57 protein-coding genes and 3 tRNA genes (2 of these 60 cut by a window edge) are annotated in these 55,903 nt (G+C 56.8%); 31 read left to right on the top strand and 29 right to left on the bottom strand.

The features are described from left to right. From GS636_RS01095 to grxD, 4 genes are all read left to right on the top strand, one after another. On the top strand, positions 1 to 701 hold the 3' end of the coding sequence (locus GS636_RS01095) for a mechanosensitive ion channel family protein (protein WP_253284717.1). Its footprint begins 1,399 nt before the window's first position; the window shows 701 of its 2,100 coding nt (coding positions 1,400–2,100); its start codon lies off the left edge, out of view; its stop codon occupies positions 699 to 701. Between the two features lie 179 nt (positions 702 to 880). Continuing rightward, the gene (purL, locus tag GS636_RS01090) at positions 881 to 3,040 is read left to right on the top strand and encodes a phosphoribosylformylglycinamidine synthase subunit PurL (RefSeq protein ID WP_171668158.1); all 2,160 of its coding nucleotides are present in this window, start codon (positions 881 to 883) and stop codon (positions 3,038 to 3,040) included. A 145-nt stretch (positions 3,041 to 3,185) separates the two neighbouring features. Further along, the gene (locus GS636_RS01085; protein WP_039530494.1) at positions 3,186 to 3,422 is read left to right on the top strand and encodes a BolA/IbaG family iron-sulfur metabolism protein; all 237 of its coding nucleotides are present in this window, start codon (positions 3,186 to 3,188) and stop codon (positions 3,420 to 3,422) included. A gap of 249 nt (positions 3,423 to 3,671) precedes the next feature. Continuing rightward, positions 3,672 to 4,034, top strand: coding sequence for a Grx4 family monothiol glutaredoxin (grxD, locus tag GS636_RS01080; protein ID WP_171089818.1), 363 nt, complete (start codon positions 3,672 to 3,674; stop codon positions 4,032 to 4,034). Positions 4,035 to 4,040: 6 nt separating this feature from the next. Here the strand turns inward: grxD and GS636_RS01075 are convergent, their stop codons facing one another. Genes GS636_RS01075 through GS636_RS01065 form a run of 3 tightly spaced genes read right to left on the bottom strand, consistent with a single transcriptional unit; the run spans position 4,041 to position 5,634 of the window. Further along, positions 4,041 to 4,388, bottom strand: a complete 348-nt coding sequence (locus GS636_RS01075) for an MliC family protein (RefSeq protein WP_171668157.1) — start codon at positions 4,386 to 4,388, stop codon at positions 4,041 to 4,043. Further along, positions 4,388 to 4,780, bottom strand: coding sequence for a cell division protein ZapA (locus GS636_RS01070; RefSeq protein WP_171089813.1), 393 nt, complete (start codon positions 4,778 to 4,780; stop codon positions 4,388 to 4,390). Before GS636_RS01070 ends, GS636_RS01075 begins: the two co-directional genes overlap by 1 nt. Further along, positions 4,780 to 5,634, bottom strand: coding sequence for a hypothetical protein (locus tag GS636_RS01065; RefSeq protein ID WP_171668156.1), 855 nt, complete (start codon positions 5,632 to 5,634; stop codon positions 4,780 to 4,782). The genes GS636_RS01070 and GS636_RS01065 overlap by 1 nt, the downstream gene beginning before the upstream one ends. A 237-nt stretch (positions 5,635 to 5,871) precedes the next feature. On the opposite strand from GS636_RS01065, the gene tkt reads away from it, so the two are divergent. Continuing rightward, positions 5,872 to 7,893, top strand: a complete 2,022-nt coding sequence (gene tkt, locus GS636_RS01060) for a transketolase (protein ID WP_171668155.1) — start codon at positions 5,872 to 5,874, stop codon at positions 7,891 to 7,893. Positions 7,894 to 7,942: 49 nt separating this feature from the next. Here tkt and GS636_RS01055 read toward each other — a convergent pair whose 3' ends face one another. Both GS636_RS01055 and GS636_RS01050 read right to left on the bottom strand, forming a co-directional pair. Continuing rightward, positions 7,943 to 8,743, bottom strand: coding sequence for a thioesterase family protein (locus GS636_RS01055; RefSeq protein ID WP_171668154.1), 801 nt, complete (start codon positions 8,741 to 8,743; stop codon positions 7,943 to 7,945). A gap of 89 nt (positions 8,744 to 8,832) precedes the next feature. Continuing rightward, positions 8,833 to 9,804 carry a DUF808 domain-containing protein gene (locus tag GS636_RS01050; RefSeq protein WP_171668153.1) on the bottom strand — a complete coding sequence of 324 codons (972 nt, stop codon included), beginning with the start codon at positions 9,802 to 9,804 and terminating at the stop codon, positions 8,833 to 8,835. Positions 9,805 to 9,985: 181 nt separating this feature from the next. Here GS636_RS01050 and gap (GS636_RS01045) point away from each other — a divergent pair, with 181 nt between their 5' ends. The 3 genes from gap (GS636_RS01045) (at position 9,986) to gap (GS636_RS01035) (ending at position 12,289) form a co-directional block, all read left to right on the top strand. Further along, entirely contained in the window at positions 9,986 to 10,987 is a 1,002-nt protein-coding gene (gap, locus tag GS636_RS01045) for a type I glyceraldehyde-3-phosphate dehydrogenase (protein ID WP_171668152.1), read from the top strand. Between the two features lie 71 nt (positions 10,988 to 11,058). Continuing rightward, positions 11,059 to 11,202 carry a hypothetical protein gene (locus tag GS636_RS01040; RefSeq protein ID WP_171089800.1) on the top strand — a complete coding sequence of 48 codons (144 nt, stop codon included), beginning with the start codon at positions 11,059 to 11,061 and terminating at the stop codon, positions 11,200 to 11,202. An 82-nt stretch (positions 11,203 to 11,284) separates the two neighbouring features. After that, a complete protein-coding gene (gene gap, locus GS636_RS01035) occupies positions 11,285 to 12,289 on the top strand; it encodes a type I glyceraldehyde-3-phosphate dehydrogenase (protein WP_171668151.1) in 1,005 nt (334 codons plus the stop codon). Here the strand turns inward: gap (GS636_RS01035) and coaD are convergent. The 3 genes from coaD to GS636_RS01020 form a co-directional block, all read right to left on the bottom strand. Further along, positions 12,281 to 12,772 carry a pantetheine-phosphate adenylyltransferase gene (gene coaD / locus GS636_RS01030; protein ID WP_171668150.1) on the bottom strand — a complete coding sequence of 164 codons (492 nt, stop codon included), beginning with the start codon at positions 12,770 to 12,772 and terminating at the stop codon, positions 12,281 to 12,283. The two genes, gap (GS636_RS01035) and coaD, sit on opposite strands and share 9 nt — an antisense overlap. An 85-nt stretch (positions 12,773 to 12,857) precedes the next feature. Next, positions 12,858 to 13,295 carry a CBS domain-containing protein gene (locus tag GS636_RS01025; RefSeq protein ID WP_171089793.1) on the bottom strand — a complete coding sequence of 146 codons (438 nt, stop codon included), beginning with the start codon at positions 13,293 to 13,295 and terminating at the stop codon, positions 12,858 to 12,860. A gap of 61 nt (positions 13,296 to 13,356) precedes the next feature. Beyond that, on the bottom strand, positions 13,357 to 14,259 hold the full coding sequence (locus GS636_RS01020) for a LysR family transcriptional regulator (protein WP_171668149.1): 903 nt from the start codon (positions 14,257 to 14,259) through the stop codon (positions 13,357 to 13,359). A gap of 104 nt (positions 14,260 to 14,363) precedes the next feature. On the opposite strand from GS636_RS01020, the gene GS636_RS01015 reads away from it, so the two are divergent. Together GS636_RS01015 and GS636_RS01010 are read left to right on the top strand one after the other, a co-directional pair. Next, the gene (locus GS636_RS01015; protein WP_171174270.1) at positions 14,364 to 15,863 is read left to right on the top strand and encodes a CoA-acylating methylmalonate-semialdehyde dehydrogenase; all 1,500 of its coding nucleotides are present in this window, start codon (positions 14,364 to 14,366) and stop codon (positions 15,861 to 15,863) included. Positions 15,864 to 16,068: 205 nt separating this feature from the next. After that, positions 16,069 to 16,653, top strand: coding sequence for a L,D-transpeptidase (locus GS636_RS01010; protein ID WP_171089788.1), 585 nt, complete (start codon positions 16,069 to 16,071; stop codon positions 16,651 to 16,653). Positions 16,654 to 16,719: 66 nt separating this feature from the next. Here GS636_RS01010 and GS636_RS01005 read toward each other — a convergent pair whose 3' ends face one another. Beyond that, on the bottom strand, positions 16,720 to 17,196 hold the full coding sequence (locus GS636_RS01005) for a fasciclin domain-containing protein (protein ID WP_171105223.1): 477 nt from the start codon (positions 17,194 to 17,196) through the stop codon (positions 16,720 to 16,722). Positions 17,197 to 17,267: 71 nt separating this feature from the next. Further along, positions 17,268 to 18,119, bottom strand: a complete 852-nt coding sequence (locus tag GS636_RS01000; protein WP_171668148.1) for a class I SAM-dependent methyltransferase — start codon at positions 18,117 to 18,119, stop codon at positions 17,268 to 17,270. Between the two features lie 137 nt (positions 18,120 to 18,256). Here GS636_RS01000 and GS636_RS00995 point away from each other — a divergent pair, with 137 nt between their 5' ends. From GS636_RS00995 to GS636_RS00975, 5 genes are all read left to right on the top strand, one after another. Next, positions 18,257 to 19,372 (top strand): carboxylate-amine ligase, encoded by a 1,116-nt coding sequence (locus GS636_RS00995; RefSeq protein ID WP_171668309.1) that lies wholly within the window; start codon positions 18,257 to 18,259, stop codon positions 19,370 to 19,372. 102 nt (positions 19,373 to 19,474) lie between these two features. Further along, the gene (locus GS636_RS00990; protein ID WP_171668147.1) at positions 19,475 to 20,617 is read left to right on the top strand and encodes an acyl-CoA dehydrogenase family protein; all 1,143 of its coding nucleotides are present in this window, start codon (positions 19,475 to 19,477) and stop codon (positions 20,615 to 20,617) included. A gap of 7 nt (positions 20,618 to 20,624) precedes the next feature. Continuing rightward, positions 20,625 to 21,665 carry an enoyl-CoA hydratase/isomerase family protein gene (locus GS636_RS00985; RefSeq protein ID WP_171668146.1) on the top strand — a complete coding sequence of 347 codons (1,041 nt, stop codon included), beginning with the start codon at positions 20,625 to 20,627 and terminating at the stop codon, positions 21,663 to 21,665. Between the two features lie 3 nt (positions 21,666 to 21,668). Further along, positions 21,669 to 22,544: a 3-hydroxyisobutyrate dehydrogenase gene (gene mmsB, locus GS636_RS00980; RefSeq protein WP_171668145.1), complete on the top strand. Its 876-nt coding sequence runs from the start codon at positions 21,669 to 21,671 to the stop codon at positions 22,542 to 22,544. A gap of 102 nt (positions 22,545 to 22,646) precedes the next feature. Next, complete coding sequence (locus GS636_RS00975) at positions 22,647 to 22,970, top strand: hypothetical protein (protein ID WP_171668144.1); 324 nt, start codon at positions 22,647 to 22,649, stop codon at positions 22,968 to 22,970. A gap of 16 nt (positions 22,971 to 22,986) precedes the next feature. On the opposite strand, the gene uvrA is transcribed toward GS636_RS00975, so the two are convergent. The 3 genes from uvrA to GS636_RS00960 all read right to left on the bottom strand — a co-directional run bounded on the left by uvrA (position 22,987) and on the right by GS636_RS00960 (position 26,222). Further along, a complete protein-coding gene (gene uvrA, locus GS636_RS00970) occupies positions 22,987 to 25,845 on the bottom strand; it encodes an excinuclease ABC subunit UvrA (RefSeq protein ID WP_171668143.1) in 2,859 nt (952 codons plus the stop codon). 178 nt (positions 25,846 to 26,023) lie between these two features. Further along, a tRNA-Asp gene (locus tag GS636_RS00965) sits at positions 26,024 to 26,100 on the bottom strand. 45 nt (positions 26,101 to 26,145) lie between these two features. Then, a tRNA-Asp gene (locus tag GS636_RS00960) sits at positions 26,146 to 26,222 on the bottom strand. 180 nt (positions 26,223 to 26,402) lie between these two features. On the opposite strand from GS636_RS00960, the gene GS636_RS00955 reads away from it, so the two are divergent. Beyond that, positions 26,403 to 26,477, top strand: a tRNA-Val gene (locus GS636_RS00955). Between the two features lie 111 nt (positions 26,478 to 26,588). Beyond that, positions 26,589 to 28,175, top strand: coding sequence for an APC family permease (locus tag GS636_RS00950; RefSeq protein WP_171668142.1), 1,587 nt, complete (start codon positions 26,589 to 26,591; stop codon positions 28,173 to 28,175). 48 nt (positions 28,176 to 28,223) lie between these two features. Here the strand turns inward: GS636_RS00950 and lon are convergent, their stop codons facing one another. The 4 genes from lon to GS636_RS00930 form a co-directional block, all read right to left on the bottom strand. Next, positions 28,224 to 30,632: an endopeptidase La gene (gene lon, locus GS636_RS00945; protein WP_171668141.1), complete on the bottom strand. Its 2,409-nt coding sequence runs from the start codon at positions 30,630 to 30,632 to the stop codon at positions 28,224 to 28,226. Between the two features lie 223 nt (positions 30,633 to 30,855). Further along, complete coding sequence (locus GS636_RS00940; RefSeq protein ID WP_171668140.1) at positions 30,856 to 31,263, bottom strand: DUF6636 domain-containing protein; 408 nt, start codon at positions 31,261 to 31,263, stop codon at positions 30,856 to 30,858. A 93-nt stretch (positions 31,264 to 31,356) separates the two neighbouring features. Next, positions 31,357 to 32,487, bottom strand: coding sequence for a tRNA guanosine(34) transglycosylase Tgt (tgt, locus tag GS636_RS00935; RefSeq protein ID WP_171668139.1), 1,131 nt, complete (start codon positions 32,485 to 32,487; stop codon positions 31,357 to 31,359). Between the two features lie 63 nt (positions 32,488 to 32,550). Beyond that, a complete protein-coding gene (locus GS636_RS00930) occupies positions 32,551 to 33,462 on the bottom strand; it encodes a nucleoside hydrolase (RefSeq protein WP_171668138.1) in 912 nt (303 codons plus the stop codon). Between the two features lie 175 nt (positions 33,463 to 33,637). Between GS636_RS00930 and GS636_RS00925 the strand changes: the two genes are divergently transcribed. From GS636_RS00925 to GS636_RS00915, 3 genes are all read left to right on the top strand, one after another. After that, complete coding sequence (locus tag GS636_RS00925; protein WP_171668137.1) at positions 33,638 to 34,528, top strand: SPFH domain-containing protein; 891 nt, start codon at positions 33,638 to 33,640, stop codon at positions 34,526 to 34,528. Further along, positions 34,528 to 34,806: an NfeD family protein gene (locus tag GS636_RS00920; RefSeq protein WP_171089761.1), complete on the top strand. Its 279-nt coding sequence runs from the start codon at positions 34,528 to 34,530 to the stop codon at positions 34,804 to 34,806. The genes GS636_RS00925 and GS636_RS00920 overlap by 1 nt, the downstream gene beginning before the upstream one ends. A gap of 94 nt (positions 34,807 to 34,900) precedes the next feature. Continuing rightward, positions 34,901 to 35,263 carry an SUF system Fe-S cluster assembly protein gene (locus GS636_RS00915; protein ID WP_171174302.1) on the top strand — a complete coding sequence of 121 codons (363 nt, stop codon included), beginning with the start codon at positions 34,901 to 34,903 and terminating at the stop codon, positions 35,261 to 35,263. 40 nt (positions 35,264 to 35,303) lie between these two features. Here the strand turns inward: GS636_RS00915 and GS636_RS00910 are convergent, their stop codons facing one another. Further along, a complete protein-coding gene (locus tag GS636_RS00910) occupies positions 35,304 to 35,645 on the bottom strand; it encodes a hypothetical protein (protein WP_171182994.1) in 342 nt (113 codons plus the stop codon). 216 nt (positions 35,646 to 35,861) lie between these two features. On the opposite strand from GS636_RS00910, the gene GS636_RS00905 reads away from it, so the two are divergent. Continuing rightward, positions 35,862 to 36,227 carry an iron-sulfur cluster assembly accessory protein gene (locus GS636_RS00905; protein ID WP_171089755.1) on the top strand — a complete coding sequence of 122 codons (366 nt, stop codon included), beginning with the start codon at positions 35,862 to 35,864 and terminating at the stop codon, positions 36,225 to 36,227. 110 nt (positions 36,228 to 36,337) lie between these two features. Continuing rightward, a complete protein-coding gene (gene tpiA / locus GS636_RS00900) occupies positions 36,338 to 37,087 on the top strand; it encodes a triose-phosphate isomerase (protein WP_171089753.1) in 750 nt (249 codons plus the stop codon). Positions 37,088 to 37,096: 9 nt separating this feature from the next. Here tpiA and GS636_RS00895 read toward each other — a convergent pair whose 3' ends face one another. From GS636_RS00895 to GS636_RS00865, 7 genes are all read right to left on the bottom strand, one after another. Next, positions 37,097 to 37,543 (bottom strand): nucleoside deaminase, encoded by a 447-nt coding sequence (locus tag GS636_RS00895; protein WP_171089751.1) that lies wholly within the window; start codon positions 37,541 to 37,543, stop codon positions 37,097 to 37,099. 65 nt (positions 37,544 to 37,608) lie between these two features. Next, positions 37,609 to 37,920, bottom strand: coding sequence for a multidrug efflux SMR transporter (locus tag GS636_RS00890; protein WP_171668136.1), 312 nt, complete (start codon positions 37,918 to 37,920; stop codon positions 37,609 to 37,611). Between the two features lie 151 nt (positions 37,921 to 38,071). Next, positions 38,072 to 39,448: a TRAP transporter large permease gene (locus tag GS636_RS00885; RefSeq protein ID WP_171668135.1), complete on the bottom strand. Its 1,377-nt coding sequence runs from the start codon at positions 39,446 to 39,448 to the stop codon at positions 38,072 to 38,074. Continuing rightward, entirely contained in the window at positions 39,448 to 40,125 is a 678-nt protein-coding gene (locus tag GS636_RS00880; protein ID WP_171089745.1) for a TRAP transporter small permease, read from the bottom strand. The genes GS636_RS00885 and GS636_RS00880 overlap by 1 nt, the downstream gene beginning before the upstream one ends. A gap of 116 nt (positions 40,126 to 40,241) precedes the next feature. Then, on the bottom strand, positions 40,242 to 41,243 hold the full coding sequence (locus GS636_RS00875) for a DctP family TRAP transporter solute-binding subunit (protein WP_171089743.1): 1,002 nt from the start codon (positions 41,241 to 41,243) through the stop codon (positions 40,242 to 40,244). Positions 41,244 to 41,535: 292 nt separating this feature from the next. Next, positions 41,536 to 42,765 carry a sigma-54 dependent transcriptional regulator gene (locus tag GS636_RS00870; RefSeq protein WP_171668134.1) on the bottom strand — a complete coding sequence of 410 codons (1,230 nt, stop codon included), beginning with the start codon at positions 42,763 to 42,765 and terminating at the stop codon, positions 41,536 to 41,538. Continuing rightward, positions 42,762 to 44,543, bottom strand: coding sequence for an ATP-binding protein (locus tag GS636_RS00865; RefSeq protein ID WP_171668133.1), 1,782 nt, complete (start codon positions 44,541 to 44,543; stop codon positions 42,762 to 42,764). The genes GS636_RS00870 and GS636_RS00865 overlap by 4 nt, the downstream gene beginning before the upstream one ends. On the opposite strand from GS636_RS00865, the gene GS636_RS00860 reads away from it, so the two are divergent. Beyond that, positions 44,542 to 45,723 carry a cytochrome P450 gene (locus tag GS636_RS00860; protein ID WP_171668132.1) on the top strand — a complete coding sequence of 394 codons (1,182 nt, stop codon included), beginning with the start codon at positions 44,542 to 44,544 and terminating at the stop codon, positions 45,721 to 45,723. The genes GS636_RS00865 and GS636_RS00860 overlap by 2 nt on opposite strands. A 34-nt stretch (positions 45,724 to 45,757) precedes the next feature. Here GS636_RS00860 and GS636_RS00855 read toward each other — a convergent pair whose 3' ends face one another. Beyond that, positions 45,758 to 46,240, bottom strand: a complete 483-nt coding sequence (locus tag GS636_RS00855) for an Lrp/AsnC family transcriptional regulator (RefSeq protein WP_171089735.1) — start codon at positions 46,238 to 46,240, stop codon at positions 45,758 to 45,760. A 144-nt stretch (positions 46,241 to 46,384) separates the two neighbouring features. On the opposite strand from GS636_RS00855, the gene cobA reads away from it, so the two are divergent. From cobA to infC, 7 genes are all read left to right on the top strand, one after another. Beyond that, positions 46,385 to 47,161, top strand: coding sequence for a uroporphyrinogen-III C-methyltransferase (gene cobA / locus GS636_RS00850; RefSeq protein WP_171182979.1), 777 nt, complete (start codon positions 46,385 to 46,387; stop codon positions 47,159 to 47,161). Continuing rightward, positions 47,161 to 47,475 carry a DUF2849 domain-containing protein gene (locus GS636_RS00845; RefSeq protein WP_171182977.1) on the top strand — a complete coding sequence of 105 codons (315 nt, stop codon included), beginning with the start codon at positions 47,161 to 47,163 and terminating at the stop codon, positions 47,473 to 47,475. The genes cobA and GS636_RS00845 overlap by 1 nt, the downstream gene beginning before the upstream one ends. Before the next feature lie 66 nt (positions 47,476 to 47,541). After that, positions 47,542 to 49,206: a nitrite/sulfite reductase gene (locus GS636_RS00840; protein WP_171668131.1), complete on the top strand. Its 1,665-nt coding sequence runs from the start codon at positions 47,542 to 47,544 to the stop codon at positions 49,204 to 49,206. Beyond that, positions 49,196 to 49,957, top strand: a complete 762-nt coding sequence (locus GS636_RS00835; RefSeq protein WP_171182973.1) for a phosphoadenylyl-sulfate reductase — start codon at positions 49,196 to 49,198, stop codon at positions 49,955 to 49,957. The genes GS636_RS00840 and GS636_RS00835 overlap by 11 nt, the downstream gene beginning before the upstream one ends. After that, entirely contained in the window at positions 49,954 to 50,361 is a 408-nt protein-coding gene (locus tag GS636_RS00830) for a DUF934 domain-containing protein (protein ID WP_171668130.1), read from the top strand. The genes GS636_RS00835 and GS636_RS00830 overlap by 4 nt, the downstream gene beginning before the upstream one ends. Positions 50,362 to 50,467: 106 nt before the next feature. After that, on the top strand, positions 50,468 to 51,301 hold the full coding sequence (locus tag GS636_RS00825) for a ferredoxin--NADP reductase (protein WP_171089722.1): 834 nt from the start codon (positions 50,468 to 50,470) through the stop codon (positions 51,299 to 51,301). Positions 51,302 to 51,458: 157 nt separating this feature from the next. Beyond that, positions 51,459 to 52,007, top strand: coding sequence for a translation initiation factor IF-3 (gene infC / locus GS636_RS00820; protein ID WP_171091146.1), 549 nt, complete (start codon positions 51,459 to 51,461; stop codon positions 52,005 to 52,007). 68 nt (positions 52,008 to 52,075) lie between these two features. On the opposite strand, the gene GS636_RS00815 is transcribed toward infC, so the two are convergent. Further along, positions 52,076 to 53,392 (bottom strand): aspartate aminotransferase family protein, encoded by a 1,317-nt coding sequence (locus GS636_RS00815; protein WP_171668129.1) that lies wholly within the window; start codon positions 53,390 to 53,392, stop codon positions 52,076 to 52,078. Beyond that, positions 53,389 to 54,162: a 3-keto-5-aminohexanoate cleavage protein gene (locus GS636_RS00810; RefSeq protein ID WP_171668128.1), complete on the bottom strand. Its 774-nt coding sequence runs from the start codon at positions 54,160 to 54,162 to the stop codon at positions 53,389 to 53,391. The genes GS636_RS00815 and GS636_RS00810 overlap by 4 nt, the downstream gene beginning before the upstream one ends. Before the next feature lie 104 nt (positions 54,163 to 54,266). Between GS636_RS00810 and GS636_RS00805 the strand changes: the two genes are divergently transcribed. Then, a complete protein-coding gene (locus tag GS636_RS00805) occupies positions 54,267 to 55,151 on the top strand; it encodes a MurR/RpiR family transcriptional regulator (protein ID WP_253762610.1) in 885 nt (294 codons plus the stop codon). Between the two features lie 38 nt (positions 55,152 to 55,189). On the opposite strand, the gene GS636_RS00800 is transcribed toward GS636_RS00805, so the two are convergent. Beyond that, positions 55,190 to 55,903 carry the 3' portion of a molybdopterin-binding protein gene (locus tag GS636_RS00800; RefSeq protein ID WP_171182962.1) on the bottom strand. 288 nt of this gene lie beyond the right edge of the window, so only the last 714 of its 1,002 coding nucleotides appear in the window; its start codon lies beyond the right edge, outside the window; its stop codon occupies positions 55,190 to 55,192.

The following is a 55,903-nucleotide window of genomic DNA, read 5'->3' as shown; positions in this document are numbered from 1 at the left end:
TCTTCGGCCTTTTGGCTTTGGGCGCTTTGGGCATCAACATCACGCCGCTGCTGGCAGGTGCCGGTGTTCTGGGTCTGGCCATCGGTTTTGGCGCGCAGAAACTGGTTGCCGATATCGTGGGCGGTATTTTCTTCCTGATCGACGACGCCTTTCGCGTGGGCGAGTATGTGGATGTTGGAGGCACGATGGGCACAGTCGAGAAAATCTCGATCCGGTCGATGCAACTGCGTCACCACCGCGGTCCGGTGCACACCATTCCTTACGGTGAGATTCAGAAACTGACCAATTTCAGCCGCGACTGGGTGATCATGAAGCTCAAGTTCACAGTGCCTTTCGACACCGACCCCAACAAGGTCAAAAAGATCTTCAAAAAGATCGGTGCCGAGATGATGGAGGACGAAACCCACAAGGATGGTTTCCTTCAGCCCTTCAAGTCTCAGGGTGTCTTCGACTTTGACGATGTCGGCATGATCATCCGCGGCAAGTTCATGGCCAAGCCCGGCAAGCAGTTCACCCTGCGCAAGGAGATCTTCAACCGCGTCAAGGCCGCCTTCAAGGAAAACGGCATCGACTTTGCCCGCCGCGAGGTGCGCGTTGCGATCCCGGGTCTGGACGAGGCCGAGAACCTGACACCGGAACAGAAGACGGCAGTCGGTGCCGCAGCGGCAGCCGAACTCAACAAGGATCAAGGTTCAGCGTAACCTTCGCGGTTTGCCTCCAAGATTTGCGCTTGTTACGAAGTGCCTTTTACGGAACCGACCCTACCGTCGGTTCCGTTTTTCTTTGAAAGACGCACCCTGCGCCGTCTTGACCCTTTCCACACGCGCCCGCTTGCCCTAAAAGGCGCGCAATCTCGGCCCACTTGGACACAGGACAGAAGATGCAAGAGCCCGCCATCACACCCGATCTGATTGCTGCACATGGGCTCAAGCCCGAGGAATACGACATGATCCTCGAGATCATTGGGCGTGAACCGACCTTTACCGAACTGGGTATCTTCTCGGCCATGTGGAACGAGCATTGTTCTTACAAGTCGTCCAAGAAATGGCTGCGCACCCTGCCCACCTCGGGCCCTCAGGTGATCTGTGGTCCGGGTGAAAACGCCGGCGTGGTTGACATCGGCGACGGTCAGGCCGTGGTCTTCAAGATGGAAAGCCACAACCACCCGTCTTATATCGAACCCTACCAAGGTGCCGCGACCGGTGTCGGAGGCATCCTGCGCGACGTATTCACCATGGGTGCGCGTCCCATCGCATCCATGAACGCTCTGTCCTTCGGCGAGCCCGGCCACCACAAAACCCGCCAGCTGGTGAATGGCGTGGTCGAAGGAATTGGCGGTTATGGCAACTGCTTCGGCGTGCCTTGCGTGGGCGGTGAAGTCCGTTTCCACCCGGCCTATAACGGCAACTGCCTCGTGAACGCATTCGCGGCAGGTCTGGCCGACAGCGACAAGATTTTCTACTCGGCCGCCTCCGGCGTGGGTATGCCGGTCGTTTATTTGGGCGCAAAAACCGGCCGTGACGGCGTCGGGGGTGCGACCATGGCGTCTGCCGAGTTTGACGACACCATCGAAGAAAAACGCCCCACCGTTCAGGTCGGCGACCCCTTCACGGAAAAGCGCCTGATGGAAGCGACGCTGGAACTGATGCAGACCGGTGCCGTGATCTCAATCCAGGATATGGGTGCCGCTGGCCTAACCTGCTCCGCTGTTGAAATGGGCGACAAGGGTGGCCTGGGCGTACGTCTTGATCTGGAAAACGTACCTCAGCGCGAAGAGAATATGACAGCCTATGAGATGATGCTGTCGGAATCTCAGGAACGCATGCTGATGGTTCTCAAGCCCGAACTAGAGGCTGAGGCCCGCGCCGTGTTCGAGAAATGGGATCTGGACTTTGCCATTGTTGGAGAGACCATTGCCGAGGACCGCTTCCTGATCATGCACAATGGCGAGGTGAAAGCCGATCTGGTTCTGTCCAAACTGTCTTCGACTGCGCCGGAATATGACCGCCCATGGGAACCGACGCCCGAGGCCGAAGAACTGGCCGAAGTCCCTCAGATCGACCCTATTGACGGGCTGCGCGCCCTGCTCTCTTCGCCCAACTACGCGGGCAAGCAGTGGGTGTACGAACAATACGACACCATGGTCATGGCGGATAGCGCCCGCACACCGGGTCTGGGCGCAGGCATGGTACGCGTCCATGGAACCGACAAGGTGCTGGCCTTCACCAGTGACGTGACCCCACGCTATGTGCGCGCCAACCCGGTTGAAGGCGGCAAACAAGCTGTGGCCGAAGCCTATCGCAACCTGACCGCTGTTGGGGCCAAACCGCTGGCCACCACAGACAACCTGAACTTCGGCAACCCTGAAAAACCCGAGATCATGGGCCAGTTTGTTGGCGCCATTCAGGGCATCGGTGCTGCCGTCGGCGCGTTGGATATGCCTATCGTTTCGGGCAACGTGTCGCTGTACAACGAGACCGACGGTCAAGCGATCCTTCCAACACCGACCATCGGTGCGGTTGGCCTGTTGTCCCATTCGGACGAGATCATCGGCAACGAGGTTCGCGAAGGCCACGTAGCGCTGATCATTGGTGAAACCAAAGGCCATCTTGGTCAATCCGCCCTGCTTGCCGAAGTGTTCAACCGCGAAGACGGCGATGCGCCGCATGTCGATCTGGATGCTGAAAAGCGCAACGGTGACTTCATTCGCGCCAACCGCGAGATGATCAAAGCGTGTACCGACCTTGGCGATGGCGGTCTTGCACTGGCCGCCTTTGAATTGGCCGAAGCGGCTGGCGTTGGTGTTCACCTGGACGAGGCCCCGACCGAATTCCTGTTTGGCGAAGATCAGGCCCGCTATCTGGTCGCCTGCAACTTCGACCAGGCCGAGGCACTGATGATTGCTGCCGGTCAGGCCGGTGTTCCGCTGGTCTCGGTTGGACGCTTCACCGGTGATAGCGTGAAAATCGGTGGCTCCGAGGCTCCGCTTGCCGAGCTGACGGACACCTTCCGCACCAGCTTTGCCGCGGCTGTGGCCTAAAATACAGGCTTCAGCTCGTCTCAAACACGGAAATCCTATGCGTCTAACCGCGGGTAGGATTTGCCGAGTTTGTCGACACGTGCCATCTTGCACGCCCCGCCCCATCGCTCTACATCTTGGGAAAGACTTTCAGGAGTGAACCTACATGCCGATGAGCGCCCACGAGATTGAAACCCTGCTGCGCGAGAGCTTTCCCAACGCGGAAATTCAGGTTGGCGGCAGCGATGGCGTGCATATGTCCGCCATGGTCGTGGACGAAAGCTTTCGCGGCAAGAACCGCGTTCAACAGCAACGCGCTGTCTACGCGGCCCTGAAAGGCAAAATGGACGGCCCGGATGGAGAACTGCACGCGCTGGCGCTGACCACCAAAGTGCCGGAGTGATATGGAGCACGCGATCGTTATTTTGATTGCTGTTTCCGTCTTTGTCGTGCTCATCGCGCTGATAGCGTTGAACCATTCAAAGACTGGGCGCAATACAAACCGAGGATCGTCACCTGGACGTGGAAACCACCTTCTCCACTCATCTTACTCATCACATGACGGTGCAATTGGCTCGGCGCAGACCCATATCCCCAAAGACCCACAAAACTACGCCAAAGCAATAATGCCGAAGAGCAAAGGAAACGCGAAATGACCGATGTGAAAACCCAGATCGATGAAACCGTCAAAGCCAATGACGTGGTGCTGTATATGAAAGGCACCAAAGAGATGCCGCAGTGCGGCTTCTCATCCCGTGTGGCAGGCGTACTAAACTATATGGGCGTCGACTATGCCGACGTGAACGTTCTGGCAGACGAAGAAATCCGTCAGGGTATCAAGGACTACTCGGATTGGCCGACCGTGCCGCAGCTGTACGTCAAAGGCGAATTCGTTGGCGGTTGCGACATCATCACTGAAATGACCTTGTCGGGTGAACTGGACACACTGTTTGACGAAAACGGTGTCGGCTACAACAAAGATGCAGCCGACAAAATTCGTGAAGCAAACGCTTAAGCCAAATTACCGGCTGGAACAGTCCTGATAGATCGTCTGCTCATTGGCGGCACCTGCCGCCAAATAGCTGATCGACGCGTTCCAGCCTTTTGAGCGCAGGATATAGGTTCCCTCATCGCCGGTGGATTCGTACCGGATGCCTGATCCGCTTTCCACCTGGCGCATGGCGACCAGAGTATTATCCACCATTGTTGCCGCCGCACCCGAACCATCTGGCGCGTTGAAGTAAGTCACAGGCAAAGGTATGCCGTTCTCGCAGGTGAATATGACGGACAATATGTCAATCTCTGCCATTGCAGATGTTGCAGGCAAAGCCAGCGCAGCAGCGAACAGCGCGTTTCGCAACAAAGTCATTATGCTTTCTTCTCCTCGACGACAGCTGCAAGGGCTTCTGCCCGTGCTGCCAGCTCTGCCAGTGTGTCCGTGACAGAGGGCGGAACCACCGCCACTTCGACCCGCTCCGGCTCTGGCGGCGGAGCGTTCCTGAGGCCCTGAAGTTCAGCCTCAGCCTCGGCCAGCTTGGCCTCAAGCGATTTCACCTTGTCTTCTGTCGCCGCTGTTTTGTCAGCCAGCATGAGACCGGCCATCAGAAGCATCCGGGATTCAGGCATCCTGCCGATCTGATCGGACAAAACCTGAGCTTCATCGTCCAGCATTTTGGCTGCGGAATGCAGAAAGGGCTCCTCACCGTCCCTGCACGAGACGTCAAAGCCGCGACCGCCGATATTTATGGTCACTTCGGGCATTATTCTACCTCACCTTCTACAAGTTTCGCCTGCGACAGCAGAGGTTCCAGCCGCGCCAGAACAGCCTGCGCTTCAGCCGCGTCCGAGGCTTGCGCCGCGCGCGTGGCCTCTAGTTCGGCGACTGTTGCGCGGTTCAAGAGTTCCGCGTCTGTCAAACCCTCGGTGGCCGCCGCACGCAATTCGTCAACGGCACTACGCAATTGTTCATTCGCTTTGCGCATGCGCTGCAAATCGTCATCCAGACGAGACATTGCTGCCCCATGACTGGCCCGTTCAGCACGCAACATTTCCAGCTCAGCGCTCAGATCATCGACACGCACGGTATCTTCCAACTCGGTCTTTAGGCGGTTGTTTTCCGCCTCAACCGCCTTGGCCTGATCCAGCATTCCGCGCAGCTGTTCCAGTTCCGCCTTTAACGGCTCAGGATCTTCCAATGCGTCCAACTCTGCCCGCATCTTTTCGTTTTCGGCTTTTAGTGAGTCCAGCTCCGCGCTGTTGTCCAGCGCTGCCTTGGCTTCGGCCAGCTCGGCACGTGCCGCTTCCACCGAAGTGATCTTGGCACGGGCTTCCTCTAGCTCGGCGCGCAGTGCGTCGGTTTCAGCGCTGTCAGACGGGGCAGCGCGTAGTTCCTCAAGATCGGCGCGCAAGTCATCAACTTGCTGTTCATGCTGTTGTTTCAGAGATTTCAGCCGTTCCTGAAGCTGCGCGTTGGCGACGCGTTCGTCCTCAAGTGCCGTTTGAAGCCCCTCGTCCGGTGCAATATCCCGGGGTGCAGCGCCCAATGCATCGACACCCGCGCCGATGCGGTCCATCGCAGCAATAATGCGGTGCTGTAAGTCTTCTATCTGGCTCATGCCCCTGTCACCTCTTTATCAAGGTTCATTCTGTTTCGATGCGATCCGAATCAAAACCGAATCCCGCCTTCTAACAGTCTAGCGGAATGCGACAGAAAATACCCACTGTTTGCTTTCAACGACTTGAGCCCCGCTCTTCATGCATCCCACCCCGATTCACCCCGGTTCCGCTTGCACTTTGGGTATTGAATGGTATTGAGCGCGCAATCTGCTTCAAAACCCAAAGGAACAACGCCCGTGGACCTGACTGCGCTGCGCAATGCCAACCCCGAACACTGGGACAAAGCTGCGGCCATCCGCACCCTGACCCTTGATGCCGTCGCTGCCGCCAATTCCGGCCATTCCGGTATGCCCATGGGCATGGCCGATGTCGCGACCGTACTGTTCGAAAAGCACCTGAAATTCGACGCATCAAACCCAAGCTGGCCCGACCGCGACCGGTTCATCCTGTCGGCTGGTCACGGCTCGATGCTGGTTTACTCGCTGCTGTATCTCACCGGCCACGCAGACGTGACACTGGAAGAGATCAAGAACTTCCGTCAGTTGGGCGCGAAAACGGCAGGCCACCCTGAAAACTTCCTGGTCGACGGTATCGAGACCACCACCGGCCCGCTGGGTCAGGGCATTTCGAACGCTGTGGGCTTTGCCATGGCCGAAGAAATCCAGCGCGCGCATTACGGCAAGAAGGTTGTTGATCACTACACATACGTGATCGCGGGCGACGGCTGCCTGATGGAAGGCGTCAGCCAAGAAGCGATCACGCTGGCCGGTCGTCATGAACTAAGCAAACTGATCGTCTTCTGGGACAACAACAACATCACCATCGACGGCACCGTCGATATTGCCGACCGCACCGATCAGGTGCGCCGCTTCGCAGCCTCGGGCTGGCATGTGATCGAGATCGATGGCCATGATCCAAAAGCCATTGATGCGGCCATTATTGACGCGAAGAAATCCAGCAAACCGACCATGATCGCATGTGAAAGCCACATCGCGCTGGGTCATGCAGCACAGGATACGTCAAAAGGCCACGGCGCGCTGACCGATCAGGATCAGTTGAAAGCAGCCAAAGAAGCCTATGACTGGCCTCATGACGCGTTCGAAGTGCCTGCAAACGTGAAATCCGCATGGGAAGCCATTGGCGCACGTGGTGCTGCAGAACGAGCAGCCTGGGAAGAGCGTTTCGCACAACTTTCCGAACGCAAGCAGGCCGAGTTCAATCGTGCCTACGCGTTTGAAGCCCCTAAAAAGCTGGCTGGCGCCATTCGTTCTTTCAAAAAGCAAGTTTCGGAAGATCAACCAAAGCTGGCTACCCGCGCTTCGTCGGAAAAAGTTCTGAACGTCGTTAACCCGATCATGACCGAAACCGTTGGCGGTTCGGCTGACCTGACCGGCTCGAACAACACCAAATCGGTCGATATGGGTGTGTTCCTGCCGGAAAACCGCAAAGGGCGCTACATCCACTACGGTATTCGCGAACACGGCATGGCCGCTGCGATGAACGGCATGGCACTGCATGGTGGCATCCGCCCCTATGGCGGCACGTTCATGGCCTTCACCGACTATGCCCGCCCGTCCATGCGTTTGGCGGCCCTGATGAAAATCCCGTCGGTCTTCGTGATGACCCATGACTCGATCGGTCTGGGCGAAGACGGCCCGACCCACCAACCGGTCGAGCATCTGGCCATCTCACGCGCAACGCCGAACACCTATGTGTTCCGCCCCGCTGACACGGTTGAAACGGCTGAAGCGTGGGAACTGGCGCTGACCTTCAAGGACAGCCCCTCGGTTCTGTCGCTGACCCGCCAAGGTGTGCCGACAGTGCGCACCCAGCACAAGACCAAGAACCTTGTTGCACAAGGTGCTTATGTTCTGGCCGAAGCCGAGGGCAAGCGTCAGGCCATCCTGATCGCCACCGGGTCCGAAGTGTCGCTGGCCATGGAAGCCAAAGCGATGCTCGAGGCCGAAGGCATCGGCACCCGCGTCGTCTCGATGCCCTGTATGGAGCTGTTCGCGCAACAGGACGAAGCCTATCGCAAGCGCGTTCTGCCCGCTGGCCCAGTCCGCGTTGGCATCGAAGCCGCTGTTCGCGCAGGTGGCTGGGACCGTTGGTTGTTGGGCGAGCGTGGCCGCGAAGCTAAGGCCGGATTCATCGGCATGTCGAGCTTCGGCGCGTCAGCCCCGGCAGGCGAGCTTTACAAGCATTTCGGTATCACCGCAGAGGCGACTGTTGCCAAGGTCAAAGAACTGCTGGGTTAATCCCTGCTTATCAGTTAAAAAAGCCCCGGTTTTTGCCGGGGCTTTTTTGTTAGACGAAAATAATAACTGACTGCATCCCGTCCACAATCAGATCACCGTCAGTATTCCACACACGCATGACTTGCGAGCTGTAGCCATCGTGCCCAGCTGTCAGTTGATGTTCCAACAGGAACCACCCTTCACGCGTCTCAATTTCTTCTGACAACACATTGAAAATCCAGTTCATCGAAGAATTTGGGCCGGGTTTCTTGAGGGTCGGATAGATCGCAGGCGGCGGCAGATCCGCGACCGAGATCAACCCTTCCATCCGGCTCCACATCCGCGGATCTTTGTGACGCGCCCAAAGGCGCAAGTACCCTTTCTCTGCTCCTGAAAACGGCAAAGCACCGTCAACAAGTCTGACATCGAAATTCTCAAGAAACGGAATGGGTGGTCGGGGTAAACCCGGCGGGAAATAGGGTTCGGTTTCTTCGGGTTTCGGGGCTGGTTGCGCAGGATGATCAAACGCGACGTGGCTGTCCTGAGGGACACCAAACGAAAACGTACCCAGCGCCGCGACTTTTCCTTCGATTTCGGCTCGAACGTTGATGATCGTCACGTTACGGCCGTGCCGCAGAATTTCGGTGCCAATCGTTGGCGGGGTGCCGATCGGGGCCGTGAAATTGATCAATGCGGACCGCAAAGGAGGTAACCCGTCGTGCCGTTCGAAGATGGTAGCCAGCATCAGCGCAGACGAAAACCCACCAAAAGTCGTGCGGCCCTGCATCCAGTTCGCCGGGACCGGAAACTTTAGCCGGTTGTCAATTGTCTCTCGCGCTTCAAGAACATCGACCAATGAATAAGCGGACATGAGGAAACCAGTTCTGTTGCACCTTCGGCGACACTAACCTTTTGGCGGCATGTCGCCATTGCAACCTAACGTCACTTGTCGGTGAGGGTTCAATGCTTTGCTTCAGAACCAGAGAACATACCCAGCGCTGGTCCGATAACCTTGGTCGCTATCGGGATTAACACCAGCCCCCATGCCAAACCGAAAATGCCATCCATTGTAGCCTTGGAAATCCACTCAACCGCCCCAACCCATTGTTCGGACACCGAATGTCCAATGGCATATGCCCAATCGTGGATGTGATGACCCAACCAGCCAAAGCCCAGAACCTCCATCCCGTGGATGACGATCGATCCCCCCACCCACAACATCGCCGCAGTTCCGACAATAGACAGGGTTTTCATTACGCCGGGCATTGCCTTGACCAACCCCCGGCCCAGACCGCGACCGATAGGTGTCGGCGCGTTGCTCGCCAGATAAAGCCCGACATCATCCATTTTCACGATCAGCGCGACGGACCCATAAACTGCGACCGTTACCCCGATCCCGACCACGGCCAGCGTAGCGGCCTGCATCCACAGGTTAGGCGCTTCGATCGCTGCCAAAGCAATGGTCATGATCTCAGCTGACAGGATAAAGTCCGTCTTGATCGCGCCTTTTACCTTTTGTTCCTCCAAATGACCGGGGTCACGAACGTCCATGTCTTGTTCGATGGCGTGGCTGCCATGGGGGAACAAGACGTGAAATATCTTCTCGGCCCCCTCAAAACAAAGATATGACCCTCCAATCATAAGTAACGGGGTGATCAGCCAAGGCGCGAAATTGGCAAGCAACAGTGCCACCGGCAGCAACAGGATGATCTTGTTGAAAATCGACCCCCGCGCAATGCGCCAGATGATCGGCAACTCGCGCGCAGGCGCAAACCCCTGAACATATTTCGGTGTGACCGCCGCGTCGTCGATAATCACCCCGGCAGTCTTGGCCCCGGCCTTACCAGCCGCGGCAACTACGTCGTCGACCGAAGCCGCCGCCACTTTGGCAATTCCCGCCACATCATCCAAAAGGGCCAACAGTCCGCTCATCGCGTGTCCTTTCCTGTCACCTGCCGCACCCGGACCCTACCTGATCTCTCAGCTAGCGCAAGCGTTAGCGCAATCGGCGCAGGTTTGCGCTAACACCTTAAAAATATGCCGTTTTTGCCCTTTTGAGATTCCCATTTCGCCGCTATATGGCCCACAAAGCAAGCGCATCTGGAGACATCACATGACCATCAAGGTCGGTATCAATGGTTTTGGCCGTATTGGCCGCTGCACCCTGTCGCACATCGCCGCTTCGGGGCGCAACGACATCGAAGTGATCAAAGTCAACGCCACCGGCCCGTTGGAAACCTCGGCGCATCTGCTGAAATATGACAGTATCCACGGACGTTTCCCGCGTGATGTTTCCATCGAAGGCAACACCATGGATTTGGGCCGCGGTCCGATGCAGATGTTCTCGACCTACGACATGGCCGAGCTGGACTGGGAAGGCTGCGACGTCGTTCTGGAATGCACCGGCAAGTTTAACGACGGCACCAAGGCGAAAACCCACCTTGAGCGTGGCGCTGGCAAGGTTCTATTGTCCGCCCCTGGCAAGAATGTCGACAAAACCATCGTCTTCGGCGTGAACCACAACACGCTGACCGCAAACGACAACATGGTTTCAAATGGCTCCTGCACCACCAACTGCCTAGCCCCGCTGGCCAAAGTTCTGGACGAAGGTATTGGCATCGAAAACGGCATCATGACCACGATCCACGCCTATACTGGAGATCAGCCGACCCTGGACCGTCGCCACAGCGACCTGTACCGCGCCCGCGCCGCAGCTATGTCGATGATCCCGACCTCGACCGGAGCCGCCAAGGCGTTGGGCGAAGTTCTGCCAAACCTGAAAGGCCGTCTGGACGGGTCCGCGATCCGCGTCCCTACCCCGAATGTCTCGGCTGTTGACCTGACCTTCCGTGCCGCGCGCGATGTAACCGTCGAGGAAGTCAACGCTATCGTCGAAGAAGCCGCCAAAGGCCCGATGCAGCGCGTACTCGGTTTTGAACCCGCACCGCTGGTCTCGACCGATTTCAACCACACCGAAGAAAGCTCGATCTTCGCGCCGGATCAGACCCGCGTTGTCGACAATCGCCTGGTCCGTGTTCTGGCCTGGTATGACAACGAATGGGGTTTCTCGGTTCGTATGGCCGATGTGGCCGTTGCGATGGGCCGCCTTAACTGACCCTTCGGACTTCGCTTGTACCTTAATGCCCGCTCAGGTTATCTGAGCGGGCATTTTTGTTCGGGACGGCCATGACCAATCAAATCGCCATCTGGCTCGGCATACTTCTGCTTGGGGGCGTGATGCTGGACATGACGCTGTATAGCGGCGACCACCTGCTGTTCCTTGCCAAGAAGCTCTACGAATTTCTGGACTGGCTTGCTTTCTGGCGCTGACCGAGGTTTTTCTTGACTCTTTCGTTGATCTGGAGTTGTTAGCGCTAACTAATCTGACAGAGAAATTTCGACGGAGCGGACCATGACCCTGAAACTTGCGATCAACGGATTTGGACGGATTGGGCGCGGCGTTCTGCGCGCGGTAATGGAAAGTGGCCGCACAGACGTTGAGATTGTGGCGATCAACGATCTGGGCAAGCCGGACATGAACGCGCATTTGTTTGAGTTCGACAGTGTGCATGGTCGCTATGCCAACCCGGTTACACTCAGCGATGCAGGTTTGGATGTGGGTCGTGGTCCGATCCGTCTGACCAGCGAACGCAACCCCGAAGACCTGCCGTGGTCGGATATTGATGTCGTGCTCGAATGCACCGGTGTGTTCCGCACCCGAGAGGCCGCTGAGCGTCACTTCAAGAACGGCTCGAAAAAGGTTCTGATCTCGGCCCCGGCCCGCGGTGATGGCAACGTCAAGACCGTCGTATTTGGTGTGAACGATCACGAACTGACCGCCGAAGACTTGGTCGTGTCGAACGCATCCTGCACCACCAACTGCCTGTCTCCAGTTGCCGCAGCCTTGGATGCTGGGCTTGGTATCAAGCACGGTAATATGACCACTGTTCATGCATATACTGCCAGCCAGCCGGTACATGACTTGGTTGGAAAGGACCCTTACCTCTCACGCGCCGCTGCGTTGTCGATGATCCCCACCACAACCGGTGCGGCTGCTGCAGTTGGTCTGGTTCTGCCGCAACTTCAAGGCAAACTTACGGGTCAGGCGATCCGCGTCCCGACCCCGAACGTTTCGGTCGTTGATCTGGTGGCCGAGGTTTCCCGACCAACCACCGAAGAGGGAGTGAATCAGCTGTTTATTGATGCCGCCGCCAAAATCCCCGGCGTGTTGGCGGCAGAAAGCCGTCCATTGGTTTCCATTGATTTCAACCACGATCCGCACAGCTCGACCGTGTCGCTGGCCGAAACCAAAGTCACCGACGGCACACTTGTTCGCGTACTGGCCTGGTACGACAATGAATGGGGATTCTCGAACCGGATGCTGGATACAGCCGCCGCAATGGGCGCCCTAGCCTAACCGATCTTTCAGCGCGGTGTTGACGCGGGGCGTGACGAATTTCGACACGTCCCCATTTAACCGGGCGATTTCCTTGACCAACTTCGAGGCAATTGCCTGATGGCGCGCTTCTGCCATCAGAAAGACAGTCTCGATTGAATCGTCCAAAGCACGGTTCATTCCAACCATTTGGAATTCGTACTCAAAGTCTGCGACCGCCCGCAAACCGCGCACAATGATCTGCGCACCGACATCCCGCGCACAATCAATCAACAGGTTTTCAAATGGGTGGGCGACAATCTCGGTCCCGGTCTGTTCAGAGAGCTGGGCACATTCGGCTTCAATCATGGCCACACGCTCTTCTAACGAAAATAAAGGTCCTTTATCCCGGTTGATGGCAACACCAATCACCAGCTTGTCGACCAAAGCTGCCGCCCGACGAATGATATCGATGTGGCCCATGGTGATGGGATCAAAGGTTCCAGGATACAATCCAACCCGCATCGCGCCCTCCTGCGCAACAAAATTTCTGCGCAAGCAAACATAACTTTGCTGCAGGTGCAAGTGATTGCTGTGGCAACCCTTGCCGTCAGTGCCCCATTATCATGCCTTCCAAAGCATCTTTTTCCATGGCCAATTCGGCCAGCTGCGCTTTCACGACATCGCCAAGTGTGACGATACCGACCAGCTTGCCATCTTCCACCACTGGCATATGGCGGAACCGTCCTTCGGTCATGCGGGACATGATGTCTTCGACCGTCGCTTGACGCGTCGTCGTGACAAGATCTTGCGTCATATAGGACTGGACCGGCTGGTTCAGGCAACCACTGCCACTGGCCGCCAGTTCCCGGACGATGTCACGTTCCGACAGGATACCAGATGCCGTTTCACCGCCGTCTTCGGAAATGATAACCGTCCCGATCCGCTTCTCCGCAAGAATCTTCGAGGCCTCCGAGACCGTCGCCGTTGGCGCAACAGTCACAACGCCGTCTGTCGCCTTGGACTTCAGGATGGCCTGTACAAGCATGAAGAATACCTCCGGAAATAATGACACTTATTCCAAAGCGTTGCGCGATTGTGGCGACCTGTCAAGCGTCGGCCTCTGCTTCCAAACGAAGCACTTCCTCGCGAATACCGCGTGTCAGGGCATCAGCAAAGCGGTTCAACCGTTCGTTGCGCTGATCTCCTTCATGCCGAACAAGATAGAAACTGCGCGTCAAACTCACTTGATCCGTCAGGATTTTCCGAAGATCAGGGTGGAACGGCAGCGTAAAGTCATGAGCCACACAAACCCCGGTTCCCAGCGTGACCTGTCGCAATTGGACCGAGACCGAGTTCGATGCAAGCGCGACACGGTCAATGCCTATGTCATTCAGGTAATCCAGCTCTCGGTCAAAGATCATGTCGGGGATGTAACCGATCAACCTGTGCCCTTTCAGATCCGCCACAGATTGGATCGGACCATACTTTTGAAGATAGTCGTCCGTGGCAACCATGTGCAGTTTATAGTCGCTGATTTTTTTCACCCGCAACTGTCCGGCTGTCGGCGCGCTCACTGTCACGGCCATATCCGCCTCGCGCCGAGACAGGTTAATCACCCGAGGCAGCGCAAGTATCTGAATGTCCAGATCAGGGTTCGCGTCGCTGATTTTTGCGCAGACCTGCGGCAACAGGTAATTGGCACTGCCATCCGGCGCGCCAATCCTAATCTGCCCGCTCAGCGATTTCGTTGACCCGGCCACCGCCCCGGCGGCTGCGCGCATCGCCTCTTCGGCGTGCAGCCCATGTTCCAAAAGGCGTTGTCCCGCCGACGTCAGAACATAACCCTGCTGCGATTTGGTGAACAAAGTGGACTCCAACGTGGATTCGAGCCGGGCCACGCGACGCCCTACAGTGGCGGGATCAATCTTCAGTATGCGACCAGCGGATGACAGGCTTTCTTCCCGTGCCACGGCCAGAAAGATCCGCATATCGTCCCAGTTCGGTGTCATCCACAACCCTTTTGCATTTTTGCAAAACTCTTTTGGGACATTGCCTCTGTTCGCGGGATTTCTGCAAGTCTATTCTGCGCGCAAACCTATCGGAGGAGCTCTTGATGCAAGACCTGACCCATTTTTTGAACGGCGAAATGGTTGCCGGAACATCCGGTCGTTTCGACGACGTTTACAACCCGGCGACCGGCGAAGTTCAGTACAAATGCCCAATGGCCAGCGCGGCAGAAACCACGGCAGCAATTGAAGCGGCAGCCGCGGCCCAGCCCGCATGGGGCGCAACCAACCCGCAGAAACGCGCGCGCGTCATGATGGCCATGGTTGGCCTGATGAACCGCGACATGGACAAGCTGGCCGAAGCGCTAAGCCGCGAGCATGGTAAAACCATCCCCGATGCCAAAGGCGATCTGCAGCGTGGTCTGGAAGTGATTGAATACTGCATCGGTGCGCCTCAAATGCTGAAAGGTGAATTCACTGACAGCGCAGGCCCCGGTATCGACATGTACTCAATGCGCCAACCTCTGGGCGTTGTTGGTTCGATCATGCCCTTCAACTTCCCTGCCATGATGCCGCTTTGGCATGTTGGACCGGCGCTGGCTTGTGGGAACGCCGTGGTCCTGAAACCGTCCGAGCGTGACCCATCCGTTCCGCTGATGCTGGCTGAACTCTTCATCGAAGCTGGTCTGCCCAAGGGTGTGTTCCAGGTCGTGAACGGCGACAAAGAAGCTGTTGACACGATCCTCGACAGCGAAATCATTCAGGGCGTCAGCTTTGTGGGTTCGACGCCGATTGCGCAATATATCTACAGCCGCGCAACCGCCAACGGCAAACGCGCCCAGTGCTTTGGCGGCGCCAAGAACCACATGATCGTCATGCCCGACGCTGACTTGGATCAGGCGGCCGATGCGCTGGTCGGTGCCGGATTTGGCGCAGCAGGCGAACGCTGCATGGCAATCTCTGTCGCGGTTCCCGTTGGTGAAGAAACCGCTGACAAACTGATCGAAAAGCTGATCCCGCGTGTCGAAAAGCTGAAAGTTGGCCCCTACACCGCCGGTGACGACGTTGACATGGGCCCGGTTGTGACCGGAGCCGCCAAAGAACGTATCCTGGGTCTGATCAACTCGGGCGTAGAGCAAGGCGCAAAGCTGGTAGTCGACAACCGCGATTTCAGCCTGCAGGGCTATGAAGATGGCTTCTTTGTTGGCCCGCATCTGTTCGACCACGTCACCCCGGACATGGATATCTACAAACAAGAGATCTTTGGCCCGGTCCTGTCCACCGTGCGTGCCGGTTCGTATGAAGAGGCTCTGAAATTGGCGATGGACCATGAATATGGCAACGGCACCGCAATCTTCACCCGTGACGGTGACACCGCGCGTGATTTTGCAAGCCGGATCAATATCGGCATGGTCGGTATCAACGTGCCGATCCCGGTTCCGCTGGCCTATCACACCTTTGGTGGCTGGAAGAAATCGATGTTTGGTGACTTGAATCAGCACGGCCCTGACAGCTTCAAATTCTATACCCGCACCAAGACCGTCACGTCCCGTTGGCCGTCGGGCATAAAGGAAGGTGGCGAGTTTAACTTCAAAGCCATGGACTGATCTGAACGTCCATTGAGTTTTCCAACCCGGTCCGATTGTGGGCCGGGTTTTTTGCATCTTTCCGCCGATAAACCGCTCTGCGTTCTCGCCATCACAAGAAATTCAGACACGGCCCACTGGAAAAATGCCTCGAAGACAAATATTTTGTCCGCCAAGTGTGTACCGAGCAGTAAAATTATCGGAGGCAGTTTTGTCACATTCCCGTATGACCCGTCGTTCCGCCCTGTTGGGCGCAGCATCATTGGTGGCAACCCCTGCCCTTGTTCGGGCACAAAGCACCGATGCTTTCCCAGAAACGGAAGATGCCATCAGCACGCAATTGCCGGTACGCCGCAACGTGTCTTCCTTCTCGCAACAGAACTGGCAGGATCACTTTGATGAGCTTGGCGTGGGCTGCCTGCTGGCCGATATCACCAGCCGTGCTGTGCACTACTGGAGCCCGGACGGAACTTACAAGCTTTACCCAAGTTCGGTCCCGATGAGTGAAGAGCTCACCAAACGCGGTTACACAAAAGTCGTACGCAAAACCGAATTCCCAAGCTGGACACCAACGGCGTCCATGCGTGAGCGCGATCCCTCGTTGCCTGTACGGATGGAAGGTGGCGACCCTGGCAACCCATTGGGCACCCGTGCCATGTATCTGGGCTGGCCAGCTTACCTGGTTCACGGAACCCATGACACGCGCAAAATTGGTCGTCAGAGTTCGTCGGGATGTATCGGGCTCTATAATCAGCACGTGGAAGAGCTGTATCCGCTGGTTCAGATTGGGACACAGGTACGTCTGGTCTGATTTGCTAATCTCAAAAAGCAAAAGCCCCGGTCAATCGCCGGGGCTTTGTTGTTTTTGAACCGTGGTTTATTCCGGCAGGATAACTGCGTCGACCACGTGAATCACGCCGTTGCTTGCCTCAATATCGGCCTGCACAACCTTGGCATCATTCACTTTTACACCGTTTTTGGCGTTAACACTCAGCCGGTCACCCTGAACGGTCAGAACCTTGGCGCGCTTGCCAGCAATGTCGCCAGACATCACTTTGGCCGGCACAACGTGATAAGTCAGGATCGATACAAGCTGATCTTTGTTCTCGGGCAGCAGCAGGGATTCCACCGTACCCTCGGGCAAAGCGGCGAACGCCTCGTCAGTTGGGGCAAAAACGGTGAATGGGCCATCGCCCTTCAACGTGTCAACCAGACCAGCGGCCTGAACGGCAGCAACCAAAGTGTTGAACGATCCGGCGGCAACGGCCGTGTCGACAATATCAGCGGCCTGCGCCTTAAGCGGCATGGCAAATGCAAGTGCGGCGGCTGCGCCCATGAATGTGCGACGGAACATAGCTGTCATCTCCTCTCCAGCGTGTTATGGAAAGGGGTACGGACCTTTTGCCGCAGCGGATCACTCTGAAATCATTTTTCTTTGAGTTGCACCCAGATGCTCTGTGCTCGTCCTTCAGTCAGAAACGGTAAGGCGGCAACGGCATCCGGGCGTTCCTGTTGAAGGTAATACCCCGGCCAAAGCATTGAATACGCACCAGATTGCAGCAACGCGTGCAACATGTACTGCTCTCCCCAACCGGGGCAATCATAGAAGAAACGTTTGGGATATTCGTAGGGTAAAAAAACATCGTGCACATGAATGACCACGCCGGGTTTCAACGCCGGAATGATGCGGCAGAACAGATGGGCGACGTCATTGCTCATCCGTACAACGTGGCTTGAATCGATGAACAGAACGTCTCCGGCTTCAAGCTCGGCAAAAAGCGACGGGTCAACTTCTTCAAGACGTTTTTGTTCGAAGTGGTCCACGACATGGGCAATGTCGGCCCGCGGGTATGGGTCAATGGCAGTGATCGTGGTGTCCAACCCGCCGTCAATAATCGCTTGCCGGGTCACGCGGGTTGAGTTCCCGCACCCCACCTCGATCACGCGCTTGGGCTGAAAGCGGCGGTTCATCAGATACAACGCATCTGCATCCGGGCTGTCGTAATAGCCGTTGCCTGTGCGATAGCCAGTCTGATTGCGCGCCGGGTCTTTCAACGCCTGCAGATCCGCCTTGTGACGGTCATACTCCGTCACCAGTTGCGCGATGTCGAAACCTTCCATACCCGGAGATAACGCGTAGGCCGGGCGTGTCAGCCCTCCGGCAGCTTCAAAAGCCTCAAGCCGCGCGCGTTCATCCTTTTCGGTAACCTTGTCGATCAGCCTCACCCCCAACTCGTCCAGAGCGGCGTTAATCTTTGGGAATTTTCTGGGTTTCACGGCGATGGCTCCACGGTCTGTGCTGATCCGTTCCTTACAATTGCCGCCCGTACCAGTGCAAGGACAAGCCGGGCAAACCCTTGGCAAAAGGCAAATTTCCGTATTCACTGGATCGCACGACAGGCAAAGGGGTCGCCATGCAGCAGGAATTCACACTGGGCATTGAAGAAGAGTACCTTCTTGTAGATCGCGACAGCCTGCAATTGTCCGAAGCGCCCGAAGCGCTGATGGAGGCCTGTCAAAACGATTTCGAAGGTCAGGTGAGCCCCGAGTTCCTGCAATGTCAGATTGAAGTCGGAACGCGCCCGCACACCACCATCGCCTCGGCGCGGGAAGACCTGAAACGCCTGCGATCTTGCGTGTCAAAACGGGCTGCTGACTACAATCTGTCCCCCATCGCTGTGTCCTGTCATCCGTTTGCCAACTGGAAGGATCAACACCACACCCGTAAGGAACGGTATGACGCGCTGCAACACGCGTTAGGAGGCGTGGCGCGTCGCATGTTGATCTGCGGGATGCATGTGCATGTGGGGGTCGAAGACCCTGCCCTGCGCGCCGATCTGATGCCGCAGCTGTCTTACTTTTTGCCGCATCTTCTGGCGCTGTCCACATCGTCTCCCTTTTGGAACGGCGAAGATACCGGCCTTTCCTCTTATCGCCTGACCGTGTTCGACAACCTGCCCCGCACAGGCCTTCCCCCTATCTTCGGCAGTTGGAGTGAATACGAGCGCACCACGGGAATACTTGTGGATCTGGGCGTGATCGAGGACACAACCAAAATCTGGTGGGACCTGCGCCCGTCGCATCGCTTCCCCACGCTCGAAACCCGGATCATGGATGTACAGCCCCGACTGGAACACACGCTGTCCTTGGCGGCACTGGTTCAGGCACTGACCCGAATGCTGTGCCGACTGAAAGACCGTAACCTGCGTTGGCGTCAATATGATCGCTTCCTGATCGGAGAAAACCGCTGGCGCGCGCAACGTTATGGCGTGGGCGAAGGGTTGATTGACTTTGGCGACCGCTCAGTCAAACCGATGTCCGAACTGATTGGCGACCTGATGGGGTTGTTGGCCGAAGATACCGAAGCGCTTGGCACGATGACCGAACTGGCGCGTCTACGGCAGATTGCAGAAAACGGCACCTCAGCCACCCGTCAACGCCGGGTTCACGCCGAGGCTGTCGCGCGCGGAGACGACCCCGGGCAAGCCGTCGTGCGTCACCTGATCGAGGAATTTCACGCGGATCTCTAGGCTGCGCCGCCCTCTTCGCGACCCATTGTTGAGCCTGCAAAATTTCTGTAAGAATTCGGAAATAAACAACCGTTCAATTCATTGCCGACGGGAGGGAACGCCATGGATTTCGCACTCAGCGAGGAACAGACAGCCATTTTCGACATGGCCTACGCGTTTGGGCAGGAAAATATCGCACCCTTTGCGCGGCAGTGGGAATCCGATGGCACCATTCCAAAAACCTTGTGGCCACAGATCGGCGAGCTTGGCTTTGGGGCTTTGTATGTATCCGAGGACAGCGGCGGTTCGAACCTGACCCGCCTGGATGCCACCTTGGTATTCGAGGCGTTGTCGATGGCCTGCCCTTCGGTCGCAGCGTTCCTGTCGATCCACAACATGTGTGCCAAGATGTTGGACAACTTCGCGGATGATGACCTGAAGGCACGTATCATGCCCGATGTTCTCAGCCTCAATACGGTACTGAGCTATTGCCTGACCGAACCCGGTTCCGGCTCCGACGCGGCGGCCTTGAAGACACGCGCTGAGCGTACGAACGAAGGCTATACGTTGAACGGCACCAAGGCGTTCATCTCAGGCGGCGGATATTCCGACGCCTATGTCTGCATGGTGCGTACCGGCCAAGATGGCCCAAAGGGCATTTCCACCGTTTATGTTGAGGATGGCACACCCGGTCTCAGTTTTGGAGCACTGGAGGAGAAAATGGGCTGGAAAAGTCAGCCCACCGCGCAGGTGCAGTTCGACGATTGCAAAATCCCGGCTGGCAATCTTGTCGGCACCGAAGGCGACGGGTTCAAATATGCCATGATGGGCCTCGACGGCGGGCGACTGAATATCGCGGCCTGTTCGCTTGGCGCCGCTCAGGCTGGGTTGGATATGACGTTGCAATACATGTCCGAACGCAAAGCGTTTGGGCAATCCATTGATCAGTTTCAGGCCCTTCAGTTCCGACTGGCGGATATGGAGATTGAATTGCAAGCAGCACGGACCTTTCTGCGCCAAGCCGCGTGGAAACTGGACAACGGCGCGCCCGACGCCACGAAATTCTGCGCCATGGCCAAGAAGTTCGTAACCGAAACTGGATCGAAAGTGGTAGATCAGTGCCTGCAACTGCATGGTGGTTACGGATATCTTGCCGATTACGGCATCGAAAAGCTTGTGCGCGATCTTCGAGTTCATCAGATACTGGAAGGCACGAATGAGATCATGCGCTTGATCGTTTCACGCCAGATGCTTGCCAACCGCTGAGGCCCCAATGTCAGACATCGAAATCCGCACCACAGGACGTGCCGGACGCATCACCCTGACCCGTCCACATGCTCTGAACGCACTGAGTTACGAGATGTGCATGGCGATCGACACGGCGATGCGCAACTGGCGCGAAGACGATGCCGTTGACCTGATCATTCTGGACGCTGAAGGTGAAAAAGCCTTTTGCGCGGGCGGTGACATTGCCGAGCTTTATGATACCGGTACCAAGGGCGACTATTCCTACGGACAGATATTCTGGCGCGACGAATACCGCCTGAATGCGATGATCTTTGAATACCCCAAGCCGGTCATCAGCTTTCTTCAGGGCTTTACCATGGGCGGCGGTGTGGGCATTGGGTGCCACGGTAGCCACCGCGTTGTCGGGGAAAGCTCCAAAATTGCGATGCCCGAATGCTCGATTGGCCTGGTACCGGATGTGGGCGGATCGCTAATGCTGGCGCTCGCCCCCGGTCGGTTGGGCGAGTTTTTGGGAACGACTGGGTTCCGAATGGGACCTGCAGATGCAATTCTGGCAGGGTTCGCGGACCATTACATCCTTCAATCGCACTGGTCCGATCTGATTGAGATGCTGGAAGCCTCTGGCGACGCAGCGCTGATTTCACAACATGCCGAAACCCCACCCGCCGGAGAACTGGCTGGGTTGCAGGCCGACATTGATCAGCATTTCTCAGGCGAAACATTAGGCGACATCGTGACGAGCCTGCGCAACAGTGAGCAGGCGTTTTCACAGAAAACCCTGTCGACGCTGGGAAAAAACGCCCCTCTTTCCACGGCTTGTACGGTTGAAATGCTGCACCGTCTGCGCGGCCCCGCTTTGTCCATACGACGCGCCCTGGAGTTGGAATACCGTTTTACTCACCGGTCTATGGAACACGGAGACTTTTTGGAAGGTATTCGCGCGCAAATCATCGATAAAGACCGCAGCCCGAACTGGCAGTTTCCCGATATGAACGTCCCTTTGACGGCCGTCTCGAAAATGCTGCAACCGCTGGGCGCGGATACCCTGACTTTTGAGGAGGACTAAAAGATGCAAATCGGTTTCATTGGGCTGGGAAATATGGGCGCGCCCATGGCGGCCAACCTGGCAAAGGCCGGGCATCAGGTTCTGGGGTTTGATACCGCAGGCGTCAATGTAGAGGGTGTCACCCACGTCGAAACGGCGTCTGACGCGGTCGTGGGTGCTGATGCGGTCATCACCATGCTGCCAAACGGTGCTATTCTAAGGGCCGTTGCGGATCAGGTCATTCCTGCCATGTCGAAAGGGGCTGTGTTAGTCGACTGCTCGACAGTTGACGTGGACAGCGCGCGTGCGGTTGCGGATCAGGCTATGGGAGCCGGACTTTTGTCCGTGGATGCGCCGGTTTCCGGCGGTATCGGCGGTGCAGCGGCAGGTACGCTGACGTTCATGGCTGGCGGATCGAAAGACGCATTCGCAAAAGCTGCCCCCCTGTTCGAGATCATGGGGCAAAAAGCGGTTCACTGCGGCGAAGCCGGGGCCGGACAAGCCGCCAAGATCTGCAACAACATGATCCTTGGCGTCACCATGATTGCCACCTGCGAGGCTTTTGCACTGGCAGACAAACTGGGACTGGACCGTCAAAAGATGTTCGACGTGGTCAGCACGTCGTCAGGCTATAGCTGGACGATGAACGCCTATTGCCCCGCCCCCGGCGTTGGCCCGCAAAGCCCGGCCGACAATGACTACACGCCTGGATTCGCTGCCGAGCTCATGCTGAAAGACCTCCGTCTCAGCCAGCAAGCAGCAGACAGCGCTGATGCGGACACACCGATGGGTCAAATCGCGACTGCCCTGTACGAACAATTTGTTGAAAATGAAGACGGATTGGGCCGGGATTTCAGCGCGATGCTACCACGTTTTGAAAAACGTGGGCGCGAAGAGTAACGTCGGCGGCCTCTTGCCCAGCCGTTTGACAGACAGGCGGCAAGAGGCCATCTAACCGTCATGTTCCAAGGCGTCTTCAGCCTGTTCGCAAAGGAAAGCGGCATGACACAATCACTGGTGACAATTGCGATGCTTGCGGTCATGGCGCTTGCCCCAGTTACAGCCGTGGCCAAAAACAAAAACGGACATTGCCCACCGGGTTTGGCCAAAAAGTCCATTCCTTGCGTGCCGCCCGGTCAAGCAAAAAAGATCTATAGAAACGGTGATTTCATCCGAAACGATTATCGTTGGGTCGACAATCCTTATAGGTATGGGCTGAACCGGAACTATTCCTACATCCGCGCTGGCGACTATGTGTACCGGGTCGATCCCGATACACGTAAAGTGCTGAACCTGATCGGTGCGGTTGCCGATATTCTGAACTGAGCTGGCGTCGCAGCAGCTATTCTGCCGCGACGCGCGCGTTGTCCAACATCGATTTCAGATAGCGACCGGTATGGCTGCGCTCGACCATTGCAACATCTTCGGGTGTGCCTACGGCAACAATCTCACCACCGCCATCGCCACCTTCGGGACCAATGTCGATGATATGATCCGCAGTTTTCACCACGTCCAGGTTATGCTCGATCACAACAACTGTGTTCCCCTGATCGACCAGTTCATGCAGCACTTCCAACAACTTGCGCACATCTTCGAAATGCAGACCCGTGGTCGGTTCATCCAAGATATAAAGCGTCCGTCCGGTTGACCGTTTCGACAATTCTTTGGACAGCTTCACGCGCTGCGCTTCGCCACCAGACAGCGTGGTGGCTTGTTGCCCAACCTTGATATAGCCGAGCCCAACGCGGGCCAAAGCATCCATCTTATCGCGGATCGACGGCACGGCCTTGAAGAACTCCTGCGCGTCTTCCACGGTCATATCAAGCACGTCCGCGATGGATTTGCCCTTGAACTTGATTTCAAGCGTCTCGCGGTTGTAGCGCGCGCCTTTGCAAGTCTCACAAGTCACGTAGACATCGGGTAGAAAGTGCATTTCGATCTTGATGACACCGTCACCCTGACAGGCTTCGCACCGGCCTCCCTTAACGTTAAAGCTGAAGCGCCCGGGCTTGTACCCACGCGCTTTCGCCTCGGGCAACCCGGCAAACCAGTCGCGGATCGGGGTGAAGGCCCCGGTGTAAGTGGCTGGATTCGAACGCGGAGTTCGCCCGATCGGGCGTTGGTCGATATCGATAACTTTGTCTAGATGTTCTAACCCTTTGATTGTCTCACAAGGCGCAGGAGTTTGTCGCGCACCGTTCAGACGCATCGATGCGGTTTTGAACAACGTCTCAATCGTCAGCGTAGACTTACCGCCACCAGACACCCCAGTGACACATACAAACTTGCCCAAAGGAAACTCGGCCGTAACATTCTTGAGGTTGTTACCAGTGGCTTTCACCACAGTCACTTTCTGCTTTTTACCCGCGCGCCGTTCAGCCGGAACCGCGATTTCACGCGTCCCCGCCAGATATTGCCCGGTGATCGAGGCCGCATCACCCGTGATGTCCGCAGGTGTGCCATGACTGACGACCTGCCCCCCGTGAACGCCCGCTCCGGGGCCAATGTCGAACACATAGTCGGCCTCGCGGATGGCCTCCTCATCATGTTCGACAACAATCACCGTGTTGCCCTGATCCCGAAGGTTCTTGAGTGTCCCCAACAACCGGTCATTGTCGCGCTGGTGAAGGCCGATAGACGGCTCGTCCAACACGTAAAGAACCCCAGTCAAACCCGAGCCTATTTGGCTGGCCAAACGAATACGTTGGCTTTCACCACCAGATAGCGTTCCACTTGAACGCGATAGCGTAAGGTATTCCAAACCAACGTTATTCAGAAACCCAAGTCGTTCGCGAATCTCTTTCAGAATGGCGCGCGCGATTTCATTTTTCTGGGCGCTCAGATGGTTCGGCGCGTCCTCAATCCAGGCCAGAGCTTCCCGGATTGACATCTGCACCACCTGCCCGACATGCAGACCCGCGATCTTGACCGCCAGAGCCTCGGGCCGCAGGCGATACCCCTCACACGTGCCGCATGGACGGTTGTTCTGATAGCGTTCGAACTCTTCGCGAATCCACGCGCTGTCCGTTTCACGATAGCGGCGCTCCATATTCGGGATCACGCCTTCGAAACTGCGCGTCACCTGATAAACGCGTCCGCCTTCGTCATAGCGGAATTGGATCTCTTCATCGCCAGAGCCGCGCAGGAAAACCTGCTGCACCTTCTGGGGCAGGTCTTTCCATGGCGTGTTCTTGTCGAACTCATAATGACGAGCAATGGCTTCGATGGTTTGCAGGAAATACGGCGACTTGCCCTTGCGCCACGGCGCCAAGGCCCCGTCATAAAGCTTCAGCGACTGATCAGGCACCACAAGCCGCTCGTCAAAGAACAACTCAACTCCCAAGCCATCACAATCGGGGCAAGCCCCAAATGGCGCGTTGAAGGAAAACAGACGCGGTTCGATCTCGGGGATGGTAAACCCGCTGACCGGGCAGGCAAAGTTTTCGCTAAAGGTGATCCGCTCCGGATCGCCCTCACGCGGGGCCGTTTCCAGTATCGCAATACCGTCTGCCAGATCCAAGGCTGTGCGCAGACTGTCGGCCAAGCGGGTCTCCATACCCTCTCGCACAACCAGTCGGTCCACCACCACGTCGATGTCGTGCCGGAATTTCTTGTCCAGTGTCGGCGGTTCATCCAGTTCGTAGAACTCACCATCGACCTTAACGCGCTGGAACCCTTGTTTGCGCAGTTCCAGGAACTCTTTTTTGTACTCACCTTTGCGGTCGCGCACGATTGGGGCCAGCAGGTAACCTCGCGTGCCCTCCTCCATGGTCATGATCCGGTCGACCATGTCCTGTACCTGCTGCGCCTCGATCGGCTGTCCGGTTGCAGGGCTGTAGGGTGTCCCGGCGCGTGCAAACAGCAGGCGCAAATAGTCGTAGATTTCCGTAACCGTCCCAACAGTTGAACGCGGGTTCTTCGACGTTGTCTTCTGTTCGATGGAGATTGCCGGGCTCAGGCCGCTGATATGATCGACATCGGGCTTTTCCATCATATCGAGGAATTGACGCGCATAGGCAGACAAGCTTTCGACATAGCGCCGCTGCCCTTCGGCATAGATGGTATCAAACGCCAACGAGGACTTGCCCGAACCAGACAAGCCGGTGATCACCACCAACTGATCCCGAGGGATATCAACATCAATGCCTTTGAGGTTATGCTCGCGCGCGCCGCGCACCTCGATATTCTTCAGCTCAGCCATTTCCGGCCCCCAACAAATACGTCCCTCAGAAATAGGCGAGCAGAGCTGAGTCTCCAACAGAAAAGTTAGAACAAACTGTGAACAGACGGATTATTGCCGACACTTCCTGACATCATGCACAGCTACAATGCGCCAAGCGATCTGTTTCAGTGACGCAGGATGTTTTTTGAAGGGAAAATGGCGCGGTTGACGGGGCTCGAACCCGCGACCCCCGGCGTGACAGGCCGGTACTCTAACCAACTGAGCTACAACCGCGCATCTATTTTCGTGGCCTTTACCCTGGACCAAGGAGTGCAGCGATGGCGCGGTTGACGGGGCTCGAACCCGCGACCCCCGGCGTGACAGGCCGGTACTCTAACCAACTGAGCTACAACCGCCCGCTGCACGTTCATTGCTGAACGTTGGGGTGTATTATGGCTACGCTCGGGCAGCGTCAAGCGGCGTTTTGAAGTTTTTTGTCAGAATCCAGATTTTTGTTTGCCCGCCGTTTTTTGCACGCAGAACAAAGCCAAATCCACTTGCAGCCGAACCACAGGACAGATATCAACGCGTCCCATGGGTGATTAGCTCAGTGGTAGAGCGCTTCGTTCACATCGAAGATGTCAGGAGTTCAAATCTCTTATCACCCACCATTCCCGATCTAAGATTACGCTTGAAATTGAAAGGCTTGCCAGCTCGCGACCTGGATGACTATCGTGCACTATCGGCCAAGCCTTGTGCCGACAGCAACGTCAGAGGTCATCATGGCAGAGCTTAAGCGGGACATTGGCCTGATCGGACTGACGTTCATTTCGGTTGGAGGAATCATCGGTTCGGGCTGGTTGTTCGGCCCCCTTCTGGCGGTTCAGCACGCCGGGCCTGCGGCTATCCTCTCTTGGCTGATCGGTGCGGCTGCGATGTTCATCTTGGCGATCACATTCGCGGAAATTTCGGCCATGCTGCCCATTCCCGGCGGAATTGCCCGGGTCCCGCAGTTTTCGCACGGCAATATCGTTTCGATGGCCATGGGGTGGACGGCATGGATTGGCTACAACACCACTGCCCCCATTGAGGTGGAGGCGATGCTGAAATACCTCGCGCCTTACGCCCCCTGGCTGCACGCTGCCGATACCGGCGATCTAACAGAAGCCGGAGTTTTTGTAGCCCTTGTCTTCATGCTGCTTTTCGTTGCGGTCAACGCGCTTGGGGTCAAGTTCTTCACACATGTAAATGCGGCGCTGACCTGGGCAAAGATAGCTATTCCAGTGGTCCTGTCCGCATTGCTGATTGCCAGCCGTTTCAACGCCGACAATTTCACACAACCGGACGGCTTTGCTCCATATGGGCTGCAGGGAATCATGGCCGCGGTTTCGACCGGAGGCGTCATTTTCTCGTTCATAGGTTTCCGACATGTCGTTGATATGGCAGGCGAAGTGCGCAATCCAAAGTTCGCCATCCCCGCAGCATTGGTCCTGTCGATCATCATGTGCGCCGCAATCTATCTTGGCCTCCAGGTAGCTTTCATCGGCGCGCTGGATCCGTCACTGCTAACCAATGGTTGGGCACAGTTGAATTTTGGCGGCGAAGGCCCGTTAGACGCTGTAATCATATCGGTTGGATTGGTCTGGTTCATCAGCCTGTTGAACGTCGGATCAGTCGTTGGCCCCTTTGGCAACGGATTGGTCGCGACCGGGTCGAATGCCCGTATTGCCCTTGCCCTGTCCCAAAACGGTTTTCTGCCAAAACGTTTGCAAAACCTGTCTTCGTTTGGGGTTCCGGTATGGGCCTTGGCGTTGAATTTTTTGATCGGGACCCTGTTCCTTTTGACCGTTCCCTTTACCACCGTCATTGCCCTGAACGGTGCCGCTATTGTTTTGTCATTCGCGGTTGGCCCAATCGCCGTGGTTTGCTTAAGGGATCTTCTTCCAGACCAACCCCGTTCGATCCGCATTCCAGCGGTACGTCTGGTCGCGTTGACCGCCTTCGCCATTGCAACACTGATTGTGTATTGGAGCGGTTGGGACACCGTCTGGCGCCTTGGGATCGCGCTGATCGTCGGAAAAATTCTGCTGCTTATCCGGTTCCGGGGACGCCTTGATGAAATGGACCTGACCGAAGCCGTTTGGTTGATGCCTTACTTTGCCGGGCTCGGGTTAATTTCATTCCTGGGTCAATTCGGAACCGGGGCTTTGAAACAGATCCCGTTTGGGTGGGATATTATGCTTTGCGTCGTGTTTTCCGCCATCATCTTCGCGCTGGCCATACGTTCAGCGCTGTCGGATGAAAAATTCATGAAATACATAGCGGAAGAAGAAATACTTGATCCAAAACAGCCTGTAATCGGACTATAAAAAAAGGCAGAGGAACGCTCTGCCTTTTTCCCTTTGTGTATACGCAGCCTAGTGCGCTGTAGCAGATGCATCCGCGGATTTGGTTGAAGCAGCAGCCGCAGCTGCAGCTTCCTCTGCCGCTTCGTCCCACTCAATCGGCTCGGGTGTACGCACCAGCGCCTGTTCGAGAACTTCCGAGACATGTTTGACAGGGATGATCTCCAACCCTTCCTTCACGTTGTCCGGGATATCCGCCAGATCCTTTTCGTTCTCTTCCGGGATCAGGACTGTCTTGATACCCCCGCGCAGGGCCGCCAGCAGTTTTTCTTTCAAACCACCAATCGGCATTGCGTTCCCGCGCAGAGAAACCTCACCAGTCATCGCGATATCTTTGCGCACCGGAATGCCAGTCAGTACGGAGACAATCGACGTCACCATCGCAAGACCAGCCGACGGACCATCCTTGGGCGTCGCCCCATCCGGAACGTGGACGTGAATGTCGATCTTGTCGAACTGTGGCGGCTTCACCCCGATTTTGGGCGAGATAGACCGCACGTAAGACGAAGCCGCATCGATGGACTCCTTCATCACATCGCCCAGCTTACCGGTGGTTTTCATCCGCCCTTTGCCCGGCAGTTTCAGCGCCTCGATATGTAGCAGATCGCCCCCAACCGAGGTCCAGGCCAAACCTGTTACAACACCGATCTGATCATCCTGCTCGGCCAGCCCATACCGGAACTTGGGCACACCCAAAAACTCATCCAGATTTTCCGGCGTAACTTCAACGGTTTCCGCCTCTTTCTTGATGATCTTGGTCAGCGATTTCCGCGCCACTTTGGCGATTTCACGTTCAAGGTTCCGAACGCCCGCCTCACGGGTGTAGGTGCGGATGATCGATTGCAGCGCCTCATCTGTCAGTTCAAATTCCTTGGCCTTCAGGCCATGATTTTTGACCTGCTTGCTGATCAGGTGCTGTTTTGCGATCTCGCTCTTTTCCTCTTCGGTGTAACCGGCCAGCGGGATGATCTCCATCCGGTCCAGCAAAGGCCCAGGCATGTTATAGCTGTTCGACGTGGTCAGGAACATCACGTTGGACAGGTCATATTCGACCTCCAAATAGTGGTCCATGAACGTGCTGTTCTGCTCAGGATCGAGCACTTCCAGCATCGCCGAAGCTGGATCGCCACGGAAATCCTGCCCCATCTTGTCGATTTCATCCAACAAGATCAGCGGGTTCGTGGTTTTCGCCTTTTTCAGTGCCTGAATGATCTTGCCGGGCATCGAGCCGATGTAGGTTCGACGGTGACCCCGAATCTCGGATTCGTCGCGCACACCGCCCAGCGAGATGCGAATGAACTCGCGCCCCGTGGCCTTTGCAACCGATTTACCAAGCGAGGTTTTACCGACACCCGGAGGGCCAACAAGGCACAGGATCGGGCCTTTCAGCTTCTTCGAACGCTGCTGGACCGCGAGGTACTCAACAATACGCTCTTTGACTTTCTCCAGCCCATAGTGATCGGCATCCAGAATGTCCTGCGCGCGGCCCAGATCCTTTTTGACGCGGGACTTGGTGCCCCAGGGCAAGGACAGGATCCAATCCAGATAGTTGCGTACGACTGTGGCCTCAGCCGACATCGGGCTCATGTTGCGCAGCTTCTTCAGCTCGCCTTCGGCCTTTTCGCGCGCCTCTTTCGACAGCTTGGTCTCGGCGATTTTCTCTTCCAGCTCGGCAACTTCGTTCGAGCCGTCCTCGCCATCGCCAAGCTCCTTCTGAATGGCCTTCATCTGCTCATTCAGATAATACTCGCGCTGCGTCTTCTCCATCTGGGATTTGACGCGGGTTTTGATCTTTTTCTCGACCTGCAGAACCGACATCTCGCCCTGCATCAGGCCATAGACCTTCTCAAGCCGCGCACTGACGCTAAGGGTTTCCAGAAGTTCCTGCTTTTGCTCCACTTCAATGCCCAGATGACCTGACACAAGGTCAGCCAACTTGGCAGGCTCGGTGGTTTCACCCACGGCTGCCAGCGCCTCTTCGGGGATGTTCTTGCGCACTTTGGCATAGCGCTCGAACTCATCCGCGACAGTGCGCAACAGGGCTTCGGTTGTGGTAACGTCACCAGGGATTTCGGTCAGATATTCAGCGCGGGCTTCAAAAAACTGTTCGTTTTCAAGAAACTCTGTAATCTGCACACGTGCCTGCCCTTCGACCAGCACCTTCACGGTGCCATCGGGCAATTTCAGCAGTTGCAGAACATTGGCCAAAACGCCCGAGCGATAGATACCGTCTACATCGGGATCATCGACACCGGGATCGATCTGGCTGGACAAAAGAATTTGCTTGTCATCCTGCATTACCTCTTCCAGCGCGCGGACCGATTTATCACGGCCTACAAAAAGAGGCACAATCATATGCGGGAACACCACAATGTCGCGCAGCGGCAGGACGGGGTATGAGGAATTCAGAGGCTCTTGCATGCTCTATCCTTATCGTTGGCAAGACGGCGCTTGTCCCTCATCGAGGCAACTTTTGGCCGTCTCCTGTCTTGGACGATAAAGGTGGGGCCTCATCGCCCTTTTTCAACCTTACCGCCGTGTATCGTGTTTCAGCATGAACCGAGGTTTTCGGGACTGCAAGACGTCCAAGGAACATATCCACCGAAATTAACACGACATGCATAGGCAACATGCACTTCAAAGGTCAGAACACCCGCTGTACTGCGCGAGACAAGAAAAACCCGTGACCGTCTTGGTTGCGACATTCCAGACCTTTTGTCGAAGAGCTGCAGGTGAATCCTCCGAACTGACCAGTGACCCCATATTCAGCACGATCATAGCCGTCTTTGTTACGATTCAGCGGCTGGCACAATATCTCTACCGGGCCGGTGTCGAACATCAGAAAATCATGCCCCCAGTCCGATTGACAATTCGCGGGGCGCGGCATCGCTGGTGGGCCGGATTTTTCTATGATCGTGCATTGAATATCCGAGGACGACGCACTTTCCCCGACCGAGCACTGAATGTTTTCGGATGGGGTTTCAAAGGTCCAGACATCTGACATGGCTGGCGTCGCGCAGAAAATTGCTGCGCCGAGAACAAGGCGAAACATAAAATACTCTCCGGGGTCAGAAACTAAAATGGCATTGCTTGAAGTCGGCCCAGGATACCAGAAAGCCGCGCAATAGTCATCCGAAGGGAAAGGTTACAAGGGTTCAATATCGCCTTGCGCACGCTGCGCGTGAAACTCGGCCTGCCAGACGTCAAAGTTTCCCGCAGCAATCGCATCGCGCATGCCCTGCATGATCTCTTGGAAGTAATGCAGGTTGTGCCAGGTCAGCAACATGCCCGAGATCATCTCGTTTGCCCGAAATACATGGTGCAAATAAGCGCGCGAATAGTTCGAACAGGCGGGACATGTGCAATTCTCGTCCAGCGGGCGTGGGTCATCCGCATGGCGCGCATTCTTGATGTTGACCACGCCGCGACGAGTGAACACTTGCCCCGTGCGGCCGGAACGCGATGGCAACACACAGTCCATCATGTCGATCCCACGCGCGACAGCGCCAACGATATCGTCGGGCTTGCCGACACCCATCAAATAACGCGGCTTGTCTTCAGGCAGAAAGTCGGGGGCGTAGTCGAGACAGCCAAACATGGCCTCTTGCCCCTCACCCACGGCCAGCCCGCCTACTGCGTAGCCTTCGAACCCAATGGATTTAAGTGCTTCGGCGCTTTCTTCGCGCAAGTCCTGCTCCAGACCACCTTGCATGATGCCAAACAGTGCATGACCCGGACGATCGCCGAACGCGTCACGCGACCGTTCGGCCCAACGCATCGACAGCCGCATGGACTCGGCGATGCGATCCCGGTCGGCGGGCAGCGCGGGGCATTCGTCAAAACACATCACAATGTCCGAGCGCAACAAGCGCTGAATCTCCATTGACCGCTCGGGCGTCAGTTCGTGTTTTGATCCGTCGATATGAGATTTGAAGGTCACGCCCTTTTCGGTCAGCTTGCGCAGCCCTGCCAAGGACATGACCTGAAACCCGCCCGAGTCGGTCAGAATGGGGCGGTCCCAGTTCATGAACTTGTGCAACCCGCCCAAACGATCAATCCGTTCCGCTGTTGGACGCAGCATCAGGTGATAGGTGTTGCCCAGCAGAATATCCGCCCCGGTGGCACGCACACTTTCGGGCATCATTGCTTTGACGGTCGCGGCTGTGCCCACAGGCATAAAGGCCGGCGTCCGCACCTCTCCGCGCGGCGTGCTGATCACGCCCGTGCGTGCCTTGCCGTCTGTTGCCTTAAGCTCAAATGAGAATTTCTGCGTCATGTCATCGCCTCGGATCGCCGAACCGGGCAGGCTTTGCCCGATCCGTTCCGTCTTTGCAACCCGTCAGGGCAACGAGGCCACGCGGTCCGTGAACAGACGTACAACCCCTGTCCCGTCCACATCGCGGCACACCCGGATCGCGGGTCGTTCAGGATCTGGTTGTGTCGCCCCCATTTGATCGCCTTCGGTGACAACCCGCAGCCCGGTTTCAACCATGTCGAACATGGCTTGATGGGAACACGCAATCACGGCTGTTGAATCGTGCAGGCCGCAGCCTTCCAGCCCCCCGATCTCTTTGTAAAACTTCAGATAGAACCTGGAGATGTCGCACAGAAACGCCCCCATATCGGGTGACTTTTGCGCCAATGCTTCGAAGTCCGCCGTTTCGTACAGCGTCTTCAGCGTCACGTCCAAACCAACAAGAACAGTGTTGGGCGGTGCGGAAAAGACCTCTTCAGCGGCAAGAGCGTCGTGATAAATATTGGCTTCGGCGTGCCGGGTGATGTTGCCCGGGCAATAGACCGCGCCCCCCATGATCACCAGTTCGCGCAGGTTGCCTGCAAATTCCGGGTCCATGCGCATCGCGTTTGCAATATTGGTCAAGGGACCCACGGCGCAGACCACCAGTTCGCCCTTGTGGGCTCGGGCCATCTCAACCAGAAACTCGGCTGCTTGCAACGCGTGGTTCTGTCCGATCTCGGGGATATCGGTCAGATCACCAAAACCTTCGCGGCCGTGAACGTGCTCTGACGGGGCGTGTGTGTCCGCCCCAATCGGCACCGCAGCTCCTTCGGCCACAGGCAAGTCCAACCCCAGCTTGTGAAGTAAAAACCGCGCGTTGCGGCTGGATTGGTGAACATACGTGTTTCCAAACACCGTGGTCAGACCGATCAGGTCAATTTCCGGTGCGGCGGCGGCAAAAGCAATGGCCATGGCATCGTCGATGCCGGGATCAGTGTCGATAATCAGTTTCATCCCCGCCCGATACCGCAAACGTTGTTGGATGCAAAGCCGCCACAGCGGCAAATTTCCAGACCACTTTCATACGTTCAGGCATTTGCATACCGGCCCGTTCCACTCATACCAGAGTTGAAATTGGGCGACTCAATCCCAATATGTATACCATAGTACACAAAAATAAGAGGACAGAATGACCGAAGATCAAATCATCGGATTGATTTCGTCAAACATTGTTTTGCTGCTGGCCGCTGTGCTGGTGATTGTTGTTATTCTCAAAGGCATCAAGATTGTGCCGCAGTCTGAGAAATACGTGGTTGAGCGGTTTGGCCGCCTGCATTCGGTGCTTGGCCCCGGCATTAACTTCATCGTTCCGTTTCTGGATGTTGCACGCCACAAAATCTCGATCCTTGAACGCCAATTGCCGAATGCGACGCAGGACGCGATTACCAAGGACAATGTGCTGGTGCAGATCGACACCTCGGTCTTCTATCGCATTCTTGAGCCGGAAAAGACGGTTTACCGCATCCGGGACGTAGACGGCGCGATTGCAACCACTGTAGCCGGGATCGTGCGCGCCGAAATCGGCAAGATGGATCTGGACGAGGTACAATCGAACCGCGCGCAGTTGATCACACGCATTCAGGAAAGCGTCGAAACCGCCGTTGACGATTGGGGTATCGAAGTCACCCGCGCTGAAATTCTGGATGTAAATCTGGATCAGGCCACGCGTGATGCCATGCTGCAGCAGTTGAACGCGGAACGTGCCCGCCGCGCGCAAGTGACCGAGGCCGAGGGTCAGAAACGCGCTGTGGAACTGCACGCTGATGCCGAACTTTATGCCGCTGAACAAACCGCCAAGGCCCGCCGCATTCAGGCCGAAGCCGAAGCCTATGCTACGGGCGTGGTCGCCAAGGCCATTCAGGACAACGGGATCGAGGCCGCGCAATATCAGGTTGCTTTGAAACAGGTTGAAGCCCTTAATGCTTTGGGCAACGGTTCTGGCAAGCAAACCATAGTTGTGCCCGCAAACGCGCTTGAAGCATTTGGAGATGCGTTCAAAATGCTGAAGGGAGGAAAATGATGGCTGATCCCTTTTGGCTGACTTGGTGGATCTGGCTGGCCGCCGCGCTGGCGCTGGGGATTCTCGAGATTGTTCTGCCAGGGTTTATCTTTCTTGGCTTCGCCATTGGCGCAGCGATTACGGGTCTTGTTCTCGTGATTCCGGGCCTGACAATGTCACTGCATGTCCTCGCGCTGGTCTTTGCAGTGCTGTCGTTGATCGCATGGCTTGTCTTGCGCAAACTCTTTGCGCTGCCGCATGGTCAGGTCAAAACCTTCAAGCATGATATTAATGACTGAATCGCGATGGCGCTCGTCTGAGCGCCACGCCACCACTGGACGCTGTTGCGGCTATTCCCTATATAATCAGTCAGGCAACTGACCCGAGGCAAAGATGACTCACCCGAGCGAACAGTTTGAAGGCACACCGCTGATTGCGCCGTCAACAATTGAACACCCATTGTACGACGCCGTGGTCGAAGCGTGCCGCACGGTTTACGACCCGGAAATCCCGGTCAACATCTATGACCTCGGCTTGATCTACACGATTGATATTACTGCGGATAACGCAGTTAAGGTGATCATGACCCTGACCGCGCCCGGCTGTCCCGTCGCCGGTGACATGCCCGGCTGGATCGTGGAAGCAATCGAACCGGTCGCGGGCGTCAAAGAAGTTGACGTTGAACTGACCTGGGAACCGCCCTGGGGCATGGAGATGATGTCAGACGAAGCGCGACTGGAACTAGGCTTTATGTAAACCAATAGCCCTGCGCTTTGCCTGTTTGCCCGAATGCAAATCAATTTAGATTGCAGGTTTCTTTGATTTCTGCCGCCCGGTCGCTCAGAGCTTTGACATAGTCGCCAGACAGCATTTGCAAGTGTTTGTGCTCGGTTCCCGTGACCAGACCCAGCAAAGCCCCTGCAGGAGTCAGCGAGGCAACGCTTTCCAATTGCTTGTCTTCGGCATGTTTCTTTTCCGCCTCAATCGCGCGCAGATCGCCCTCGGCTGTTGCACAGTTGACCGGATGCCTTTCAGCGTCCGTGGCGGCTGATGCATCCCCGGATGGGAAACCGGCAACCGCCAGAGCAAAGATCGATCCTTGCAGAACAGGTTTAGAAACGCTCAATAACTTATTCATAACAATATCCTTTCCATCCCAAAATGTTCTCTCCCAACACTGCAATCTGCGTGTTCAGACACAGCTAAACCCGCTTTCTGGCGCGATGCAAGGTTGCACGGCGTCAACCTTGCATCGCAATATGAGCGTTCTTGCGTAAATCTTTAACCCGGTCGATCTTGAGCCTGCGACCATTGAGCCCTAAATTGGGTATGACGCGCGACAACGGAGACTTACATGTTCGGCATCCCCGGCAAACAGGCTGTGACCATGACGCCTAAAGCCGCAGAGCAGATCACCCGCCTGATGAATTCAGGCGGTCACGCTGGCCTGCGCATTGGCGTCAAGAAAGGCGGCTGTGCAGGCATGGAATATACCATGGAATATGTGGATCAGGCAGATCCGCATGACGAGGTTGTCGAACAAGATGGTGCACGGGTGATGATCGCACCGATGGCGCAAATGTTCCTGTTCGGAACCGAGATCGACTACGAAGTGTCGCTGCTGGAATCAGGGTTCAAGTTCAAGAACCCGAATGTTGTTGATTCCTGCGGCTGCGGTGAATCGATCAAGTTCGACGAAACCATCGCTCAGCAAAGCTAAATCATCGGTCGAGGCACCAGTCCCTGTCAGGTCTGCAAGCGGAATTGTAAGATTGCGCAGACAATGCTATCCGCATCCTTAAATCATCGAATGATCAGGGAGATACGGGTATGCGGCGGAAGCTGGCGGCTGGAAACTGGAAGATGAACGGAACCGGCGCGGCGCTGAGTGAGCTTGAAACGCTGTCACAAAGCCATCCCGAAGCCTCAGTCGATATTCTGATCTGCCCTCCCGCCACCTTGCTCAGCCGCGCCACCGATACTGTGGCGGGCTCGGCGATAACTGTTGGTGGGCAGGATTGTCACGCGGAGCATTCCGGGGCGCATACGGGCGACATCAGCGCAGATATGCTGCTGGATGCCGGTGCGACTTCGGTCATTCTGGGCCATTCAGAACGTCGTGTGGATCACGGAGAGCATGACGAGGACGTACGCGCCAAAGCCCGCGCGGCGATGGACGCGGGCCTAAAAGCGGTCATTTGCGTCGGTGAAAGTCTGGAACAGCGTGAGGCGGCCAACACGCTCGATATTATCGGCGGTCAGATGTCCGGCTCGATCCCGGATCAATCAACAGGTGAAAACCTGATCGTCGCATACGAGCCGATCTGGGCGATTGGAACTGGCAAGGTTCCCACCCTGGAAGAGATCGGCGAGGTTCACGACTTCATGCGCGCCCGGCTGGAACGTCGTTTTGGCGAAGGCGTGGGCCGGTCAGTGCGACTGCTTTACGGCGGGTCCGTCAAACCCAGCAATGCGGCCGATATCTTTGCGGTCTCGAATGTGGATGGCGCTTTGGTCGGTGGGGCCAGTCTGAAGGCTACGGATTTCTCGGGCATTATTCAGGCGCTGGAAAGCATCTGACCCCGGTCGTTATTCGGCAATATCTTCGGCCCAAAGCTCTGGTTTTTCTTCGATAAATCGTTGCATCAGCGCGATGCAGTCGGGGTCGTTGGCTATAACCACTTCGACCCCGCGCTCGCGCAGGAAGTCTTCGTTGCCTCCGAAGTTCTGCGTGTCACCGATCACGACGCGCGGAATACCGAATTGAACGATGGTGCCCGAACACATCATGCAGGGCGACAGCGACGTATACAGCACCGTGTCGCGATAGGTTTTCTGCCGCCCGGCCTTGCGTAACGCGTCCATCTCGCCATGGGCAATCGGATCACCGCCCTGAACTCTCTGATTCCGTCCGCGCGCCACAACCTCGCCCCCACGGGCCAGGACCGAACCGATGGGACAGCCGCCCTCATCATACCCGACTTTCGCCTCATCAAAGGCGATGCGCAGCAGGCGGCTGTCGGTCTCGGTCAACATAGGAATGATCCTTGGTTGGGGCGTGTACCGGCAGCCTGCCCAATGACGCCCCGACCGTCAACGGATCAGGCCAGCTTCATGGTAATAATTCCGGCAATGATCAGCAGCGCCGCCAGAACCCGCAGCGGCGTCACCGCCTCGCCCAGCAGGGCAATCCCCACCACAAAAGCCCCCACTGCGCCGATGCCAACCCAAATCGTATAGGCCGTGCTCAGCGGCAGTTCACGCATCGCCAGCGCCAGCAGGCCGAAAGACCCGATCATGGACACTCCCATAATCGCGGTCGGCAAAAGCCGCGTGAACCCGGCGGATTGCTTCATCGCACCCGCCCAGACAACTTCAAGAATTCCGGCAATAAGCAGCATGATCCATGCCATTAGATGACCTTTTGTCAAAGCGGGTCGTCCCGCATGATCTACCCGTGTTGGGGAGGTCGTCCTCTGTCCGTTAGATAAGCACCCGCACGGGTGTTTCAAGGCATGAAAAGGCCGGGCAGTCGCAACCGCCCGGCGATACGGGTCAGGCCCACTAGTTTGTGATGATTTCCGGCCCCATGAAGGTGTTGGGCAGGAAGGTCGATATCCACGGTATGTACGTCACCATGATCAGGAAGACGAACAGGACCGCCAGGAACGGCAGCGCCGCCTTCACAACGCTCATCATCGGCATCCCGGCCACGCCAGAGGTCACGAACAAGTTCAGCCCGACCGGAGGCGTGATCATCCCTATCTCCATGTTCACCACCATGATGATGCCCAGGTGGATAGGATCGATGCCCAGCTCGATGGCGATCGGGAACACCAGCGGCGCCACGATGACCAGCAGTCCCGAGGGTTCCATGAATTGACCGCCGATCAGCAAGATCACGTTGACCACGATCAGGAAAGTGACCGGCCCAAGACCCGCTGACAGCATGGCACTTGCGATATGCTGGGGCACCTGCTCATCCGTCAGCACGTGTTTCAGGATCAGCGCGTTGGCAATTACGAACAGCAGCGTGACCGTCAGCTTGCCCGCCTCGAACAGCGTGTGCTTCGTGTCCGAGTGGAAGAAAGCCGTCACCAGCGCATATGGCTTCTTCAGCAATGAAAGGTTCGATTGACCTTCTTCTGTGCTGAGCGGCCCCATGTCTTTGTAGACAAAGCTGGCGATAAAGAACGCGTAGACAGCGGCAACAGCAGCGGCTTCAGTCGGGGTAAAGATACCCCCGTAGATGCCGCCCAGAATGATGACGATCAGGAACAGGCCCCAACCGGCTTCGCGGGCCGAGATAAAGACCTCTCCCCAGCCTTTCCATTCACCTTTGGGCAGGTTCTTGACCTTGGCCATGACGTAAATTGTGATCATCAGCATCAGACCCGCCATCAGGCCCGGAATGACACCCGCCAGGAACATGCGCCCAACCGAAACCTCGACGGCAGCGGCATAGACAACCATCACGATGGATGGTGGGATCAGAATGCCAAGTGTACCCGCGTTACAGATCACACCAGCAGCAAATTCCTTGGAATAGCCCACCTGCCGCATCCCGGCGATGACGATCGAACCGATGGCCACAACGGTTGCCGGGGACGAACCCGAAAGTGCGGCAAACAGCATACAGGCAAACACGCCTGCAATCGCCAGACCACCGGGCAAGTGCCCAACACAGGCAATCGAGAACCGGATGATCCGCCGCGCCACGCCGCCCGTTGTCATGAAGGACGAAGCCAGAATGAAGAACGGGATCGCAAGAAGGGTAAAGTGCCCCTCGAACGCCTCGAACAAAGTTCCCGCGACCGAGGCCAAAGAACTGTCGGAATAAATCAGCAGGAACAGGGTCGAGCTGAGGCCAAGCGCAACCGCAATCGGAACCCCGATCAGCAGCAGGCCGATGACCATCGAGAAAAGAAGAATGACGTCCATCAGTTATGCTCTCCTTGCTGAGCGCGGACTTCTTCGATCTCGTCCTCGACTTCGTGGCTGGCGACAAGGCGATCCGTCTCACCACGCCAAATTTGAACTGCGACCTGCGCAAAACGGATGACCAGCAGCAACATCGACAAAGGCAGGATGAAATACGGGACAACCTTGGGCAGTTTTTCGTAATACTCGCCGTAGTTGATCAGGTCCTCAAGGAACCTCAAAGGCGCGACCATCGGAATGTCGTCGACCTCATAAAAACTCTGGCTGCGGGCGTCGAAATTGAACCCGGTCGGGAACCAGCGCCCGGATGTGGGCGGCAAATCGGCAAAGACGGCCCAATAGTCGTAGGCCCCTTTCAGCATCAGCAAAGAAAACACCAGGCAGCAGCCCACTGCAATCAGCGCCAGAATGCGTCGTGGTGCTGGCGACAGCATGTTCAGAATAGCGTCCACACCCAAATGCGCATGTTTCTTCACCGCATAAGACGCACCCAGCAGCACCAGCCAGCCAAAGGTGAACACCGTCAGTTCAAGCGCCCAGAGGATATTGGAATTAAATACAAACCGCGCAATCACGTTGGCAAAGGTTACGACCGTCATCAGGCCCAACAGCAACGCAATCAGGGTTTCTTCGATATGGTCGACCAGCCCGCCTTGGCCGGATTTCGCACCAGACATCTATCTGTCCCCGCATTTTTTGATGATGAGAGAGTGTGTGTGGGCGGGCTTTGTCAGCCCGCCCGGCCTACGCGTCGAATACTCCCCAGTCCCCGGACGCGTGGCCTCGATCCGGTTTAGAAACCGGCGTTGATGGCCTGTGCCGCGTCGATCTTGTCCTGACCAACGTCACCTGCGAACTGATCCCAGACAGGCTTCATCGCATCAACCCACGCCTGACGCTGTTCAGGTGTCAGTTCACGAATGATACCACCCGCGTCAGTGATCGAGGCTTTGGCCGCTTCGTTCACTGCAAAGGCTTCTTTGTTCCGGGTCTCGGTCACTTCGGCCAGAATGGTCGTGAACTGATCACGCACTTCCGGGTCCAGGCTGTCCAGCCAGTCAACCGAGGTCACAACCAGATAGTCGATGATACCGTGATTGGTCTCGGTGATGCCGTCCTGAACCTCAAAGAACTTCTTGCCGTAGATGTTCGACCAGGTGTTTTCTTGCCCGTCCACAACACCCTGCTGCAGCGCACCGTAAACTTCCGAGAACGCCATTTTCTGTGGGCTGCCACCGATCGCTTCCATCTGCGCAACCAACACGTCCGAGGACTGCACGCGGAACTTCAGGCCGTTTGCGTCTGACGGATCTTCCAGCGGCTTGTTGGCCGACATCTGCTTCATGCCATTGTGCCAGAAGGCCAGACCCTGCAGGCCACGGCGCTGCATGCTGTCTTTCATTGCCTGACCATCGGCCGACGCCTGGAATGCGTCTACGGCATCAATGTTTTTGAACATGAATGGCAGGTCGAACAGGCGGAACTGCTTGGTGAATTTCTCGAACTTGGACAAGGACGGCGCGGCCAGTTGAACGTCGCCTTGCAGCATCGCCTCAAGCACCTTGTCGTCGTTATAGAGGGTCGAGTTCGGATAGACCTCCATGCACATCACGCCGTTCATCTCGTCATTGACGCGCTGTTCCAGCAGCGAGGCCGCGATGCCTTTGGGGTGTTTATCGGTGTTCGTCACATGCGCGAACTTCACAACAATCTCACCGTCGTCACAGGCCGCCATCCCCGCAGTTGCGGTGACCGTCAGCGCCAGAGCCGTTGCGGCTGTTGTCAAAATCTTCATCTGTTTTCCTCCCAGACTTCCTAGAAACAAGCGTTCAGCGCCGGGTTGGCGCCGTATGGCGTGCAGTGAACCGACTCAGCCGCAACCACACAACATTTCCGTCTGACAGTCAGATGAGGGCATTTATTCATGTAATTTCATTGTGTTACATCAAACCAAACACAACGCCAAGAATCACCTTTTCTTCGACGTGCGAAAATCCGCACACATGAAAAAGCCACTTGTGCGGATTTCCGCACAATTTCCGAATCATCCATGCGAATCAATATGGAGGTTGCGTTTGTCGGCTGAATTACCTGCGGTAATCCTCTGGCCGGATTTGGTAGCGCGCCAGCTTGTCATAAAAGGTCTTTCGCGGAAGCTTCAGCGCCTTTGCCGCATCAGACGCTTTTCCATTGTGCCGCCCCAACGCCGCGATCAGCAACGATCGTTCAACACGCGCCATTTGTTCACTGAGGCCCAGATCTGTGGCCTGTGCGACCTCTTCCGGCATCCCCAGAACAAAGCGCATCGCGGCGGACATGAGCGACCGCGCGTTCCCGGGCCAATCGTTGGCCATCAACGCTGCCAGATGTTCCGATGAGATTTCAGGAACCGGGATCCCTGCCTGCTCAGCTGCCTGAGCCACGTAGTGACGAAAGATAACGGGAATATCGTCTGGCCGCTCTGCCAAAGATGGAATCCGAACGCGCATCACGTCCAGCCGATAGAAAAGATCGGCATTGAAACGGCCTTCGGCACTTAAGGCAGACAGATCAGCGGTGGTGCCAGCAATGATCCGACCACCCGGCCCTTGTTCGATCAGTTCAAGCGCCGCAAATTGCGTGGCCTGCGGCATGGCCGAAACCTCGTCAAGAAACAGCGACCCACCCGCTGCATCCTCACAACTGCGGGCCAGATCTTCGGCGCTGAGCGTCGAGGCCGGTCTTTTCACAAACGGTCCCTGCCCCACAGATGACATCAGGTGCACAACCTCGGCCACTTTTGAGATGCCACTGCCAGGAGGGCCAGTCACCAGAACTTCGGCCTGTGTGAGTGCAACGGCGCGAACCCTTTCGCGCAACGCCTCGGCCTGCGGCGACAGGCCAAACAGCAATCGTGCGGCCGGGTCACCGCGTTCCAGTTCGGATCTCATTGCCCTCTGCTCGATAACCTCGGCTCGGGCTGCGAATGCACGCTCCAGCACATCTAGCAGATCGGAAGCGGCACAGGGTTTTTCCAGAAAATCGAACGCGCCCTTACCCATTGCATCAACAGCCATGGGAATATCCCCTTCACCGGTCAGAAGAATGACGGGAAGATCGGGATCGACCTCTCTTGCGTAAGTCAACAGATGAAACCCATCCCGACCCGGCATTCGGATGTCCGAAATGATGACACCGGGAAAGTCCGCTCGGATATGATCCTTGGCCGCGACAAAAGAGCCTGCCGTAGTTGGTTGAACATCCGCCAGCTCAAGCGTTTGTGCCAAAGCCTCGCGCACGGCTGCATCATCGTCGACCAAAAGAACTTTCCGGGTCATGCCGCCTCGTCTTCCCGATAGTATTCCAGTTCCACAGTAAACATCGCACCTGTCGGCGCGTTGGTCCCGCGAATGTTTCCGCCAAAACTCTGAACCAGCCCGTAAGAAATCGAAAGCCCCAGCCCCATACCTTCGGACGAGCCTACGGCCTTGGTGGTGTAGAACGGTTCAAACAGCTTTTCCGTGTTCTCGATGCCTGGGCCGATGTCACGCACAGTGACCGAAAGCCTCTCGCCATTATTGATCACTATTTGAATAAGGCGTTCATCCTGCTGGCTCATCGCATCTGCGGCGTTGTTGATCAGGTTCACAAAGACCTGCACAAGCCTTACCTCACCACCCCAAGCGTAAACAGGCGCGTTTGGCGGTTGCCAATCCATGGCCACGTTTTCCGTGTTCAGCCTGGCTTCGGTCAGTTCAACGGCCGTATTCAGAACCTGCACCAAATCCACGCGCCCCATCGGTTCGCTTTCGTTGCGGGCAAAGGCCCTCAGGTTCTTGATGATCCGCGCCATGCGCGCAGCCATCTCAGAAATGCGGCCCAAGTTCTCGCCCGCTTTCTCGGGTTTTCCACGTTCCACGAACGCTGTGCCATTATCAGCAAACTGTTGGATCGCCATCAAGGGCTGGTTCAGCTCGTGGCTGATCCCTGCTGACATCTGCCCAAGCGCGCTGAGCTTTCCGGCCTGGACCAAATCCGCCTGTGCGCGCCGCAGCGCCGCTTCGGCTTCCTGTCGTTCCGCGACCTCTTTTTGCAAGCTGTCGTTTGCAACCGTCAGGTCGAGGGTCCGTTTGGCGACTCGACTTTCCAGAACCGCATTGGCTTCTGCCAGCGTCCGCCGCCGTTCCATCGCAAGAAAAAGCATTGCACCAAATGCCAAACAGATTGCTGCGACTGCGGCTGCCTGAAGTCGCGCAAGTTGCAGGGCTGGGGCCACGTCCACCAATACCTCGGCAGTCATATCGATGACCGGCAATTCGAGGGTAAGGTGCAAAGCATCGCGCGGAAGATAGCGCCCCCAGTTCAATTTCCACAGCTCATGCCCACCGACGCGCGTCGAAGCAAAGTCGACCGCCGCGCCATTGGGCGGTGTTAGTCCTGCCTCTCCTTCCTCGCGAGACCAAAACAGCAGGTCCGACCTGTTCGAGATGAACACAACACCTTCTGCATCAACAAAGAAAACCGCCTCGGTACTGCCACGCCACGTCTGCTCTACATCCTGAACATCGGCAACAACCATCAGTACACCTGTGATCTGACCAAATGGGCCGAAAGCAGGCGCAGCGTAAGAGTAGATCCGATCATCTCCGACAGGCGTAACCTCATGCGCACTGCCCAAGGCCCCCTGCATTGCACGACGGAAAGCGGGGTGTTCGGCCATGTCGGGCTGAGACACAGGCTGCGCTGAAACCAATACCTGCCCTTTTTGGTCCAAGTACATCATGTTGACTGCCGCTGTCTTGTCGGCAACGTCCAGCAACATTGCCTGAGCTTGTCGCTTGTCGGCTTGTTGATCTAATTCTTGCAGAATCGGATGGGTCGCCATCAGCACTGCAAGCTCTTGATACACTTGCATTTGCGTGCTCAGCCGGTCGGCCGCCAGTTCAAGATCAGCTTCGGCCTTTTCACTCAGTTGAGACAGCGCCTGACGGTAGCCATAAGACCAGACGAATCCGGACAGTACCCCGACGGCAATCAGAAAACCGGCTATGAACCAAACCCTGTGCATGTACAGGGTCTTGCATTCAACGCGGCGCGTGGCAAGTGTGCGTCGCATGAAGTCGCTCTCACAATCCCCGACAGAACCTGGTTTCGTCCAGAACCCCTATCCGTTTTACGACACAGCCCGACAAGCCGGAGATCTGTTCTATTGGACCGATTACAGCATGGTTGCCGCTGTGTCCTGCCAGGCCGTCCGCACCTTGCTGAAGGATCGCCGGTTCGGGCGCGAAGTTCCGCCCGAGCACGCAACACAAGGCCCTGCACATCTGGCCCCATGGTTGTCGGTCGAAGCCCATTCGCTGCTTGAAGCCGAGCCACCACGGCACACGCGTCTGCGGGCGTTGGTCATGCGGGCCTTCACGTCACGGGCGATTTCCGCACTGCAGCCTTCGATTGAAACCCTTTGTCATGATCTGATCCGGGATTTCCCACAAGAGCCGTTTGACCTTTTGCATGCCTATTGCACTCAGGTCCCCGTGATTACGATCTGTCGTCTGCTGGGAGTACCCGAAGACATGGCACCGGACTTGCTGCGCTGGTCGCACGACATGGTGGCAATGTACCAAGCCAATCGAACGCGGGACACCGAAGACAAGGCAGCACAATCGGCGCAGGAATTCACAACGTTTCTAGAAGACTACATCGACCAGAGGCGGCGTGACCCGCGTGACGATCTGATTACACGATTGATCGCTGCAGAAGAGGAAGGCGAGAAACTTTCCCGAGAGGAGTTGGTCGCGACCTGTATTCTGCTGTTGAATGCCGGTCATGAAGCGACGGTGCATTCCCTGGGGAATGGGGTCAAAACCTTACTGGAAACGCAAACAGACCCAAGCGTCTTACGACCAGACAAGATTGACTCAACCATCGAAGAAATCCTGCGTTATGACCCGCCCCTGCATATGTTTACGCGCTATGCCTACGAGGATGTCGATATTTTTGGGCATAGATTCAAACGCGGCGATCAGGTTGCTTTGTTGCTGGGGGCCGCGAACCACGACCCCGCTGTCTGGCAAGAACCGAACGCTTTCCGCCCCACGCGGTCTATCGATGTGAACACCAGCTTTGGTGGCGGGATCCACTTCTGCGTTGGTGCACCTTTGGCACGGTTGGAAATGCGTATCGCGCTTCCAATCCTGTTCGATGCCTGTCCAGACCTACGGCTGGCCGCGCCCCCGACTTATTCGGACAGTTATCATTTCCATGGCTTGGAGCAGGTTCTGGTACAAATCTGAAGTCGCGTTTCCACCTTGCTGTCAGCCCGCACTGCTACGCCTTATCAACCAATGCGTTCAACGGCAGCATTGTGGTGGATTTGATTTCTTCCATCGACAAAAGCGCCGTGACGTTGTGCACCCGCACCTCTGAAATCAGTGATTGATAAAAAACGTCATAGGCGCGTGCATTCTTGACCCTGACTTTGAGGATATAGTCGATGTCGCCAGCCAGCCTGTGTGCCTCTTGCACTTCGGGGTGATCGCGCAACGCTTTCAGAAACTTGCGCTGCCATTCGGCCTCGTGCTCGGACGTACGAATCAAGACGAAGAATGTCGCCTCGAATCCAAGCGCTTCGGCGTCCAGCAAAACTGTCTGCTGACCAATGATACCGGCCCCTTTGAGCTTACGGATGCGATTCCAAACCGGCGTCTTGGAACTGCCTACACGGGCCGCGATTTCATCCAGCGACTGACCCGCATCGCGTTGCAGCTCGGCCAGAATTTTCCGATCCGTTTCGTCTATTCGAACCGACATTCCAGTTTTCCTTCCAATTCGAGGTTTTCGTTCCAATTCTCAACAATAATGGAACATGTGTTCTTATTTAACCGCCCATATGGCACTTTAGCGGGAATATTTCCTATATTGGAGGCCAAGTCAAACCACACCCGAGACGATCCAATGCAGGACATGCTCACAATCAGATCCAAAGGACACGTCGACTTTGTCGGCGCCGGTCCCGGTGATCCCGAATTGCTAACGCTCAAAGCGCTCACCGCGTTTGAGCAGGCTGATATCGTACTGCATGACCGCCTGATCAGCGCACCTGTGCTGGATTTGGCCGGCCAAACCGCAGAACTGGTTGATGTCGGCAAAGCCGGGTTTGGGCCGTCCTGGAAGCAAAGCGATATTGATGCGCTTCTGGTGGACTATGCCCAAAAGGGCAAGCGCGTGGTGCGCCTCAAGTCAGGGGACCCAACCGTGTTTGGTCGTCTGGATGAAGAAATCGAAGCGGTCGAGGCCGCTGGCATTGACTGGCAAATCATCCCCGGCATTACAGCTGCATCTGCGGCTGTTGCAAGCATTGGGCAAAGCCTGACCCGTCGGGGCCGCAACTCTTCCGTGCGGTTTCTGACCGGGCACGACATGAAAGGCTTTGCCGATCATGACTGGGCCGCGCTGGCGCGCGCAGGATCGGTTGCTGCGATTTACATGGGGAAGAAATCGGCCCGGTTCATCCAAGGGCGTCTGATCATGCATGGAGCGGATCGTGCAACTCCGATCACGCTGGTCGAAAACGCCTCGCGCCCGAACCAACGCATTCTGGCCACCACATTGGACAAACTGCCAACTGATCTGGCCGCCGCTGAATTGGACGGCCCTGCCCTGACCTTCTATGGCCTTGCCCCGCGCGAAGCGGCGCAGGCCGTGACTGAATTCAATAAGGAGCTTGCCTGATGGCCCGCGCTTTTACCCCCAAAGTCGTCACCGCAAATGATCTGCTGGAAGGTGATGTGATTTATCAAACCGAAGATGACCGCTGGTCGCGCGATCTTTCCGATGCGGAACTGATCACCGATGAAGCGCACGCTCAGGTGCGTCTGCTGGATGCCGAGCGTCAGGCGAACAAGATTGTGGGTGCCTATCTGGCTGACGCCGTCGCTGGTGAACACGGCCCTGAGCCCACCCATTTTCGGGAAGACTTCCGCCGGACTGGTCCGTCCAACTATGCCCACGGCAAACAGGAATCTTCCTCGCAGCCCCGGGCCTGACCTCAGGCCCTCTCTCTCCCCTTCTTTGGCCCCAAGGTTCGGGGCTGCAACCAAGGACAGCTAGACATGTATCGCTACTCCGAGTTTGACACAGCTTTTTTGGCAGAGCGCAACAAGCAGTTCCGCGCGCAGGTCGAGCGTCGTATCGACGGCTCACTGACTGAGGATGAATTCAAACCCCTGCGCCTGATGAACGGCCTGTATCTGCAGCTGCATGCTTACATGCTGCGGGTCGCCATTCCGTACGGCACCCTGTCCAGCGCGCAGATGCGCCAGCTGGCCTTGCTGGCCGAAAAGTGGGACAAAGGCTATGGCCATTTCACCACCCGTCAGAACATTCAGTACAACTGGCCCAAGCTGAACGACGTGCCAGATATGCTGGACGCGCTTGCCGAGGTCGGCATGCACGCCATTCAGACCTCGGGCAACACCATCCGCAACGTGACGGCAGATCACTTTGCCGGTGCCGCCGCGGATGAGATCGCTGACCCGCGCCCCTATGCAGAACTGCTGCGCCAGTGGTCGACCGACCACCCGGAATTCCAGTTCATGCCGCGTAAATTTAAGATCGCCATCACCGGCAGCGAAAACGACCGCGCCGTGATCAAAGCACACGACATCGGCCTGCAACTGGTGGAGCGTGATGGTGTTTTGGGCGCGCGCGTGATCGTGGGCGGCGGACTGGGCCGGACCCCAATGATCGGCAAGGAACTGTCCGAATTCGTCGCGTTTGACGACTTGCTGGCTTACCTCGAAGCCACCGTTTCGGTTTGGAACCAGATCGGCCGCCGTGACAACAAATACAAAGCGCGCATCAAGATCACCGTGCATGAGCACGGTATCGATGCCATCCGCGCCAAGGTCAACGAGCGCTTCCTGCAGGTTCGCCCGCAGTTCAAAGGTGCCGACATGGCGCTGCTGGAAGAAATCAAGGGCCACTTTGCTGCCCCTGCCTTCCGCGAAGGTTCGGTTGCGTCGTTCGAAAGCGCCTACACCAACGATCCGGTTTTCCGTTCGTGGGTCGACACCAATATCGCACCGCACAAAAACGCGGACCACGCGATTGTCACGATCTCGATCAAGAAACATGGCGCGACGCCGGGCGATGCGACTGCCGAGCAGATGCGCGTAATGGCCGATCTGGCCGAACAGTTCGCCTATGACGAGCTGCGCATCAGCCACGAGCAGAACGTGATCCTGCCGCATGTCCACAAGTCGGACCTGCCTGCGATCCATGCAAAGCTGAAAGAGTACGAACTGGCGACCGCCAATATCGGCCTGATCAGCGACATTATTGCCTGCCCCGGCATGGACTACTGCGCGCTGGCAACGGCCCGCTCGATCCCCGTGGCGCAGGAAATCGCAACGCGTTTCGAAGACCTGAAGCTGGAGCATGATATTGGCCACCTGAAGATCAAGATCTCGGGCTGCATCAATGCATGTGGTCACCACCATGTCGGCCACATCGGCATCCTGGGCCTGGATCGTGCAGGCGTCGAGAATTACCAGATCACCCTGGGTGGCGACGCGACTGAAACCGCCGCAGTCGGCGACCGCACAGGCCCCGGATTTGCCTATGATGAAATCGTGCCGGCAGTGGAACGCATCGTCGACACATACCTGACCCAGCGGGAGAGCGCTGAAGAAACCTTCCTGGAGACCTACCGCCGCGTCGGTATGGCTCCGTTCAAGGCCGCTCTCTACCCCGAGGCTCAGGCGAATGCCGCTTGACCTGATCCAGACGGAACTGGGCAAAGATCGCAGCGAGCTGACCGAAAAAGTCGAAACGCTGAACGCCCGGTTCCGACACCACAGTGCGCATGACGTCATGCACGGCGCGCTGGAGGAAATTGACAAATTGGCTTTGGTCTCAAGCTTTGGGGCTGAGTCGGTTGTGTTGCTGCACATGGCCGCGGTGGTCGACAAGATGACCCCGGTGCTGTTCGTAGACACGCAGATGCTGTTCACCGAAACGCTGGAGTACCAGCAGGAGGTCAGCGAGCGTCTGGGCCTGAAGAATGTCCAAATCATTCGTACAGATGATGAGGATGTTCAGCGTGACGACCCTTATGGTGCGTTACGTCTGCGGGATACAGATGCGTGCTGCAACCTGCGCAAGACTTTCCCGCTGCAAAAGGCTCTGACGGGCTATTGCGGCTGGATCACCGGGCGCAAACGGTTTCAGTCGGGCACTCGCGCCGCGCTTGACTTCTTTGAGGTCGAGGACGGCACGGGCCGGATCAAGGTTAACCCGCTGGCCCATTGGGCGCGCGAAGATGTGCGCGCCTACATGGAAGAAAACAACCTGCCCCGGCATCCGCTGGTGGCCAAAGGATACCCTTCGATCGGCTGTGCGCCCTGCACCTCGCCGGTCAAAGAGGGCGAAGACCCCCGCGCCGGGCGCTGGCGCGACCAGAACAAGGAAGAATGCGGCATCCATTTTGTCGATGGCAAGATGATGCGCGCCGGAGAGAAAACATGAACGTAATCGTAACGGATGAGGGCTTTTCGCCCGATGACTGGACCGACGGCTTTGTCACTCTGGACGATGCCGCCAATGATGTGGTCGCGCTGGACGTCGCTTCGGACACCGACCCGGATGAATTGATAGACCGTTTGGGCAGTGCCAAGATGGTGCGCGTCGATTTCCCGTCCTCAGCGGATGGACGCGGCTTTACCATTGCACGCGTCCTGCGCCTGAAAGGCTACACAGGCCGCCTGCGCGCCAAAGGCCACGTGCTGGCGGACCAATACGCCATGGCCCGCCGCAGCGGTTTCGATGAGGTCGAAATTGATCACGCCCTTGCGGATCGTCAGCCCGAAGATCAGTGGTTGGCGCGTTCCAAATGGCAAGACAACAACTATCAGGCCCGCTTGCGCGGCTGACACCGCCATCGCCAGCTTGTGATGTAAGGGGGCAATCTGTCCCCTTTTCCTGACTTGGATCAAAGATTAAACGGAGATGTCGGTTTAGCTGACCGGCAGTGAAATGATGACAGAGATGAAATCCGTGAGTGAAGCAACCGCCGTTAAGGCCCCCGTTCTGCCAGATGCCCAGACTGTCACCGAGGTGAAGCACTGGACTGATAGCCTGTTCTCGTTCAAGGTCTCGCGCCCGGCCTCGCTGCGCTTTCGTTCGGGTGAGTTTGTGATGATCGGCCTTTTGGGTGATAACGGCAAACCGTTGCTGCGCGCCTATTCGATTGCGTCGCCGTCCTGGGACGAAGAGTTGGAGTTCTATTCGATCAAGGTTCAGAACGGCCCGCTGACTTCGAAACTGCAACACATCAAGCCTGGCGATCAGATCATCCTGCGCCCCAAGCCGGTTGGTACGCTGGTGCATGACGCCCTGCTGCCCGGCAAACGCCTGTGGTTCTTTGCCACCGGCACTGGCTTTGCACCTTTTGCCTCGCTGCTGCGTGAACCGCAGACCTATGAGGACTATGACGAGGTCATCATCACCCACACCTGCCGCGAAGTTGCCGAACTGGAATATGGCCGTCAGCTAATCGAAAACATCCGTCAGGACGAACTGCTGGCTGAACTGATGGGCGAAGGGTTTGCGGACAAAATCCGCTATTACCCGACCACTACCCGGGAAGACAGCCCCAAAATGGGCCGTATCACCACCCTGCTTCAGGACGGCACCGTGTTTGAAGATCTGGGCATCGAAGGCGGTATCAAGCCTGAAACCGACCGCGCGATGGTTTGTGGATCGTTGGCCTTCAACCTGGATATCAAAGAAATCCTCGAAGGGTTCGGCCTGCGCGAAGGAGCAAATTCCGACCCGAAGGAATTCGTGATCGAAAAAGCCTTTGTTGGGTAATTCCAATCTGCGTTCGGGGCTTTCCGGCTCTGAACGCGAAGAATGCCCGATAAAACAAGTTTTTTCACATCATCCTGTATTTATGCCGCTTGAAGTGCGGCGCAGCCCGGTTTAAATTCCGGGCTCGAAATTCTGCAATTATCAAAGGAATGAACCCATAGCTCGCAGACCTCACAACGCGCCGCCTCAACGAGAAACCGGCCCGCGCGTCAATGACAGAATCCGTGCCCCCGAAATTCGCCTGATTGGTGCCGAAGGTGAAAATGTCGGGGTGGTTCATCCCGCCAAAGCCATGCAACTTGCGGCCGATGCCGGCCTTGACCTTGTCGAGATCTCGCCCAATGCGAACCCGCCGGTCTGCAAGATCATGGATTTCGGCAAATACAAATACGAACAGCAAAAACGCGAAAGCGAAGCCCGCAAGAAGCAAAAAGTCATCGAGGTGAAAGAGGTCAAATTCCGGCCTAACACCGATACCCATGACTACGACGTCAAGATGAAGAACGTCGTCAAGTTTCTTGAGAAAGGTGACAAGGTCAAAGTCACGCTACGGTTCCGCGGACGTGAAATGGCGCACCAGAACCTGGGGCGCGAGCTGTTGGAGCGTGTGGCCGAGGACATCAAGGAAATCGGCAAGGTTGAAAACATGCCGAAGATGGAAGGCCGTCAGATGATCATGATGATCGGCCCGCTTCCCCAGAAATAAGCCAAACACAGGCTGCAAGATCACAGGCTCTCGCTGGATTGGCGAGAGCCTTTTCGTTTCTACAACTGTTAGATGACCGCGTTCAACGCCCGCTGCAATTTGCCAACAAGTTCGTCAATCTGCGCGTCTTCGATGATGAACGGAGGTGCCAGCAGAATGTGATCCCCGTTTCGCCCATCCCGTGTCCCTGCCATGGTGTAACAGATCAGGCCTTCAGCCATTGCGGCCTTCTTCACCTTTCCGGCGATGCCCAGGGACGGATCGAACGGAGCTTTCGTGCCCCGATCCGAAACCAACTCAATACCTCGGAACAACCCGCGCCCACGCAGATCGCCCACATTCGGGTGTTGACCAAACGCAGCCTCCAGGGCCGATTGCACTTTGTCCCCCATGACCCCGGCGCGGGCTGGCAAGTCTCGTTCCGTCAGCTCACGGACCACTGCGAGCGCAGCAGCTGTGGCAACTGGGTGACCGATATAGGTGTGCCCATGTTGGAAAAACCCTGACCCATCCCGAATTGCATCATAGATCGCACCAGTGCACAGCATGGCTCCGATCGGTTGATATCCGGCCCCTAAGCCTTTGGCGATGCACAGTATATCAGGCTCGATGCCGTCATGATCGCAGGCAAACAGGTGACCTGTACGCCCCATGCCACACATTACTTCATCCAGGATCAACAGCACCCCGTATTGGTCGCAGATTTCTCGGATACGTTTGAAATACCCTTCAACCGCCGGAACCGCGCCGAGCGTTGCACCAACCACCGGTTCCGCCATGAACGCCATGACAGTCTCGGGGCCCAGGCGCAGGATTTCGACCTCTAGCTCGTTGGCAACGCGCTGACCATAGTCAAAGCTGCTTTCGCCCTCGGGTTTTTCGGCATATTCATAACAGGCCGAAATATGGGCCATCTCGATCAGCATGGGCGCGAACTGAGCCCGCCTCCAGGCGTTTCCCCCGGCAGACAAAGCCCCAAGCGTATTGCCGTGATAACTCTGTTTGCGCGCGATGACGTGCCGACGCTCGGGCTGACCAATTTCAAGGAAATACTGACGTGCCAGTTTGATCGCCGCCTCGGTTGCCTCGGACCCGCCCGACACAAAATATACCCGGTCCAAATCGCCCGGCGCGTGCTGGATCAACAGGTCCGCCAGCGCCTCAGCCGGTTCAGAGGTCATGAAACCGCTGTGGGCAAAGGCGATCTGTTCCACCTGTTCTTGAACGGAGCGGATCACTGCAGGGTTGGAATGCCCCAGGCAAGACACGGCCGCGTCACCGCAGTCCAGGTACCGCTTGCCTTGCGCGTCAATCAGATAGCAGCCATCCCCACCTGCTGCGATGGGCAGGTCCGATTTGGTGTGGCGCGGGAATACGTGACTCATGTTCTGGCCTTTCCAAGCAGTTCAACCAAAGCTGCGACCGAAGCCGCATTATCCGCCCACGGCGTGCCATCCGGCCCCGTCAGGCTGTTTTCAAATCCAACGCGCACATCACCCCCGCGCCGCGCTGCTTCGGCCAGACAGGCGTGTTCTTGTGCGCCAAACGCGCAGACCATCCAGCTGTTTTGACAATCCGGGAAGGCATCCAGATCTGCCGGTACAGATTGCTGACCTTCACTATAGCGTCCCAGAACAAACAACCGGTCCGTCTGATCCTTACGGACAATGCCGTCCTGCTGCCACTGATCCAACAGCCGCGCGTCTTCCGCATCGTACAGAATATGCTGCACCCGCGTTCCCTGATCGGCGCAGAGCGCATAGACACGCGGTGCAAGGTAGGGGTCGCGCGCAATTTCTCGTACCGAAATCGACGCCCAGTCCGGTTGCACCTGTTTCAAGCAGGCAAGCTGCGCAGGAACGTCGAACAGCCCTGCCGCTTCGGTTGTGATTTGAACATCCAACCCCGGCGCAATGCGGCGCAATTCGGCGATCGTTTCCAGATATGATCCAGCGTCCAGCGAGTGCTGACCCTTCGCGTCCCGTACATGAACATGAATGCCCTGCGCCCCTGTAAGGTGGCAGGCCCGCGCAGTTTTGACGATCTGATCTATCGTGACCGGCAGGGCAGGATGATCTGCTGCAGTTCGCCGCGCGCCATTGGGCGCGACTAGAATATAGAGGGTTTTGTTGTCGTCGGCAGGGATGGGATTCATCTGTTCTTTCCTTGTACAAGGTTGCACCTAGACCCCACTCCATTCGTTTTCAATTTACCCCATAGAAAACATATGTTTTTATTATAGCCATGACCCCTACCCTGATGGCACTCACGGATCAGTTAAGGCGCGAGATCGATAAGATGCCTGCGCAAATGCAGGTAGCGGCGAAGTATGTTGTCGATCATCCTGGCGACTTTGGGCTGAACCCGATCCGCGAAACCGCCGACAGGATCGGCATCAGTTCAAACGTGTTGGTACGGCTTGCGCAGCGCCTGGGCTTTGACAGCTTCGACGCTTTTCGCCAACCGTTTCGCCGCGCCTTGACGACAGACAGTGAAGACCGTCTGGGGCAAGGCTGGTTAGAAGCTCCGGCGGGACAAGACCCGTTTCATCTGGCGCAAGTCAAATTCGCTCAGAACGAGATGAATGTTGTTTCGCGATCCCTGCGCCTGATGGATCCGCATCTGACGCAACACGCCATCGGGCACATGGTTTCCGCGCGGCGCTGTTACGTTACCGCGACCCGGTCCAGCCACGCCCTGGCCTATTACTTTCACTACGCAGGCCGCATGGCCCATCCCGGATTGCAACTGGTGCCCCGCCACATGGGGTCAGCTATCGACGATTTAGTCGAGGCCAAAGATGAAGACTGTTTGTTTGCCATCACCGTCCATCCCTATTCCGCCGACACAATCCAGTCGATGCGATTTGCTCGTGACAGGTCCATGCGCATCGTGTTGCTGTCGGACAGCGAGGTGATCGCACCCGGGGTTGAACCGGATGTGGTTCTGCCTGTCAGCACCCGGACATTGCACCCATTCTCAAGCTTTTCCGGCGCGATGGCCGTGTTGGAATGTTTGCTCGGGCATCTTTTTGAGGCCAGCGGCAAAGAGGCCCGGGACCGCGTGGAACAGTATCAAAAAGCAAGGGAAGACACGGGCGCCTATTGGCGGCCCGGTGTTTTGCCAAAGCTCAGGAAGCCCTAACAACCTGGCTGCGTCGCGGCCCGCGCGCAGCTATTCGGCTAGGTTTTCCGTTTAGCACGGGGCTGCGGTCTGGTCGGGATTTCCTTTAGAAGCCCGCCAACCCCCATCGCTGCAATGTCTGCACCCCTAGTCTCAATTCCACACGCGATTCTGGATAGAACCCAATCGGCACCGTTCAACGCCGGAGAGCGCGCGCAACCGGGCAATCCAATCACCGGGCGATCTTGCAAGGCGCCCAAAAACAAGAGGTTTCCCGGATCCACCGGCATTCCAAAGCGATCCACCTGCCCGCCAGCCAGACGCACAGCCGACGGTGCTACATCTTCAGTGTCCGACGTCGCAGACCCTGTCAGGATCATCAGCACATCCCCATCGCTTTGCGAGACTGCTTCGGCCAGAGCTTCGACCCGGTGCGGAACGATCTGCACATCACACAGGTTCATATCCAGCAACTCGACCCGCCCTCGAATGGCGGCAATCCCTTTCTCATTTGATGGTCCGCCCGGAATGTCCGTCACGATCAGCCCGGCTGTTTGGTGAACCGGACGCGCCAAACGTATTGCGCCCTGTGCCAAACCGGCGGCGCGTTGGACATCCTCTGCCGGCACAGCGTAAGAGATGACCTTGATGGTCGCCACCATACCACCTGGTCCCATTTGCTGATGCTGGGGCACCGTGGCCACTGTGATCATCGGATTGACTTGGTTGAACCGCTCAAGCGCAGCGACATCCAGAACGGCCACCCCCGGTCC

The organism is Ruegeria sp. HKCCD4884 (genome assembly GCF_013110855.1).
Classification (GTDB): Bacteria; Pseudomonadota; Alphaproteobacteria; order Rhodobacterales; family Rhodobacteraceae; genus Ruegeria.
Note: the sequence above shows the minus strand (reverse complement) of the source record. Positions and strands in the feature narration are given on the sequence as shown.

Bases quoted from the DNA above. Each gene is read 5' to 3' on its own strand.
- purL (WP_171668158.1), top strand. From the start codon at position 881: ATGCAAGAGCCCGCCATCACACCCGATCTGATTGCTGCACATGGGCTC.
- GS636_RS01085 (WP_039530494.1), top strand. From the start codon at position 3,186: ATGCCGATGAGCGCCCACGAGATTGAAACCCTGCTGCGCGAGAGCTTT.
- grxD (WP_171089818.1), top strand. From the start codon at position 3,672: ATGACCGATGTGAAAACCCAGATCGATGAAACCGTCAAAGCCAATGAC.
- GS636_RS01075 (WP_171668157.1), bottom strand. From the start codon at position 4,388: ATGACTTTGTTGCGAAACGCGCTGTTCGCTGCTGCGCTGGCTTTGCCT.
- GS636_RS01070 (WP_171089813.1), bottom strand. From the start codon at position 4,780: ATGCCCGAAGTGACCATAAATATCGGCGGTCGCGGCTTTGACGTCTCG.
- GS636_RS01065 (WP_171668156.1), bottom strand. From the start codon at position 5,634: ATGAGCCAGATAGAAGACTTACAGCACCGCATTATTGCTGCGATGGAC.
- GS636_RS01055 (WP_171668154.1), bottom strand. From the start codon at position 8,743: ATGTCCGCTTATTCATTGGTCGATGTTCTTGAAGCGCGAGAGACAATT.
- GS636_RS01050 (WP_171668153.1), bottom strand. From the start codon at position 9,804: ATGAGCGGACTGTTGGCCCTTTTGGATGATGTGGCGGGAATTGCCAAA.
- gap (WP_171668152.1), top strand. From the start codon at position 9,986: ATGACCATCAAGGTCGGTATCAATGGTTTTGGCCGTATTGGCCGCTGC.
- GS636_RS01040 (WP_171089800.1), top strand. From the start codon at position 11,059: ATGACCAATCAAATCGCCATCTGGCTCGGCATACTTCTGCTTGGGGGC.
- gap (WP_171668151.1), top strand. From the start codon at position 11,285: ATGACCCTGAAACTTGCGATCAACGGATTTGGACGGATTGGGCGCGGC.
- coaD (WP_171668150.1), bottom strand. From the start codon at position 12,772: ATGCGGGTTGGATTGTATCCTGGAACCTTTGATCCCATCACCATGGGC.
- GS636_RS01025 (WP_171089793.1), bottom strand. From the start codon at position 13,295: ATGCTTGTACAGGCCATCCTGAAGTCCAAGGCGACAGACGGCGTTGTG.
- GS636_RS01020 (WP_171668149.1), bottom strand. From the start codon at position 14,259: ATGACACCGAACTGGGACGATATGCGGATCTTTCTGGCCGTGGCACGG.
- GS636_RS01015 (WP_171174270.1), top strand. From the start codon at position 14,364: ATGCAAGACCTGACCCATTTTTTGAACGGCGAAATGGTTGCCGGAACA.
- GS636_RS01010 (WP_171089788.1), top strand. From the start codon at position 16,069: ATGACCCGTCGTTCCGCCCTGTTGGGCGCAGCATCATTGGTGGCAACC.
- GS636_RS01005 (WP_171105223.1), bottom strand. From the start codon at position 17,196: ATGTTCCGTCGCACATTCATGGGCGCAGCCGCCGCACTTGCATTTGCC.
- GS636_RS00995 (WP_171668309.1), top strand. From the start codon at position 18,257: ATGCAGCAGGAATTCACACTGGGCATTGAAGAAGAGTACCTTCTTGTA.
- GS636_RS00990 (WP_171668147.1), top strand. From the start codon at position 19,475: ATGGATTTCGCACTCAGCGAGGAACAGACAGCCATTTTCGACATGGCC.
- GS636_RS00985 (WP_171668146.1), top strand. From the start codon at position 20,625: ATGTCAGACATCGAAATCCGCACCACAGGACGTGCCGGACGCATCACC.
- mmsB (WP_171668145.1), top strand. From the start codon at position 21,669: ATGCAAATCGGTTTCATTGGGCTGGGAAATATGGGCGCGCCCATGGCG.
- GS636_RS00975 (WP_171668144.1), top strand. From the start codon at position 22,647: ATGACACAATCACTGGTGACAATTGCGATGCTTGCGGTCATGGCGCTT.
- uvrA (WP_171668143.1), bottom strand. From the start codon at position 25,845: ATGGCTGAGCTGAAGAATATCGAGGTGCGCGGCGCGCGCGAGCATAAC.
- GS636_RS00950 (WP_171668142.1), top strand. From the start codon at position 26,589: ATGGCAGAGCTTAAGCGGGACATTGGCCTGATCGGACTGACGTTCATT.
- lon (WP_171668141.1), bottom strand. From the start codon at position 30,632: ATGCAAGAGCCTCTGAATTCCTCATACCCCGTCCTGCCGCTGCGCGAC.
- GS636_RS00940 (WP_171668140.1), bottom strand. From the start codon at position 31,263: ATGTTTCGCCTTGTTCTCGGCGCAGCAATTTTCTGCGCGACGCCAGCC.
- tgt (WP_171668139.1), bottom strand. From the start codon at position 32,487: ATGACGCAGAAATTCTCATTTGAGCTTAAGGCAACAGACGGCAAGGCA.
- GS636_RS00930 (WP_171668138.1), bottom strand. From the start codon at position 33,462: ATGAAACTGATTATCGACACTGATCCCGGCATCGACGATGCCATGGCC.
- GS636_RS00925 (WP_171668137.1), top strand. From the start codon at position 33,638: ATGACCGAAGATCAAATCATCGGATTGATTTCGTCAAACATTGTTTTG.
- GS636_RS00920 (WP_171089761.1), top strand. From the start codon at position 34,528: ATGGCTGATCCCTTTTGGCTGACTTGGTGGATCTGGCTGGCCGCCGCG.
- GS636_RS00915 (WP_171174302.1), top strand. From the start codon at position 34,901: ATGACTCACCCGAGCGAACAGTTTGAAGGCACACCGCTGATTGCGCCG.
- GS636_RS00910 (WP_171182994.1), bottom strand. From the start codon at position 35,645: ATGAATAAGTTATTGAGCGTTTCTAAACCTGTTCTGCAAGGATCGATC.
- GS636_RS00905 (WP_171089755.1), top strand. From the start codon at position 35,862: ATGTTCGGCATCCCCGGCAAACAGGCTGTGACCATGACGCCTAAAGCC.
- tpiA (WP_171089753.1), top strand. From the start codon at position 36,338: ATGCGGCGGAAGCTGGCGGCTGGAAACTGGAAGATGAACGGAACCGGC.
- GS636_RS00895 (WP_171089751.1), bottom strand. From the start codon at position 37,543: ATGTTGACCGAGACCGACAGCCGCCTGCTGCGCATCGCCTTTGATGAG.
- GS636_RS00890 (WP_171668136.1), bottom strand. From the start codon at position 37,920: ATGGCATGGATCATGCTGCTTATTGCCGGAATTCTTGAAGTTGTCTGG.
- GS636_RS00885 (WP_171668135.1), bottom strand. From the start codon at position 39,448: ATGGACGTCATTCTTCTTTTCTCGATGGTCATCGGCCTGCTGCTGATC.
- GS636_RS00880 (WP_171089745.1), bottom strand. From the start codon at position 40,125: ATGTCTGGTGCGAAATCCGGCCAAGGCGGGCTGGTCGACCATATCGAA.
- GS636_RS00875 (WP_171089743.1), bottom strand. From the start codon at position 41,243: ATGAAGATTTTGACAACAGCCGCAACGGCTCTGGCGCTGACGGTCACC.
- GS636_RS00870 (WP_171668134.1), bottom strand. From the start codon at position 42,765: ATGACCCGGAAAGTTCTTTTGGTCGACGATGATGCAGCCGTGCGCGAG.
- GS636_RS00860 (WP_171668132.1), top strand. From the start codon at position 44,542: ATGAAGTCGCTCTCACAATCCCCGACAGAACCTGGTTTCGTCCAGAAC.
- GS636_RS00865 (WP_171668133.1), bottom strand. From the start codon at position 44,543: ATGCGACGCACACTTGCCACGCGCCGCGTTGAATGCAAGACCCTGTAC.
- GS636_RS00855 (WP_171089735.1), bottom strand. From the start codon at position 46,240: ATGTCGGTTCGAATAGACGAAACGGATCGGAAAATTCTGGCCGAGCTG.
- cobA (WP_171182979.1), top strand. From the start codon at position 46,385: ATGCAGGACATGCTCACAATCAGATCCAAAGGACACGTCGACTTTGTC.
- GS636_RS00845 (WP_171182977.1), top strand. From the start codon at position 47,161: ATGGCCCGCGCTTTTACCCCCAAAGTCGTCACCGCAAATGATCTGCTG.
- GS636_RS00840 (WP_171668131.1), top strand. From the start codon at position 47,542: ATGTATCGCTACTCCGAGTTTGACACAGCTTTTTTGGCAGAGCGCAAC.
- GS636_RS00835 (WP_171182973.1), top strand. From the start codon at position 49,196: ATGCCGCTTGACCTGATCCAGACGGAACTGGGCAAAGATCGCAGCGAG.
- GS636_RS00830 (WP_171668130.1), top strand. From the start codon at position 49,954: ATGAACGTAATCGTAACGGATGAGGGCTTTTCGCCCGATGACTGGACC.
- GS636_RS00825 (WP_171089722.1), top strand. From the start codon at position 50,468: ATGACAGAGATGAAATCCGTGAGTGAAGCAACCGCCGTTAAGGCCCCC.
- GS636_RS00815 (WP_171668129.1), bottom strand. From the start codon at position 53,392: ATGAGTCACGTATTCCCGCGCCACACCAAATCGGACCTGCCCATCGCA.
- GS636_RS00810 (WP_171668128.1), bottom strand. From the start codon at position 54,162: ATGAATCCCATCCCTGCCGACGACAACAAAACCCTCTATATTCTAGTC.
- GS636_RS00805 (WP_253762610.1), top strand. From the start codon at position 54,267: ATGGCACTCACGGATCAGTTAAGGCGCGAGATCGATAAGATGCCTGCG.